The 56868-nt window shown below is 69.6% G+C and carries 56 protein-coding genes and 1 pseudogene (2 of these 57 cut by a window edge); 45 read left to right on the top strand and 12 right to left on the bottom strand.

Going from position 1 to position 56868, the window contains the following annotated elements:
• Positions 1-1648, bottom strand: partial view of a phosphocholine-specific phospholipase C gene (locus ACZ5ZX_RS19945; protein WP_465503476.1) — the 5' portion only. It extends 416 nt beyond the left edge of the window; 1648 of the gene's 2064 nt are visible here — the first part of the coding sequence; the start codon lies at positions 1646-1648; the stop codon falls past the left edge of the window.
• A gap of 144 nt (positions 1649-1792) precedes the next feature.
• Between ACZ5ZX_RS19945 and ACZ5ZX_RS19940 the strand changes: the two genes are divergently transcribed.
• The 9 genes from ACZ5ZX_RS19940 (at position 1793) to ACZ5ZX_RS19900 (ending at position 12913) form a co-directional block, all read left to right on the top strand.
• Entirely contained in the window at positions 1793-2281 is a 489-nt protein-coding gene (locus ACZ5ZX_RS19940) for a hypothetical protein (RefSeq protein WP_465503475.1), read from the top strand.
• Positions 2282-2314: 33 nt separating this feature from the next.
• Positions 2315-4432, top strand: coding sequence for a bifunctional polysaccharide deacetylase/glycosyltransferase family 2 protein (locus tag ACZ5ZX_RS19935; protein ID WP_465503474.1), 2118 nt, complete (start codon positions 2315-2317; stop codon positions 4430-4432).
• 85 nt (positions 4433-4517) lie between these two features.
• The gene (locus tag ACZ5ZX_RS19930) at positions 4518-4916 is read left to right on the top strand and encodes a DUF948 domain-containing protein (RefSeq protein WP_044850419.1); all 399 of its coding nucleotides are present in this window, start codon (positions 4518-4520) and stop codon (positions 4914-4916) included.
• Positions 4913-5224 carry a hypothetical protein gene (locus tag ACZ5ZX_RS19925; protein WP_037305987.1) on the top strand — a complete coding sequence of 104 codons (312 nt, stop codon included), beginning with the start codon at positions 4913-4915 and terminating at the stop codon, positions 5222-5224. Before ACZ5ZX_RS19930 ends, ACZ5ZX_RS19925 begins: the two co-directional genes overlap by 4 nt.
• A 100-nt stretch (positions 5225-5324) precedes the next feature.
• Positions 5325-7988, top strand: a complete 2664-nt coding sequence (alaS, locus tag ACZ5ZX_RS19920; RefSeq protein ID WP_465503473.1) for an alanine--tRNA ligase — start codon at positions 5325-5327, stop codon at positions 7986-7988.
• On the top strand, positions 7981-8484 hold the full coding sequence (ruvX, locus tag ACZ5ZX_RS19915; protein ID WP_465503472.1) for a Holliday junction resolvase RuvX: 504 nt from the start codon (positions 7981-7983) through the stop codon (positions 8482-8484). The genes alaS and ruvX overlap by 8 nt, the downstream gene beginning before the upstream one ends.
• 353 nt (positions 8485-8837) lie before the next feature.
• Positions 8838-10286 (top strand): endolytic transglycosylase MltG, encoded by a 1449-nt coding sequence (mltG, locus tag ACZ5ZX_RS19910; RefSeq protein WP_465503471.1) that lies wholly within the window; start codon positions 8838-8840, stop codon positions 10284-10286.
• Complete coding sequence (locus ACZ5ZX_RS19905) at positions 10273-11130, top strand: shikimate dehydrogenase (protein ID WP_465503470.1); 858 nt, start codon at positions 10273-10275, stop codon at positions 11128-11130. The genes mltG and ACZ5ZX_RS19905 overlap by 14 nt, the downstream gene beginning before the upstream one ends.
• Positions 11131-11662: 532 nt before the next feature.
• A complete protein-coding gene (locus ACZ5ZX_RS19900; protein ID WP_465503469.1) occupies positions 11663-12913 on the top strand; it encodes a GrpB family protein in 1251 nt (416 codons plus the stop codon).
• Positions 12914-13423: 510 nt separating this feature from the next.
• Here ACZ5ZX_RS19900 and ACZ5ZX_RS19895 read toward each other — a convergent pair.
• Together ACZ5ZX_RS19895 and ACZ5ZX_RS19890 are read right to left on the bottom strand one after the other, a co-directional pair.
• Entirely contained in the window at positions 13424-14089 is a 666-nt protein-coding gene (locus ACZ5ZX_RS19895) for a TetR/AcrR family transcriptional regulator (RefSeq protein WP_465503468.1), read from the bottom strand.
• Positions 14090-14106: 17 nt separating this feature from the next.
• Complete coding sequence (locus tag ACZ5ZX_RS19890; RefSeq protein WP_465503467.1) at positions 14107-14529, bottom strand: hypothetical protein; 423 nt, start codon at positions 14527-14529, stop codon at positions 14107-14109.
• A gap of 159 nt (positions 14530-14688) precedes the next feature.
• Here ACZ5ZX_RS19890 and ACZ5ZX_RS19885 point away from each other — a divergent pair, with 159 nt between their 5' ends.
• Positions 14689-15888, top strand: a complete 1200-nt coding sequence (locus ACZ5ZX_RS19885) for an endonuclease/exonuclease/phosphatase family protein (RefSeq protein ID WP_465503466.1) — start codon at positions 14689-14691, stop codon at positions 15886-15888.
• 12 nt (positions 15889-15900) lie between these two features.
• On the opposite strand, the gene ACZ5ZX_RS19880 is transcribed toward ACZ5ZX_RS19885, so the two are convergent.
• The gene (locus ACZ5ZX_RS19880; protein WP_465503465.1) at positions 15901-16236 is read right to left on the bottom strand and encodes an NIPSNAP family protein; all 336 of its coding nucleotides are present in this window, start codon (positions 16234-16236) and stop codon (positions 15901-15903) included.
• A gap of 48 nt (positions 16237-16284) precedes the next feature.
• On the opposite strand from ACZ5ZX_RS19880, the gene ACZ5ZX_RS19875 reads away from it, so the two are divergent.
• A complete protein-coding gene (locus ACZ5ZX_RS19875; RefSeq protein WP_465503464.1) occupies positions 16285-17226 on the top strand; it encodes a D-2-hydroxyacid dehydrogenase family protein in 942 nt (313 codons plus the stop codon).
• Here the strand turns inward: ACZ5ZX_RS19875 and ACZ5ZX_RS19870 are convergent.
• From ACZ5ZX_RS19870 to ACZ5ZX_RS19855, 4 genes are read right to left on the bottom strand one after another with little or no spacing between them, the layout of a single operon-like run.
• Positions 17216-18040, bottom strand: a complete 825-nt coding sequence (locus ACZ5ZX_RS19870) for a serine hydrolase domain-containing protein (protein WP_465503463.1) — start codon at positions 18038-18040, stop codon at positions 17216-17218. The two genes, ACZ5ZX_RS19875 and ACZ5ZX_RS19870, sit on opposite strands and share 11 nt — an antisense overlap.
• A gap of 60 nt (positions 18041-18100) precedes the next feature.
• A complete protein-coding gene (locus ACZ5ZX_RS19865) occupies positions 18101-18367 on the bottom strand; it encodes an HPr family phosphocarrier protein (RefSeq protein WP_044850409.1) in 267 nt (88 codons plus the stop codon).
• A gap of 40 nt (positions 18368-18407) precedes the next feature.
• Positions 18408-19670, bottom strand: coding sequence for a PTS transporter subunit EIIC (locus tag ACZ5ZX_RS19860; protein WP_465503462.1), 1263 nt, complete (start codon positions 19668-19670; stop codon positions 18408-18410).
• On the bottom strand, positions 19667-20455 hold the full coding sequence (locus tag ACZ5ZX_RS19855; RefSeq protein ID WP_465503461.1) for a GntR family transcriptional regulator: 789 nt from the start codon (positions 20453-20455) through the stop codon (positions 19667-19669). Before ACZ5ZX_RS19855 ends, ACZ5ZX_RS19860 begins: the two co-directional genes overlap by 4 nt.
• Positions 20456-20680: 225 nt before the next feature.
• Between ACZ5ZX_RS19855 and ACZ5ZX_RS19850 the strand changes: the two are divergent.
• Both ACZ5ZX_RS19850 and ACZ5ZX_RS19845 read left to right on the top strand, forming a co-directional pair.
• Positions 20681-20926 (top strand): annotated as a pseudogene (locus tag ACZ5ZX_RS19850) (PTS sugar transporter subunit IIB); the annotation flags it as partial.
• Positions 20923-21378, top strand: coding sequence for a PTS sugar transporter subunit IIA (locus ACZ5ZX_RS19845; protein ID WP_465503460.1), 456 nt, complete (start codon positions 20923-20925; stop codon positions 21376-21378). The pseudogene ACZ5ZX_RS19850 and the gene ACZ5ZX_RS19845, both read left to right, overlap by 4 nt.
• 59 nt (positions 21379-21437) lie before the next feature.
• Here the strand turns inward: ACZ5ZX_RS19845 and ACZ5ZX_RS19840 are convergent, their stop codons facing one another.
• Complete coding sequence (locus ACZ5ZX_RS19840) at positions 21438-21878, bottom strand: QcrA and Rieske domain-containing protein (protein ID WP_465503459.1); 441 nt, start codon at positions 21876-21878, stop codon at positions 21438-21440.
• 131 nt (positions 21879-22009) lie between these two features.
• Here ACZ5ZX_RS19840 and ACZ5ZX_RS19835 point away from each other — a divergent pair, with 131 nt between their 5' ends.
• The 11 genes from ACZ5ZX_RS19835 to ACZ5ZX_RS19785 all read left to right on the top strand — a co-directional run bounded on the left by ACZ5ZX_RS19835 (position 22010) and on the right by ACZ5ZX_RS19785 (position 30984).
• Positions 22010-22378, top strand: a complete 369-nt coding sequence (locus ACZ5ZX_RS19835; RefSeq protein WP_465503458.1) for a hypothetical protein — start codon at positions 22010-22012, stop codon at positions 22376-22378.
• Positions 22375-22887: a sigma-70 family RNA polymerase sigma factor gene (locus ACZ5ZX_RS19830; RefSeq protein ID WP_465503457.1), complete on the top strand. Its 513-nt coding sequence runs from the start codon at positions 22375-22377 to the stop codon at positions 22885-22887. The genes ACZ5ZX_RS19835 and ACZ5ZX_RS19830 overlap by 4 nt, the downstream gene beginning before the upstream one ends.
• Positions 22884-23513, top strand: coding sequence for an anti-sigma factor family protein (locus ACZ5ZX_RS19825; protein WP_465503456.1), 630 nt, complete (start codon positions 22884-22886; stop codon positions 23511-23513). The genes ACZ5ZX_RS19830 and ACZ5ZX_RS19825 overlap by 4 nt, the downstream gene beginning before the upstream one ends.
• 670 nt (positions 23514-24183) lie before the next feature.
• Positions 24184-24795 carry a prepilin peptidase gene (locus ACZ5ZX_RS19820; RefSeq protein WP_465503455.1) on the top strand — a complete coding sequence of 204 codons (612 nt, stop codon included), beginning with the start codon at positions 24184-24186 and terminating at the stop codon, positions 24793-24795.
• Between the two features lie 47 nt (positions 24796-24842).
• Positions 24843-26030 (top strand): chorismate synthase, encoded by a 1188-nt coding sequence (aroC, locus tag ACZ5ZX_RS19815; RefSeq protein WP_465503454.1) that lies wholly within the window; start codon positions 24843-24845, stop codon positions 26028-26030.
• Positions 26027-26551, top strand: a complete 525-nt coding sequence (locus ACZ5ZX_RS19810) for a shikimate kinase (RefSeq protein WP_465503453.1) — start codon at positions 26027-26029, stop codon at positions 26549-26551. Before aroC ends, ACZ5ZX_RS19810 begins: the two co-directional genes overlap by 4 nt.
• Complete coding sequence (locus ACZ5ZX_RS19805) at positions 26548-26970, top strand: hypothetical protein (protein ID WP_465503452.1); 423 nt, start codon at positions 26548-26550, stop codon at positions 26968-26970. Before ACZ5ZX_RS19810 ends, ACZ5ZX_RS19805 begins: the two co-directional genes overlap by 4 nt.
• Before the next feature lie 8 nt (positions 26971-26978).
• Positions 26979-28088 (top strand): 3-dehydroquinate synthase, encoded by a 1110-nt coding sequence (gene aroB / locus ACZ5ZX_RS19800; RefSeq protein ID WP_465503451.1) that lies wholly within the window; start codon positions 26979-26981, stop codon positions 28086-28088.
• Positions 28085-28516, top strand: a complete 432-nt coding sequence (gene aroQ / locus ACZ5ZX_RS19795) for a type II 3-dehydroquinate dehydratase (protein ID WP_465503450.1) — start codon at positions 28085-28087, stop codon at positions 28514-28516. Before aroB ends, aroQ begins: the two co-directional genes overlap by 4 nt.
• Positions 28513-29439, top strand: coding sequence for a GNAT family N-acetyltransferase (locus tag ACZ5ZX_RS19790; protein WP_465503449.1), 927 nt, complete (start codon positions 28513-28515; stop codon positions 29437-29439). Before aroQ ends, ACZ5ZX_RS19790 begins: the two co-directional genes overlap by 4 nt.
• Positions 29440-29499: 60 nt before the next feature.
• Positions 29500-30984, top strand: coding sequence for a glycoside hydrolase family protein (locus ACZ5ZX_RS19785; RefSeq protein WP_465503661.1), 1485 nt, complete (start codon positions 29500-29502; stop codon positions 30982-30984).
• Here the strand turns inward: ACZ5ZX_RS19785 and ACZ5ZX_RS19780 are convergent.
• Positions 30939-31394, bottom strand: coding sequence for a B-4DMT family transporter (locus ACZ5ZX_RS19780; RefSeq protein WP_465503448.1), 456 nt, complete (start codon positions 31392-31394; stop codon positions 30939-30941). The two genes, ACZ5ZX_RS19785 and ACZ5ZX_RS19780, sit on opposite strands and share 46 nt — an antisense overlap.
• Before the next feature lie 398 nt (positions 31395-31792).
• Between ACZ5ZX_RS19780 and ACZ5ZX_RS19775 the strand changes: the two genes are divergently transcribed.
• Genes ACZ5ZX_RS19775 through nusB form a run of 3 tightly spaced genes read left to right on the top strand, consistent with a single transcriptional unit; the run spans position 31793 to position 33950 of the window.
• Complete coding sequence (locus tag ACZ5ZX_RS19775) at positions 31793-32884, top strand: M24 family metallopeptidase (protein WP_465503447.1); 1092 nt, start codon at positions 31793-31795, stop codon at positions 32882-32884.
• Between the two features lie 38 nt (positions 32885-32922).
• Positions 32923-33486: an elongation factor P gene (efp, locus tag ACZ5ZX_RS19770; RefSeq protein WP_061980650.1), complete on the top strand. Its 564-nt coding sequence runs from the start codon at positions 32923-32925 to the stop codon at positions 33484-33486.
• Complete coding sequence (gene nusB, locus ACZ5ZX_RS19765; RefSeq protein ID WP_465503446.1) at positions 33486-33950, top strand: transcription antitermination factor NusB; 465 nt, start codon at positions 33486-33488, stop codon at positions 33948-33950. The genes efp and nusB overlap by 1 nt, the downstream gene beginning before the upstream one ends.
• A 110-nt stretch (positions 33951-34060) precedes the next feature.
• Here the strand turns inward: nusB and bldD are convergent, their stop codons facing one another.
• Positions 34061-34549, bottom strand: a complete 489-nt coding sequence (gene bldD / locus ACZ5ZX_RS19760; protein WP_003096372.1) for a transcriptional regulator BldD — start codon at positions 34547-34549, stop codon at positions 34061-34063.
• Between the two features lie 260 nt (positions 34550-34809).
• Here bldD and pyrR point away from each other — a divergent pair, with 260 nt between their 5' ends.
• The 15 genes from pyrR (at position 34810) to ACZ5ZX_RS19685 (ending at position 51409) form a co-directional block, all read left to right on the top strand.
• On the top strand, positions 34810-35406 hold the full coding sequence (gene pyrR, locus ACZ5ZX_RS19755; RefSeq protein WP_465466592.1) for a bifunctional pyr operon transcriptional regulator/uracil phosphoribosyltransferase PyrR: 597 nt from the start codon (positions 34810-34812) through the stop codon (positions 35404-35406).
• Positions 35403-36335: an aspartate carbamoyltransferase catalytic subunit gene (locus ACZ5ZX_RS19750; protein WP_465503445.1), complete on the top strand. Its 933-nt coding sequence runs from the start codon at positions 35403-35405 to the stop codon at positions 36333-36335. The genes pyrR and ACZ5ZX_RS19750 overlap by 4 nt, the downstream gene beginning before the upstream one ends.
• A complete protein-coding gene (locus ACZ5ZX_RS19745) occupies positions 36332-37624 on the top strand; it encodes a dihydroorotase (RefSeq protein WP_465503444.1) in 1293 nt (430 codons plus the stop codon). The genes ACZ5ZX_RS19750 and ACZ5ZX_RS19745 overlap by 4 nt, the downstream gene beginning before the upstream one ends.
• Complete coding sequence (locus ACZ5ZX_RS19740) at positions 37621-38130, top strand: PH-like domain-containing protein (RefSeq protein ID WP_037320850.1); 510 nt, start codon at positions 37621-37623, stop codon at positions 38128-38130. The genes ACZ5ZX_RS19745 and ACZ5ZX_RS19740 overlap by 4 nt, the downstream gene beginning before the upstream one ends.
• On the top strand, positions 38130-39263 hold the full coding sequence (gene carA, locus ACZ5ZX_RS19735) for a glutamine-hydrolyzing carbamoyl-phosphate synthase small subunit (RefSeq protein WP_465503443.1): 1134 nt from the start codon (positions 38130-38132) through the stop codon (positions 39261-39263). The genes ACZ5ZX_RS19740 and carA overlap by 1 nt, the downstream gene beginning before the upstream one ends.
• Positions 39263-40426, top strand: a complete 1164-nt coding sequence (locus ACZ5ZX_RS19730; protein ID WP_465503442.1) for an AAA family ATPase — start codon at positions 39263-39265, stop codon at positions 40424-40426. The genes carA and ACZ5ZX_RS19730 overlap by 1 nt, the downstream gene beginning before the upstream one ends.
• A complete protein-coding gene (locus ACZ5ZX_RS19725) occupies positions 40423-41034 on the top strand; it encodes a DUF4276 family protein (protein WP_465503441.1) in 612 nt (203 codons plus the stop codon). The genes ACZ5ZX_RS19730 and ACZ5ZX_RS19725 overlap by 4 nt, the downstream gene beginning before the upstream one ends.
• Positions 41034-44348 carry a carbamoyl-phosphate synthase large subunit gene (gene carB / locus ACZ5ZX_RS19720; protein ID WP_465503440.1) on the top strand — a complete coding sequence of 1105 codons (3315 nt, stop codon included), beginning with the start codon at positions 41034-41036 and terminating at the stop codon, positions 44346-44348. Before ACZ5ZX_RS19725 ends, carB begins: the two co-directional genes overlap by 1 nt.
• Complete coding sequence (pyrF, locus tag ACZ5ZX_RS19715) at positions 44345-45184, top strand: orotidine-5'-phosphate decarboxylase (RefSeq protein ID WP_465503439.1); 840 nt, start codon at positions 44345-44347, stop codon at positions 45182-45184. Before carB ends, pyrF begins: the two co-directional genes overlap by 4 nt.
• Before the next feature lie 107 nt (positions 45185-45291).
• Positions 45292-45609 (top strand): integration host factor, actinobacterial type, encoded by a 318-nt coding sequence (mihF, locus tag ACZ5ZX_RS19710; RefSeq protein ID WP_003096398.1) that lies wholly within the window; start codon positions 45292-45294, stop codon positions 45607-45609.
• Positions 45606-46262, top strand: coding sequence for a guanylate kinase (gene gmk / locus ACZ5ZX_RS19705; protein ID WP_465503438.1), 657 nt, complete (start codon positions 45606-45608; stop codon positions 46260-46262). Before mihF ends, gmk begins: the two co-directional genes overlap by 4 nt.
• Complete coding sequence (gene rpoZ / locus ACZ5ZX_RS19700) at positions 46259-46528, top strand: DNA-directed RNA polymerase subunit omega (RefSeq protein ID WP_465330145.1); 270 nt, start codon at positions 46259-46261, stop codon at positions 46526-46528. Before gmk ends, rpoZ begins: the two co-directional genes overlap by 4 nt.
• A gap of 35 nt (positions 46529-46563) precedes the next feature.
• Positions 46564-47784: a bifunctional phosphopantothenoylcysteine decarboxylase/phosphopantothenate--cysteine ligase CoaBC gene (coaBC, locus tag ACZ5ZX_RS19695; RefSeq protein ID WP_465503437.1), complete on the top strand. Its 1221-nt coding sequence runs from the start codon at positions 46564-46566 to the stop codon at positions 47782-47784.
• 96 nt (positions 47785-47880) lie between these two features.
• Positions 47881-49083, top strand: coding sequence for a methionine adenosyltransferase (gene metK, locus ACZ5ZX_RS19690; RefSeq protein WP_037321159.1), 1203 nt, complete (start codon positions 47881-47883; stop codon positions 49081-49083).
• Positions 49084-49315: 232 nt separating this feature from the next.
• Positions 49316-51409 carry a primosomal protein N' gene (locus ACZ5ZX_RS19685; protein WP_465503436.1) on the top strand — a complete coding sequence of 698 codons (2094 nt, stop codon included), beginning with the start codon at positions 49316-49318 and terminating at the stop codon, positions 51407-51409.
• 81 nt (positions 51410-51490) lie between these two features.
• On the opposite strand, the gene ACZ5ZX_RS19680 is transcribed toward ACZ5ZX_RS19685, so the two are convergent.
• Complete coding sequence (locus ACZ5ZX_RS19680; protein WP_465503435.1) at positions 51491-52870, bottom strand: pyroglutamyl-peptidase I; 1380 nt, start codon at positions 52868-52870, stop codon at positions 51491-51493.
• 97 nt (positions 52871-52967) lie between these two features.
• Between ACZ5ZX_RS19680 and ggt the strand changes: the two genes are divergently transcribed.
• The 3 genes from ggt to ACZ5ZX_RS19665 form a co-directional block, all read left to right on the top strand.
• On the top strand, positions 52968-54779 hold the full coding sequence (gene ggt / locus ACZ5ZX_RS19675) for a gamma-glutamyltransferase (protein ID WP_465503434.1): 1812 nt from the start codon (positions 52968-52970) through the stop codon (positions 54777-54779).
• A 179-nt stretch (positions 54780-54958) separates the two neighbouring features.
• The gene (gene fmt, locus ACZ5ZX_RS19670) at positions 54959-55885 is read left to right on the top strand and encodes a methionyl-tRNA formyltransferase (protein WP_465503433.1); all 927 of its coding nucleotides are present in this window, start codon (positions 54959-54961) and stop codon (positions 55883-55885) included.
• Positions 55882-56868: the 5' portion of an RsmB/NOP family class I SAM-dependent RNA methyltransferase gene (locus ACZ5ZX_RS19665; protein WP_465503432.1), read on the top strand. Its footprint extends 450 nt past the window's final position; the window shows 987 of its 1437 coding nt (coding positions 1-987); the start codon lies at positions 55882-55884; its stop codon lies off the right edge, out of view. The genes fmt and ACZ5ZX_RS19665 overlap by 4 nt, the downstream gene beginning before the upstream one ends.

Here is a 56868-nt window from a genome sequence, read left to right as displayed (position 1 = left end):
GCGTGAAATGCGCCGACGACGAACCGCTGTTCGCCAGCGACAGCGCGAGGGCGCCGGACTTCACGACACCGGACACCGAAACCTGGTACGGCAGCGGACGTGCCGGACGGTCACCGGGTTCGGCCACGGGCAGGGCCTGCTCCGACGGCGCGGACGGGCGCCAGCGGCTGATCGGCGCGGGTACCGGACCGGGGCGGGTCACGCGCGGCTGACGTCCCGCGCGCGAGAAGTCGAAGGCACCGGTGAGGTCACCGGCCACGGTCCGGCGCCATTTGCTGATGTTCGGCTCGGCGACGCCGGTCCAGCGCTCCAGGAACCGCAGCACCGAGGTGTGGTCGTACACGGTCGAATCGACGTGGCCGCCGATGGACCACGGCGAGACGACCGTCATCGGCACCCGCGGGCCGAAACCGAGCGGCTGACCGTTGAAGTGGTCCGCGTCGTTGGCGGCATTGCCGGGCGGAACGGGCGGCGGGACGTGGTCGAAGTAGCCGTCGTTCTCGTCGAAGTTGATCAGCAGCACCGTTTTCGACCAGGTTTCGCGGTCGGAGGCGATGGCGTCGAGCACGCGGTAGATCAGGTTCGCGCTGCCGACCGGGGTGGACGCGCCGGGGTGCTCGGAATCCACCGCCGACGGCACCAGCCAGCTCACCGCGGGCAGGCGGCGCGCCTGGATGTCGGCCTTCAGCCTGGTCACCAGCGTCTCCGGTTCGCTGCGGTACATCGCCTTCTGGAACAGGTTCCGCTCGGCGGGGCTCAGCGCGGCGACCCCGGCGTCGAACTGCGCCTGCAGCTTCTTCCGCTCCTCAGGCGTCTTCTTGGGCAGGGTGTCGTAGAACTCCTCGGTGGTACGGAACTTTCCGTCGACCTTGGTGAGGATTTTCGTACCGATCTTCTTGAACGGGAGGAAGTACTCCACCGCGTTGTCGGTGAAGTTGTCCCATTCCTGGTAGATCCGCCACGACACCCCGGCCGCTTCGAGGCGCTCGGGGTAGGTCGTCCAGTCGTAGCCCTTGTGGTCGTAGGAGTACGCCGCGTTGGTGACCGCGCGATTGGTGGTGCTGCCCGGCTCGAAACCCGTGGTGCCGGTCCAGAGGAAGTTCCGGTTCGGGTTGGTGGAGCCGAAGATCGAGCAGTGGTAGGCGTCGCAGATGGTGAAGGTGTCCGCGAGTTCGTACTGCAGCGCGATGTCGCGGCGTTCGTAGTACGTCATGGTGGCCGGGGTCTTCGCCGCGATCCAGCCGTTGTTCCAGCCGCGCGCCCACGCCTTGCCGCTGCCGTTCCAGCTGTGGTCGAGGTCGCCGAGGTACTGGATGTCGTCCGGATTCCGGCCGGCGAGTTCGGCCGCCTCCCGCACCGAGAAGGGCAGCACGGTGCCGCCGGCGGGGTTCGGCTGCTCGAACACCGATCTTCCCGACGGCAGTTCCAGCGGATGGCTGTCGGAGAAGCCCCGGACGCCGCGCAGGCTGCCGTAGTAGTGGTCGAACGACCGGTTCTCCTGCATGAGCACGATGACGTGCTCGACGGCGTCGAGTCCGCCGCGCCGCATGGGTTCGGCCATGGCGGCGTGCACGGACGGGGGCAGGAGCGTGGTGGCGGCCGCGGCGCCGGTGGCGCCCAGCAACGTACGGCGTGACAGTTCAGGCATGCCCGAACCTTGACCCAGGAACATGAACGTCACAAGAACCGAACAGGTCGTCCTGGCGTCGGTAGCCGGGCGGTGACACCGCGTCGATCCAGTTGGTCTCCGGCCGTTCCCGTGCTTACAGTATGCCGCCCGCACTACCCTTGGATGGCCGTGTTTCCTGATCATCACAACGAAAACGACAGCGGCGGAGACCCGGCGAGACCGGTGTTCGTCGACCCGAGCGGTCGACGCCGCACCCTCGTCCGCCGGATCGCGATCGGCGTCTGCGCCGCCGTCGCCTGCTATGGGATCCTCCTCGTCGCCGCGCTTTTCGGCGCGCCGACGCTGCCCGCCGCGCTCGTGCCGCTGCCGGTGCCCGCGCCGCGGGTTACGCCCGAGCCGCCCGCGACCACCTCGTCCGGCCCCCGGCCGACGGCTTCCCGACCGGAATCCTCCGAAGCGCCCGCGACCGACAACGAGACGTCGCGCACGAGCGCCAGGCCAGTCCCGGCCGGGACCACGGTTTCGCCGGGGACGACACCCCCGGGCTCCGTCGCCACCTCCTCGCCGCCGGGCGCCGAACGTCGTAACAGCCGGGCGCCCGACCTCCCGCCGGGACAGACGAGGACGACGCCGCCCGGTTCCGGGCACTGACGCGCGGTTCGCGCACGACCGAAGGATTCCCCTGTGCCTGCCCACCGCCGGTTGCCGCCGCCCAAGGCGCATTGGGCGCTCCTGGCGACCCTGTTGTTCGCCGTCACCGTCCTGCTCGGACTGCACACCCTGGTCGAAGGGGGATTCGCCGCCGACGGCGCGGTCTCGGCGGGCGCGGCCGGGGAAGTACCGGCCGCGGTACGCGACGGCGGCCCGATCATCGACCCACGCGGCGACGAGCCCGTCACGTCGCGGCTCCGGCCGAAGACGCTGGCGCTCACCTTCGACGACGGCCCCGATCCGGAATGGACACCGCGGATCCTCGCCGCGCTCGAACGGCACGGCGTGCACGCCACCTTCTTCGTGACCGGCGCGCAGGTGGCACGGCATCCCGGCCTGGCGGCGGAGATCGCCGAACGTGGCCACGAACTCGGCAACCACACCGCGACGCACACCGACCTCGGCGCGGCCGGGGACGTCCGCGCCAAGATCGAGCTGCGCGCCACCGACCTCGCCATCGCCGGTGCCGCCGGGACGGGGACCTCCCTGGTCCGTCCTCCCTATTCTTCGACCACCGACGCGGTGGACGACGCGGGCTGGCGGGCGGCGCGCCGTCTCGGCGGCGAGGGCAGGGTCGTCGTCCTGTCCGAACTGGACTCCCAGGACTGGCGGAGGGCGGGGGTGGACGCCATCGCCGCCGCCGCGACGCCCCGGACGGACGACGGCGCCGTGGTGCTCATGCACGACGCGGGCGGGGACCGGTCGGAGACCCTCGCCGCGCTGGACCGTGTCATCCCCGGCCTCCAGGCCAAGGGCTGGCGGTTCGACACGGTCAGTGGCGCCGCCGGGCTCAGCGGGAGCACGGCCGCGGTGGACGGGCTGACCCGGTTCGGCGGCTGGCTCCTGATCGCCGCGGTCCAGACCGGCGACGCGCTTGCGGCCGCGCTGGGCTGGTTGCTGATCGCCGCGAGCGTCCTCGCCGTACTGCGCACCGCCCTGGTCCTCGTCACCACGGCGATCCACGTCAGACGGGGCAGAACCGACCGGACCCGGCCTCCGGTGCGGGAACCGGTGACGGTGATCGTCCCCGCCTACAACGAGGAGGCCGGGATCGAGGCGACCATCCGCTCGATCCTCGCCTCCGACCACCATCCGACCTGGGTGATCGTCGTCGACGACGGGTCCACCGACGGCACCGCCGACGTCGTCGAGCGGCTCGGCCTGCGCCGGGTCAGGCTGATCCGCCAGCGGAACGCGGGCAAACCGGCCGCGCTCAACACCGGCCTCGCCGCCGCGCGGACCGAGCTGGTGGTCATGGTCGACGGCGACACCGTGCTGGAGCCCGGCACCGTCCGCACGGTGATCCAGCCGTTCGCCGACCCGTCGATCGGCGCGGTTTCGGGCAACGCCAAGGTCGCCAACCGCGGCGGGCTGCTCGGCGGCTGGCAGCACATCGAATACGTCATCGGGTTCAACCTCGATCGCCGGATGTACGACGTCGGCGAGTGCATGCCGACGGTGCCGGGGGCGGTCGGGGCCTTCCGGCGTTCGGCGGTGCTCGCGCTCGGAGGAGTCCCCGAGGACACCCTCGCCGAGGACACCGACCTCACGATGGCGCTGGAACGGGACGGCTGGCGGGTGGTCTACGAACAGGAGGCCCGTGCCTGGACCGAGGCGCCCGCGACACTGGGGCAGCTGTGGAAACAGCGCTATCGCTGGTGCTACGGCACGCTTCAGGCGGTGTGGAAGCACCGGGGCGCCGTCGTCGCCAAGGGGGCCGCAGGCAGGCTCGGCCGCCGCGGTATCCCGTATCTGCTGATGTTCCAGGTGGCGCTGCCCGTCCTCGCGCCGTTCGTCGACGTGGCCGCGATCTTCGGCCTGTTCACCGGGGACGCGAAGACCGCGTTGCTGTATTGGTCGGTGTTCCTGCTCCTGCAGATCGTGCCGGGCATCATCGCCTTCCGGCTCGACCGCGAATCGCTTCGCCCGCTGCTTTTCCTTCCCCTGCAACAGTTCGTCTACCGGCAGCTGATGTACCTCGTCGTCATCCAGTCGGTGATGACGGCACTGGCCGGGGCCCGCCTGCCGTGGCACAAACTGGATCGCCTCGGCCAGAGCGCGCCGCCGGGGTCACTTGTGGACGCTGAGTGACCGTTGGGCGGGGTGACCCCGCTGAACGGCCGCCTGCGCGGTAACCTCACGGACACCAAAGACCGCAGACCCTTGAGGAGGGCCCGTGTCGGCAGGGCAGATCGCCGCGCTGATCGCCGCAGGAGCATTCGTCGTACTCGTCGTGCTGCTGGCGATCGTGCTGTTCAAGCTCGGCCGGACCCTGGACGAGGCCACGATCGCCATCCGCAAGGCGCATGAGAACACCGACCCGCTGCTGATCGGCGCGAACGAGACGATCACGCACGTCAACGCGCAGCTGGAGCGGGTCGACGGCATCACCGCGAACGCGCAGGCCGTCACCGGAAACGTGTCCGCGCTGTCGTCGGTGTTCACCGCGACCCTCGGCGGGCCGCTGGTCAAGACCGCCGCGCTGTCGTACGGCCTCAGCAAGGCCATCAAGGCCCGCCGCAAGAAGGCGGAGGCGAAGGCGGCACGCCCGGCACGGAAGCGGGGCCGGAAATGAAGCGCCTGTTCTGGCTCGGCGTCGGCGTGGTCGCCGGCGTCGCCCTGTCACGCAAAGCGACCGAAACCGCTCGCCAGGCCACGCCCGCGGGGTTAGCCTCGAACCTGGGCGACGCCGTGCGGGAACTCGCGGGCGCCGTCGGTTCGTTCGGCGCGGAGGTCCGCGCCGGGATGAGCGAACGGGAACAGGAGCTGCACGACATGGTGTCCGAACGCACCGGTTTGAGCACGGCCGCCGACGGCCCTGCGGGCAGGCACGCGGCGTCGCCGCGGCGCCCGGCCCGGCGAGCTCGCCGGGCGGAGGGCTGATCGGTCGCGTCCGCGACCGGGAGAACCCCAGCCCTCCGCCGTTCCCGCCTGCCCTCGATCCCCGCGCCTTTCGCGCGAGCCCGCATCCAAGGACGAACCCGTGGAAACACACGAAATCACCCAGCGTTTTCTGAGCCATTTCGAGAGCAAGGGACATACCCGCGTCCCGAGCGCCCCGTTGATCCTCGACGATCCGAACCTGCTGTTCGTCAACGCCGGCATGGTCCAGTTCAAGCCGTACTTCCTCGGCGAGGTCCCGCCGCCGTACCCGCGCGCCACCAGCGTCCAGAAGTGCGTCCGCACCCCGGACATCGACGAGGTCGGCAAGACCACCCGGCACAACACGTTCTTCCAGATGGCCGGGAACTTCTCCTTCGGCGACTACTTCAAGGAAGGCGCCATCGAGGCGGCCTGGGAGCTGATCACCAAGCCGCAGAGCGAAGGCGGCTACGGCCTCGACCCGAACCGCATCTGGGCGACCGTCTACGAGGACGACTCCGAGGCGGCGGGCCTGTGGAAGAAGCTCACCGGCCTGCCGGGCGAGCGCATCCAGGCCCGTGATGGCAAGGACAACTACTGGGACATGGGCGTACCCGGTCCCGGTGGCCCGTGCTCGGAGATCTACTACGACCGCGGCCCCGCGTACGGCCGCGAGGGCGGCCCGGTCGCCGACGAGGACCGCTACATCGAGATCTGGAACCTCGTCTTCATGCAGGACGTGCGGGGTGACAAGAGCCCGAAGCACGGCCACAAGCCGATCGGCGAGCTGCCGAAGAAGAACATCGACACCGGGATGGGCGTCGAGCGGGTCGCGACGATCCTGCAGGGTGTCGAGAACGTCTACGAGACCGACCTCGTCCGCCCGGTGATCGGCCGCGCCGAGGAGTTCTCCGGCCGCCGCTACGGCGCCGACCACACCGACGACGTCCGCTTCCGCGTCATCGCCGACCACGCCCGCACCGGTGTCCTGCTCATCGGCGACGGCGTCACCCCGGGCAACGACGGCCGCGGTTACGTGCTCCGGCGTCTGCTGCGCCGCATCATCCGCTCCGCGCGCCTGCTCGGCGTGCACGAGCCGGTGCTGCCCGCGTTCGCCGCGGTCGTCCGCGACACCATGGGCCCGACCTACCCCGAGCTGGTCTCCGGTTTCGACCGCATCGAGGACGTCGTCCGCGTCGAGGAGGAGGCCTTCCTCTCCACGCTCACCAGCGGTTCGCGCATCTTCGACATGGCGGCCGAGGAGACGAAGCGTTCCGGTGGTTCGCTGCTGGCGGGCGACAAGGCGTTCCAGCTGCACGACACCTACGGCTTCCCGATCGACCTGACCCTGGAGATGGCGTCCGAGCAGGGCCTGTCCGTCGACGAAGAGGGCTTCCGCACGCTCATGAACGAGCAGCGGCAGCGCGCGAAGGCCGACGCGGCGTCGCGCAAGACCGGCCACGGTGACCTGTCCGAGTACCGCAAGGTGCTCGAACAGCACGGCGAGACCGAATTCCTCGGCTACAGCGACCTGCAGGCCGACGCGAAGGTCGTCGCGCTGCTCGAAAACGGCGTTCCGGTCCGCAGCGTCGGCGCGGGCAAGAAGGCCGAGCTGATCCTCGACCGCACCCCGTTCTACGCCGAGAGCGGCGGCCAGGTCGCCGACACCGGCGTCCTGCTCGGCGACGGCGTCGAACTCAAGGTCCACGACGTGCAGAAGATCGTGCCCGGCCTGTTCGTGCACCGCGTCGAGGTGCTCGACGGCGAGGTCGGCATCGGCAGCGCGCTGACCGGTTCGGTCGACCAGCACCGCCGTCTCTCGATCGAGCGCTCCCACTCCGCGACGCACCTGGTCCACGCGGCCGTGCGCGGCGCGTACGGCAAGCGCGCGGCGCAGGCCGGTTCGCTCAACTCGCCGGGCCGGATGCGGTTCGACTTCACCACCTCCGGCTCGGTCTCGGCCGACGTGCTGACCGAGGTCGAGGAGGAGGTCAACGACTACCTCCAGACCAACGTCGAGGTGAACACCTTCGTCACCACGAAGGACAAGGCCCTCGAACTGGGCGCGGTCGCGCTGTTCGGCGAGAAGTACGGCAACGACGTCCGCGTCGTCGACATGGGCGAGTACTCCCGCGAACTCTGCGGTGGCACCCACGTCGACCGCATCGGCCAGCTCGGCCTGGTGAAGCTGGTGGGCGACTCGTCCATCGGCTCCGGCGTGCACCGCGTCGAGGCGCTGGTCGGCTCGGACGCGCTCAAGTACGTCCGCAAGGAGCAGCTGCTGGTCTCGCAGCTCGCGAGCACCTTCAAGGTGCCGTCGGACCAGCTGCCTTCGCGGATCGACGACGTCCTCACCCGGCTCAAGAACGCGGAGAAGGAGATCGAGCAGCTGCGCACCCAGCAGGTGCTCGGCTCGGCCGGATCGCTCGCGGACAAGGCCGAGGACATCGGCGGGATCGCGGTCGTCGCGGAGAAGCTCGGCGAGGGCGTCGACTCGAACGGCCTGCGCGCGCTGGCCTCCGACATCCGCGGCAGGCTCGGCGCCCGTCCGGGCATCGTCGCGCTCTTCGCGCCGCAGGGTGAGAAGATCGCCTTCGTCGTCGCGACCACCAAGGCGGCGCAGGAAAAGGGCATCGCGGCAGGCAAGCTCGTCCCGTCGTTCGCCGAGGCGATCGGCGGCCGCGGCGGTGGCAAGCCGGACATGGCCCAGGGTGGCGGCACCAACCCCGCCGGTGCCGAGCAGGCCATCGCCTCCCTCCGCGCGGCGGTCGCCCAAGTTGGCTGACGACGCCCCCCAGCGGCGCCCGGATCGGCCAGGGGAATCCGATCCGGGGCGCGGTAGGCGGCTTGGCGTGGATGTCGGATCCGTCCGGGTCGGGGTCGCCCTCAGCGATCCCGACCCCATCCTCGCGAGTCCGCTCGTTACCCTCACTCGCGACGCGACTGGCGACAAGGACGTCGACCAGCTCGTCGAACTCGTCACGGAACACGACGTGGTCGAAGTCGTCGTCGGCCTGCCGAGGACGCTCAAGGACCGGCACGGCCCGGCAGCCGAAGCGGCGCTCGAGTACGCCGACAAGGTCGCCGCCCGGATCGCTCCGGTGCCGGTGCGGCTGGCCGACGAGCGGTTGACCACGGTGACGGCATCCAGGATGCTGTCGCAGCGTGGGGTGAAGGGACGTAAGCAGCGTGCCGTCGTCGATCAGGCGGCCGCGGTCGAGATCCTGCAGGCGTGGATCGACGCGGTAGCGGCACATCGCGCACGGAAGGGCGACACATGACCGAGCCCCACGGCCGGCCCGAACGCCGTCAGGGCGGTAGACGAAGGTTGCGGGAGCCTGAGGAGGCCATTCAGCCGCCGGCCCCGCCCCGTCGGAGGCCCGAACCGCAGCCACCCGCCAGGACCAGGCACCTGCGCCACGATGCCCCTGAGGCCCCGCCCGCGCCGCCACGTGGCCGCCGGGCCGCCGAGGAGCCGCCGCCGCGGGTCCGCCGCGCCGCCGCCGAGGAGCCACCTCCGCCCCGCGCACCGCGTCCGGTCCCGCCGCGGCGGGCCCCGGAACAGGCGGTACCCCCGCCGCCTCCTCCCGCACCGCCCCGGCGGTCCCCCCAGCCGGGTGACCGCGGTCTCGGCATGCCCGCCCATGCCCAGGAGGAGCCGCGTCCCGGCCGCCGCAGGCGCCGCGAGGACGACGGCCCGTACCCGGACGAGCGGCCGACCGACATCCTTCCCGCCGTGCAGGAGACGCCGCTGGCCCGGCGTCCCGGAGCGGCGCCTCCTCCGCCCCAGGGCAGCGAGGAGGAGTACGACGAGATCTTCGGCGAAGACGCGTACGACGAGTACGAGGACTACGACGAGTACGACGACTACGAAGACGACCAGGACTTCGAGGACGAGGATCGCGCCGAACCCGAACGGATCGAGGACGAGCGCCCGGAACGCCAGGGACCGCCGCCCAAGAAGCGCAAGAAGAAGCGCGCACTGGGCTGGATCGCCGCGCTGACCGTGCTCGTCCTGCTCGCCGGCGGCGCCTATTACGGCTTCACCGAGATCTTCGGCTACGACGACTACGAAGGCACCGGCGAGAGCGATGTCCTCGTCCAGGTGGAGAAGGGCGACTCGACGTCGGCGATCGGTAACCGGCTCCAAGCGGCCGGAGTGGTCGCCAGCGGCAAGGCGTTCGTGAAGGCGGGGGAGGACAACACCGCCGTCTCGCGGCTGCAGCAGGGCTACTACGTCATGAAGACGAAGATGTCCGGCGCCAGCGCGGTCGAGAAGATGGTCGCCCCCGGTACGAAGGTCGGCCAGGTCGAAATCCGGCCCTACACCCAGTTCCACGACATCACCCAGCCGGACGGCAAGGTGACGCCGGGTGTCTATTCGTTGCTGTCCAAGGCTTCTTGCGCCGATCTGAACGGCAAGAGCACCTGTATCCCGGTCGAAGAACTGCGCAAGACGATCGAGACCGCGGATCTGGCGCGGCTGGGCGTCCCGCCCTGGGCCGTCGAGGCCGCCACGCAGGCCGAGCACAAGGACCGGCGGCTCGAAGGGCTGATCGCCCCGGGCATCTTCAACGTCAAACCCGGGTGGACGGCCGAGGAACTGCTCACCGACGTCGTGAAGACCTCGGCGGAGCGCATCCTCAACGCCGGGCTGAGCGAGCAGTCCAAGGGCGAGGGCAAGACGCCGTACGAGACGCTCATCATCGCGTCGATCATCGAACGCGAGGCGGTGAAGGCCGACTTCGGGAAGATCTCCCGGGTCATCTACAACCGGCTCGACGAGAAGATGCGGCTCGAGATGGACTCGACGGTCAACTACGTCCTCGACCGGCCGACCCTGCTCACGAAACCCGAGGAGCGGGAAAAGGCGGGCGCGTACAACACCTACAAGTCCGCGGGCCTGCCCCCGACGCCGATCGCGGTGCCCAGCGCGGAAGCGATCCAGGCCGCGCTCAAGCCGGCCGCGGGCGAATGGCTGTTCTTCGTGAAGTGCGAGAAGAACGGGCTCTCCTGCTTCGCGGTGACGAACGACGAGCACAACAAGAACAAGCTGGACGCGCAGAGGCGTGGTGTCTACTAACCGCAAAGCCGCAGTCCTGGGGAAGCCGGTCGGGCATTCGCTCTCTCCGGTGCTGCACGGCGCCGCCTTCCGGGCGCTGGGGCTCGAGGGCTGGACCTACGAACGCGTCGAAATGGACGGCGACGGCCTGCCGGGGTTCGTCCGGGAGCTCGGTCCGGAGTGGACCGGGCTCTCGGTGACCATGCCGGGGAAACGAGCCGCGCTGGAGTTCGCCGACGAGGTGACGCCGCGCGCGGCGGCGGTCGGCGCGGCGAACACCCTGGTGCGCCGGGAAACCGGCTGGCTGGCCGACTGCACCGACGTCGACGGGGTCACCGAGGCGCTGCGGACGGCCGGTGGCTACACGCCCGGTCCGGACGACGAGGCCGTCGTCCTCGGCGCGGGCGGCACGGCCGCGGCGGCCGTCGTCGGCCTGGCGGCCCTCGGCGTGCGGACGGTGCGGCTCGTCGTCCGGGAGCCCGCGCGGGCGACGGAAACGGTCGAGGCGGCTTCTCGGGCCGGTCTGGACGTCGAGGTCCTTCGCTGGGCCGACGCCGACTTCGGGAAACTCGCGCACACCTCGGCGGTGCTGGTGAACACCGTGCCCCCGGACGCCGTGCGGCCGCATCTGGCGGAGCTGGCCGGGATCGGCTGCGTCCTCGACGTCATCTACCACCCCTGGCCGACAGCGCTCGCCGAGGCGGTCGCCGACCGGGGCGGCAGGCTGGCGACCGGGCTGGACATGTTGCTGCATCAGGCTTTCGGGCAATCCGAGTACTTCACCGGGCAGCCCGCGCCCCGCGAGGCGATGCGGGACGCGCTGCGCGAGGCGACCGGCGGGATCCTTCCCCTGCCGCTCGGCTGACCTCCCGACCAGCCAGAAGCCACCACGGCCTCGTGAGTGGTAATGACGGTTCTATTGGCGAGTAAGGCGAACTTGGCGTGTTGCGTGCGCCATCGGCTCGCGCCGCGGTCCGATGTCTCCACTGTGGCGTTGGGAACTCGTATTTGTCTACCTACTGGTGTGGAGCTTGTGCGGGTTGCCGACGCGGTCCGGGTGGGGAAGATTCCGGACGCTCAACGTCCGGAATCTTCCCCGCTCGATCACCGGTCCACCGGTACTCGTCGCCTGCGGCTTTGCTCGCGGTGAAGTACATGATGGTCCCCTTCCTTGCGCCTGGCGCAAGGAAGGGGGCCATCATGTACTGGGCAAGGTGTGAAGGTCGAGTTTCCTCGGCTGAGCCGAGGGAAGGGGGCCTTCACGCGCTACCGCTGTGACTGGTGGTGTCACTGAGCCTGGACCGGCCCCAGACTGAAGGGGCTTTCGGTGAACGCCTGACAAGATCGCCCCGGTTCGATAATCTGGCCGACTGCCTTGAGGAAGGAACAAGGGGTCAATGCCTAAACCCGATCGTGACGACTACACCGAAGAAGACATCGACAACTCGTGGGTCGGTCAGGCTCCGGTACTGAATTCCACCGTCACCCTGGCCGAATACGACCCGGAGTGGCCCAACCTGTTCGACCGGGAAGCGAAGCGCATCAGGGGGATCCTGGGGGAGCGCGCGCTGGTGCTGGAGCACGTCGGCTCCACGTCGATACCCGGGCTCTGCGCGAAACCGATCATCGACATCATGCTCATCGTCCCCGATTCGGACGATGAGGACGCCTACGTGCCGCAGCTGGAGGCGGAGGGCTACAAACTCGTCATCCGCGAGCCGGACTGGGAGAAGCATCGCTGCTTCAAGGGCCCGGACACGAACATCAACCTGCACGTCTACTCGCCGGACAACGGCCAGACCGAACGGTACCGGCTCTTCCGCGACCGGTTGATCGCCCACGAGGACGAGCTGAAGCTCTACGAGGCCAAGAAACGCGAACTGGCCGCGCGCACCTGGAAGTACATCCAGCACTACGCCGACGCCAAGACCGAGGTGATCGACGAGATCATCGAACGGGCGCGTGCCGCCCAATACGACGGCTTCGCCCGGCTCTACGCCGCGCACGCCGAAACCAGCAGCACCAACGCCCGCTACGACCGGCCCGCCATCGTCGAGCTGGCCGGTGACGTGGCGGGCAAGCGGGTGCTCGACGTCGGCTGCGCGGCGGGCCACCTCAGCGCGCTGCTCGCAGCCAAGGGTGCCGACGTCCTCGGTGTCGACGCCAGCGAGGGCATGGTCGCCGTCGCCCGGGAGAAGTTCGGGGACGTCGCGAGGTTCGAAACGGCGGACGTGTCCCGGCCGATGGCGTTCGTCGAGGACGGCTCCATCGACGTCATCACGGCGTCCTTGGTGCTGCACTACCTGAAGGAGTGGGCGCCGGCGCTGGCCGAGTTCCGTCGCGTGCTCAAGCCGGGCGGGCTCCTGTTGTTCTCGGTGCATCATCCCGGCGAGGACTGGCGCTGGTTCGGCAAGCAGAACTACTTTCAGCTCGAACTGCTCGACGACGAGTTCCCGCCGGGGCAGAAGGTCCAGTTCTACCGGCGGCCACTGAGCTGGACCTTCGGCGCGGTACGGGACGCCGGGTTCGCCGTCGACAGGCTGGTGGAACCGATGCCGGAGGAGTCGATCGCCGAGACCGACCCGCGCTGGTACGCGAACCTGCGGACCAAACCGCGGTTCCTGTACTTCCGGACGGTTCGCGAGTGATCTCCTGAACGCGTTTAGTCCGCTGAATGCGAGACACCCCAAAGATGGCGTGTCCGTGAAGGCCTCCTTCCCTACTCTCAAGGTAGGGAAGGAGGCCTTCACGGACATTCGGGATCTTGCAGGTCAGGTGACTGTTCCTGGCTGGGGCGGGGTCGTATGCGCCGGTGGCGGAGGTTGATCAACGGAGGATCGGGGACGCCGACGGGGTTTCAGTGTCCACAAGGGACATCGTCGGATGATTCAGTGTCCGTCGTGAGTGGCGATTCGGGTTCTAACCCTATTCGCCACTCACGACCCCCACGCGGAACCGCGCATAGCGTCATCAATCGGACACCTGCGTGAGCCCGCTCCCGCCGGGTCCGCCACCACAGGTTCGCCTTGCCTGGCTTGAGGCCGGATCTCGCGTGCTCAGAGCCGGAACACCCGAGTGCGGGATCCAGGCACGCGAGTCTCGTGTCTGAGCACGCGCTTTACGCCTTCACGACAGCATTCAGTGGACTGAACGCGTTCTCAGGCGGCGTCGCGCTTCGAAAGGTCCCGGATCAGCGACACGATCTCCCGGCTGACCGGCCGCAGCACCCGCAGCCGCGACAGCCCCACCAGCCGGGCGATCAGCGGCACCGTCCGCTCCACCAGCACGCGGCTGCGCTTCTGGCCCGCGGACCGGTCGTGGACCCAGAACAGCACGACACCCATCTGGTACAGCCACAGCAGATCGGGAAGGTCGTCACGCAGGTCCGGGTCGAGTTTGGCGTCGGAGCCGTCGATGACGTCGCGCATCAGCCCGATGGAGGCGTCCCGCGCGGGCGTCGACTCCTCGCTGAACGGGCTCAGCGGCGAGTCCGGGTCGGCGGCGTTGACGAAGAACTGGGTGCCGAAGCGGTGGTACGGCTCCGCGACGTCGAGCCAGGTGAGCAGGACCGTCTTGAGTCGCGCGCTGAAGTCCTGCTCACCTTCGATCGCCTGGCGCGACGTCGTGAGGTGCACCTTGGCGATCTCGTCGTAGAAGCCCTGGATCAGCTGGTCTTTCGAGGCGAAGTAGTAGTACGCGTTCCCGACCGAGACACCGGCTTCGGCGGCGATGGCGCGCATGGTCGTGCGGTCGTAGCCGTTCTCGGCGAACAGCCGCAAAGCGGTCGCCACGATCAGTGACCTGGTTTCCTCACTCTTCGCCACCAGTGCACGTTATCCGGTCAGGGCGCCGGATGCGGAGCGGGCGCCGGGTAACCGGGGTAGGGCGGCGGCACCGGTGCGGGCCGGGTGGGGCCTTGGTTGAGGTGGCGACGGCGGATCCCGTTGAACACCAGCACGTTCCCGACGTGCATCACGCCGAGGACGAGCGCGACGGTACCGACCTTCACCGAAAGCATCTCGAAGACGTCGCGTGCGTCGAGGACGGTGTCGTTGCTGGTCAGGAACAGGGCCACGAAGCCGAGGCTGACCAGATAGAAGCCGACGACCAGCAGCTGGTTGACCGAATGGGCCAGCGCTTGTTTGTCCTGGAAGACGTCTTCCAGGAACGTCTTGCCGTGCTTGCTCAGCGTGCGGGCGATCAGCACGGTCAGTGGGACGGTGATGACCAGGTAGAGCGCATAGGCCACTACGACAGGTTGCATGGGGACCTCCGTTTTGAACGTGTTCAAGACGAACGGTAGCCGAAGTTTTGAACACGTTCAAGAGGTGCTGTTCACCTGAAACTCACCCACGGGACCGCGGTGGCTGCGTAAGGTCTGGCCAGAACTGCGTCGTCAAAGCCAAGCGGGGAGTACAAGACCTTGAAACGCATCGCCGCCGTGCTCACCTCGGGCGCCCTGCTGGCCGGAACGTTGCCTGCCGCCACCCCGGCGGAAGCCGCCGTCGGCCAGAACGTCCGCTTCGCGACGTTCAACGCTTCGCTGAACCGGGGAGCCGCGGGACAGCTCGTGACCGACCTGTCGCAGCCGGGCAACGCGCAGGCGAACGAGGTCGCCGAGGTGATCCAGCGCAACCGCCCGGACGTGCTGCTGATCAACGAGTTCGACTACGTGCCCGAAAACCGCGCCGCGAACCTGTTTCGCGAGAACTACCTGAAGCGCGGCCAGAACGGCGCCGCCCCGATCGACTATCCGTACGCCTTCACCGCGCCGTCGAACACCGGTGTCGCGACCGGCTTCGACCTCGACCGCAACGGCCAGGTCGGCGGCGGTAACGACGCGCACGGCTTCGGCCTCTTCGAGGGCCAGTACGGCATGCTCGTGCTGTCCAAGTACCCGATCGACACCGAGAACGCGCGAACCTTCCAGAAGTTCCTCTGGAAGGACATGCCGGGCGCGCTGCTCCCGGACGACCCGGCCACCCCCGCGCCGCACGACTGGTACTCGCCGCAGGCGCTCGACGTCCTGCGCCTCTCGTCGAAGTCCCATTGGGACCTTCCGATCCGCGTCGGCCGTTCCACCGTGCACTTCCTCACCGCGCACCCGACGCCGCCCACCTTCGACGGCCCCGAAGACCGCAACGGCACGCGCAACAACGACGAGATCCGCTTCTGGGCGGACTACGTGACCCCGGGCAAGGGCCGCTACATCCGCGACGACCGCGGCCGCCGCGGCGGGCTGGGCGCGCACGAGAAGTTCGTCATCGCCGGCGACCACAACTCCGACCCGCTCGACGGCGACAGCGTCCCCGGCGCGATCTCCCGCCTGCTGAACGCCCCTCGCGTCATCGAGACCCGCCCGGGCAGCGAAGGCGCGGTGCGCGCCGCCCAGGACCAGGCGGGCGCCAACATCGGCCAGAAGGGCGACCCCTTCCTCGACACCGGTGACTTCAACGACAACGCGCCGGGGAACCTGCGGATCGACTACGTCCTGCCATCGAAAGGCCTGTTCCCCTGGCACGCCGAAGTCTTCTGGCCGCTGCCCGATTCACCGCTGGCACGGCTCAACGACGCGTCGGACCACCATCTGGTGCGCGTCGACGTGTTCGTGCCGCGCTGGTAGGAAGCCGCCCGATCACCGCCGTCTGAGGGCTTCGATCGCCGCTTCGGAGGTCTCGATGACGATCGTGTGGTAGCTCTCGATCCGCGAAACGATCTCCTCGCGCGGGCCGTTCAGCCAGGCCTCGCTGCCGTAGAACTCCCGTTCCTGACGTTCGTGCTCTTCCAGTGAGGCGAACGCCCGGACGAGATAGGCCTCTTCATGGCCGTCTTCGGCGACCAGGGAACGACCGCAATCGATGACGCGCAGGCCGGCGCTTTCCAGGAGGGGGATGGATTCCTCGCGCATGACGCGGAGGAAATCCTCGCTCGTCCCGGGCTTCAGTCGGTATGTCCGGAATTCCAGGATCACGGCGGCCTCCCTGCGCACGGTTACGGAAGCGACCCTAGCCTGGGCGTCATGAAGATCGCGATTCTCGACGACTACCAGGAAGTGGCGCTCGGCTTCGGGGACTGGGACTCCCTCGGCGCCGAGATCGAGGTGTTCACGGAGCCGTTCGCGGACCCCGCCGACGTGGTGGCCCGCCTGCGGGACTTCGACGTCGTGGTCGCGATGCGCGAGCGCACCCGCTTCCCGGCCGAAGTGCTCGACCGGCTCCCCGCGCTGAAGCTCCTGGTGAGCACCGGGCACCGCAACGCCGCCATCGACGTGGCCGCCGCCCGGCGCAACGGCGTGGTCGTGTCCTCCACCGGGTACATCGCGGCCCCGGCCGCCGAGCACACCTGGGCACTGATCCTCGCCGCCGCGCGGAACGTCCCGGTGGAGTCGCGGAACATGCGCGAGGGCGGCTGGCAGACCACGGTCGGCACGATCCTGCACGGCAAGACCCTCGGGCTGCTCGGGCTCGGCAGGCTCGGCGCGGGCGCGGCCAGGATCGGCAAGGCGTTCGGCATGGAGACCATCGCCTGGAGCCAGAACCTGACCCAGGACAAGGCCGATCCCCACGGCGTGACGGCGGTGTCGAAGGACGAACTGTTCGCCCGTTCGGACGTCCTGTCGGTCCACCTCGTGCTCAGCGACCGCACCCGCGGGCTGGTCGGGGCGCCCGAACTCGCCGCGATGAAGCCGACGGCGATGCTCGTCAACACCTCGCGTGGTCCGATCGTGGACGAAGCCGCGCTGGTGGATTCCTTGCGCCGCAAGGAGATCGCGGTCGCCGCGTTGGATGTCTACGACGTCGAGCCGCTGCCGTCGGACCATCCACTGCGGACACTGGACAACGTCGTGCTCACGCCACACATCGGCTACGTCACCCGCGAGGCGTACGAGATCTTCTACCGCGACGCTGTCGAGGACATCGCGGCGTTCCAGGCGGGTTCGCCAGTCCGCGTCATGGAGTGAGCTTGCCCAGTTCGGCGAGGACGGCGTCGGTGTAGGGCGGCCACACCTCGGCCGCCCACGGGCCGAAAGCGCGGTCGGTGAGCGCGACGCAGGCGGCGCCGGCGTCCGGATCGACCCACAGGAACGTACCGGACTGTCCGAAGTGGCCGAAGGTCCGCGGCGAGCTCGACGCCCCGGTCCAATGTGGACTCTTGTGGTCGCGGATCTCGAAGCCGAGGCCCCAGTCGTTGGGCTTCTGGTGGCCGAAGCCGGGCAGAACACCGGAAAGGCCGGGGAAGACCACGGAAGTCGCCTCGCGCACCGTCTCGACGGCGATCAGCTTCGGTGCCTGCAGTTCGGCGGCGAACGCGACCAGGTCGTCCACAGTGGACTCCGCACCCGAGGCGGGTGAACCGGTCAGCTTGGTCGCCTTCATGCCCAGCGGCTGGAAAAGCGCCTCCGCCTGGTAGTCGGCGAAGGGGATGCCGGAATGCTCGGTGAGCGCGTCGGCGAGCTGTTCGAACCCGGCGTTGGAGTACAGGCGCCGGTTGCCGGGCGCGGCCATCGACTTGTGCTCGTTGAAGGCCAGGCCCGAGGTGTGCGCCAGCAGATGCCGGATCGTCGAACCCTCCGGCCCGGCGGGGGTGTCGAGTTCGACGACGCCCTCTTCGATGGCGATCAGCGCGGCGTAGGCCGTCAACGGCTTGGTCACCGACGCCAGCCGGTACACCTTCGTCGTGTCGCCGTGCGTGCCCAGCACGTCACCGGCGGCGGTCACCACGGCCGTGGCGGCGTTGTCCACCGGCCACTGTTCGATCTCGCGCACGCTCTCCATGCCCCACACCCTACGAAGCCCGGGCCGGTCGGGGCGGCCCGGGCTTCGCAGGGGAGGGGATCAGGCGTCGAGGTCGGTCGCCACCAGCTCGGCGATGGCGTCGACGGCCGCCTCGGCACCCTCACCCTCGGCACTGATGATGACCTCGTCGCCGTAACCGGCGGCGAGCGTCATCAGGTTCAGCACACTGCCGGCCGCGACCGGGTCACCGCCCGCCTTGGCGATCTTCACCGCGACGGGCTGCGCCGCGGCCGCCTTGGCGACCGTCGCCGCGGGCCTGGCGTGCAGGCCCACCTTGCTGGCCACGGTGACGCGTTTCTCCGGCATGTTCTTTCCCTTTCGTGCCTTTGTTTCTGCTGTGCTGAAACTACTTGATGGGCTTGGCCGCGGTGGCTTCGAGATCGGCCTCGATCGCGTCTTCCTCGCGGCCAGGGGTCCGCAGGTTCCACTTCTTGATCACGAAACGGAAGATCACGTAGTAGACGACCGCGTAGGCCAGGCCGATCGGGATGAGCAGCCAGACGTTGTCGCTCGCCGCGGGGTGGTTGAAGTTGAGCCCGAAGTCGATCGCGCCGGCGGAGAAGCCGAAGCCGAGGTGGATGTCGAGCGCGTTCACCAGTGCCAGCGACGTACCGGTCAGGAGCGCGTGGATCAGGTACAGCGGCCACGCGACGTACATGAACGAGAACTCGATCGGCTCGGTGATACCGGTCAGGAACGAGGTCAGCGCACCGGCGATCATCACACCGCCGACGATCTTCTTCTGGCTGGGCTTCGCGGTCTGCCAGATCGCCAGCGCCGCGGCGGGGATGGCGAACATGAAGATCGGGAAGAAGCCGGTCATGAAGGTGCCGCGGGTCGGGTCGCCCTCGAAGAACTTCGTGAGGTCACCGCCGTCGAAGATGAACCACACCGGCACGTTCAGCAGCTGGTGCAGACCGACCGGGATCAGCAAGCGGTTGAGCACACCGTAGATACCGCCACCGACCTCCGGAGAACCGGTGACCGCCTCGCCGACCGCCTGGATGCCGTCGTTGACCCAGTGGAAGACCAGGCCCAGCGGCACCGCGAGGATCATCAGCGTCAGGGCGGTGACGATCGGCACGAACCGGCGGCCGCCGAAGAAGGCCAGGTACGGCGGCAGCTTGATGCGGTAGAACTTCTGCCACAGCAGCGCGGTGACCAGACCGACGATCACACCGGCCAGCACGCTGTAGGGCCACTTGAGCGGGTTGAGCATCAGGCCCGCGGGCTTCTCGGGGTTCCAGCCCGGCAGTTCGGAGAACGGCGCGAAGACCTGGAGGACGCTGGTGAACACGAAGAAGCCGACCACGGCGGCCAGCCCGGTCGCGCCGTCGCTCTTCCGGGCGAAGCCGACGGCGATACCCACCGCGAACAGGAGCGGCAGCCAGTTGAACAGCGAGTTGCCCGCCGCACCGAGAACCTCGGCCACTTTGGTCCAGCCGAGCCCTTTCTCGCCGAGCAGGTCGGGCTGGCCGAACCTGTTGAGGAGTGCGGCGGCGGGAAGAGCGGCGATGGGGAGCATGAGGCTGCGGCCGAAGCGCTGAAGCCCGGCCAGTCCCTTGCCCTTGCCCTTGCTCTTCGCCCCCTCCGCGGTGGTGGAGCTCATCGGGTACCTCCGTAGTGAGGATGGTGACCGGAATCCGGGGTGTTCCGGTCAAGCTGCATGGTGACCTGGTAGTGATCGCCCCGGTACCAGGAAGTCATGTCTTCGATCGGTTCCCCGTTGACGCTGGAGACCCGGCGGAAGACCAGGAGCGGACTGCCTGCCCGCATGCCGAGCATGCGGGCCGTTTCGCGGTCCGCGGATTCGGCCCAGACCGTCTGCCACGCGTGGTCCGGGCGCAGGTCGTACGACTGGGCGAGTTGGACGTACAACGATCGGGTGAGATCGAGGTCGAGCAGACCGGGCATCCGGCCGGCGTGATACCACCCGCGTTCGACCGCCAGCGGCACCCCGTCGGCCCGGCGGAGCCGGACGATGCGGTGTGCCGGAGTTCCGGCGGCCAGGCCGAGCGCGTGCGCCGAGGGGGCGGGCGGGACCTCGGTGGAGGTCTTGACGACCTCCGTGGTCGGCGTCATCCCGCGACGGCGCATGTCCTCGGTGAAGGACATCAGGTAGAGCTGCAATTCCATCCGCCTCGCGGCGGTGAACGTCCCTTTCCCGCGCACGCGGGACAGGAGCCCTTCTTCGACCAGCTTGCCGATCGCCGACCGGACCGTGAGCCTGGACACCTGGTAGGTCTCGGCGAGGTCACGTTCCGAAGGAATCGGTGAGCCGGGGGGTAGCTCACGCTCCACCGTGCGGCGCAGAATCTCCCGCAGCTGGGCGTGCTTGGGCGTCGGTCCGTTGATCACACGGTCGGACGGCGGCAGCTGCGCCGAAGCGCTCATGACGGTCACCGTCCTTTCGGGCCGGTCGATTCGGGTAACCCGTACTCGCGTCAGGTCCGGAAGATTGGTACGTTCCGGTCTAGACCAATGATCCGATGGGGCAGGATGCTCCGTCGCACGAGCGGGTGTCAACCACCGTTACGCGTTCGTGGCCAGGGATCGGGTGCGAGTCGGCGAACGGCGTAGTACAGCTGGTTCGCATGTGGGAAACCGACAGGGAACAGGGAGACCGCGATGGCGGATGACAGGCCGGAAAAGATCCTCGCGGCGCTCGGCGGCGCCGAGAACGTCATCGAGGTGGAGGGGTGCATCACCCGGCTGCGCTGTGAGCTCGAAGACATGAGCCTGCTCGACGAGGCGGCGCTGAAGGCGGCAGGCGCGATGGGTGTCGTGCGCATGGGAGCCGGTGTCCAGGTCATCGTGGGGCCGGAGGCCGACACGATCGCCAGTGACATCGAGGACATGCTGTGAGCCTGGAGGTCCTGAGCCCGGTCGGCGGCAAGACAACCGCCATGACCGAAGTGCCCGATCCGGTCTTCGCGCAGGCGATGGTCGGCCCCGGCCTCGCGGTGATGCCCTCAGGCGGGCGTCAGGACGCGGTCGCGCCGGTCGACGGGACGGTCGTGACCCTGCACCCGCACGCTTTCGTGGTGGCCACCGAGGACGGCCGCGGCGTGCTGGTCCACCTCGGGATCGACACCGTCAAGCAGAAGGGCGAGGGGTTCACCCTCCACGTCGTCAAGGGTGAGTCCGTCCGCGCCGGGCAGCCGGTCGTCGGCTGGGACCCGGAGGCCGTCGCGGCGGCGGGCTACTCGCCGATCGTGCCCGTCGTGGCCTTGGACGCGAAGGCGGAAGTCCTTTCGGGACTGCTCACCGGCGGCGACGTCGAGCCGGGTGACCCGATCTTCACCTGGGACAGCTGAACTTCAGAGGGGTCCCCATAGGACGGTTTTCGTCCTGTGGGGACCCCTCATGACGTTTCTCAGGCCGTGACGACCTGGCCGTTGGTGACCTTGACCGCGATCGAGGGCAACGGCTGGTCGGCCGGTCCCTTTTTGACGGCGCCGGTCGCCGCGTCGAAGATCGAGTTGTGGCAAGGACATTTGAGTTCCGCGCCCGCCGGGACGACCGCGCAGCCCTGGTGTGTGCAGATCGCGCTGAACGCGGCCGCGGTGCCCTCGGCGGTCCTGGTGACGATGACGTCCTTGCCGTCGGCGGTCTTGGCGGCCTTCGCCTGGCCGACCTCGAGGTCGGAGAGCGCGGTCAAGGTCTCGCCCGGTGCCGCGGCGGGCGGAGCGGCGGCCGAGCCGGACGACGGGGCTTCGCTTCCGCAGGCCGTGAGGGCGACGGCACCGACGGCCACGCCGGCGACGGCGGCCCCGGTGCTCAAGACGGTGCGGCGGGAATGCAGTTCGGCAGTCATGCCCATACACACGGTTCAAGCACCCATCCGGTTCAATTTCGCCGACCATCGGGTGCGGGATTGAACCGAGAGGCCCTCTTTTCCGTGTTCAAGGGCATAGGGGAACCGAACACGCGAAAAGAGATACGGGCATGATCCGGTGGTTGTTGCGGGCGGTGGTGGCGGCGAGCCTGCTCGGTTCGGCGTGGGTGCATTACGTCGTATGGCAGGACTGGGCCGCCGAGACGGACGTGGTCGGACCACTCTTCCTGGTGAACGTGGTGGCGGGCGTGGTGATCGCGGTCGCCGTCCTGGTCTGGCACCACTGGCTGCCCGTGCTGGCGGCGATCGGCTTCGGCCTGGCCACGCTGGGTGCGTACGTGCTTTCGCTGACGACAGGGTTCTTCGGCGTTTCTGAACGTTTCACCACCCAGGCCGAGCTGTGGGGTCTGATCACCGAAGTGGCGTGTGTCGTCTTCGCCCTCCCTTTGCTCTTCGTCCGCGAAGGCACGGATCGGTGAAGGAATTCGCGGAGGACCGGCTGATGCGGGCTCTGCACGACGAACACGCCGCGGCGCTGTGGTCCTACGCATTGCACCTGACCAGCGGTGACCGGGTCCGCGCCGAGGACGTCGTCCAGGAGACGCTGCTGCGGGCCTGGCGCAACGCCAAGGTGCTCGACCAGTCCGAGGGATCGGCGCGGGGCTGGCTGTTCACCGTGGCGAGACGGATAGCCATCGACGACTGGCGTGCTTCCACGGCGCATCCGGAGGTGGTGACCGGCGAACCGCCCGAAACGGCGGTCACCGACGGCACCGAACGGGCGGTTCAGGGCTGGCTGGTCGCCGAAGCCCTCGGCGAACTCTCGCCGAGACATCGTGAAGTGGTCGTTTTGTGCTATTTCCAGGGTTACTCCGTCGCGGACGCGGCGAAGCGGCTGGGTGTGGCCGAAGGGACCGTCAAGTCGCGGACGCATTACGCCTTGCGGGCGTTGCGGCTGGTATTGGAGGAAAGAGGGGTGACTCAATGACCGACCCCTTCGCCACCTACGACGCGGCCTACGTGCTCGGGGCGCTGTCCCCGGAAGACCGGTCCGCGTACGAGAAACACCTTCACGGGTGTGACCAGTGCGCCGCGTCCGTGCGCGATCTGGCGGGAATCCCCGGCCTGCTCGCCCAGGCCGGTGCCCCCGCACTGCTGGAGGAGGAACCGTCGCCGTCGCCGGAACTGCTGCCGACCGTGCTCAAACGGGTCCGCCGGGGACGGCGGATCCAACGGGCGATCACCGCCACCGCGGCCGGGGTCGCCGTCGCGGCCGGCGTCACACTCGCGGTCGTCCTGACCGGACCGGTCGCGGCCGGCGGTGATCCGATGACGCCGCTCGGCGACTACCCGGTGACCGCCCAGGTCGCCATGTCCGCCACGGACACCGGCACCAAGGTCGACATGACCTGCAGCTACGGCGGCAACCGCACCGGGGACTACATCCTGGTGGCCGTCGACGCCGACGGCGGGACCAGCGAACTGGCGTCCTGGCGCGCGATGCCCAAGGACACCGCGCACATCGTGGTCGGCACCGCGATGCGCACCGGGGACATCAAGGCGCTGGAGATCCGCACGCCCTCGGGTCTCCCGCTGCTGCGGATGAACCCCTGATCCCGGTGTCATGACAGGGCTTCGGTGCCGGACTTGAGGCGGATTGGTGCCGGATGCGAAAAGTTTCAGAAGGGTGTTTTGGGTACCTGCGGCTGGGGCTCACCACCAGCCACAACGGCTGCGCGTGAAGGACCCCTTCCCTCGGCTCAGCCGAGGAAACTCGACCTTCACACCTTCCCCCAGTGCGTGAAGGCCTCCTCGAGGGACTCGTCTTTGTTCACCCAGAGCTTGTGCGGGTTGCCGGTGCGGCCGAGCGGGGAAGATTCCGGACGTCCAACGGCCGGAATCTTCCCCGCTCGGCCGCCGGCCCCCAGGTCGTGATCAAGCTCCGCCACCGGTGCGTGCGGCCCCCGACAAGGAAAAGGAATCAGGACACTCCACGTCCCGATTCCTTCACCGTCAGCCTCGCGAAGCGACGCCGAGAATCTGAACCTTGAGCGTAGGGAAGGAGGCCTTCACGGACCTCCCGCCTTGGCAACCGCGGGAAGCGTCCGTTGTGGACGGTCTGGCCGCGCGCGGCGAAGGGACCTTAAGCCTGGAGCGAGCAGTCGGCTGAATGCGTTCCACAGGCCGCCGGAACCCGCGCTCCACCTGCCGTAAGTGCATGAAAGTCCCTGTCACGAAAAGAAGTTCTTGCCTCAGCACACCATTGAGGCGGACTCTTGATCTTGTGTTCATGCCGATCGCCTTCGCGGTGGCGGGCGCCGGATCGGCGCTCGCCACCCGTGCCTGCCTGCGCCGCGCGGGAGCGCCGGTGACGGCCTGGGCGGCCGCTCTCACGGCGGCCCTCCTCCTGGCGGTCTGCCTCCGTCACCAGGACGGGGCCTGGCCGTCGTGGTGGCTCGCGGTCCCCGCCGTGCTGACCGTCTTCGCCGTCCCGCTGGCGCTCGCCGACCTCAAGTACCGCCGTTTGCCCGACGTCCTGACCCTGCCCGCGTACCCGGCCCTCGCCGCCGCCATCGCGGTCGCCGCGGCCGGGGGAGGGGCGGCCATCGCGGCGCGGGCGGTGCTGGGCGCGGTGGTCTTCGGCGGCGCGCACGCGCTCGTTCACGCGCTGTCGCCCCGCTCACTCGGCGCCGGTGACGTGAAGCTCGCCGGGAGCCTCGGCGCGGTCCTCGCCGCGACGGGCTGGCCGTCGGTCGTGCTCGGCGCGGTCGCCGCGGCGCTGCTGAGCGTGGCACTCGCGGTGGGCGGACCCAGGCATCCGACGGTGCCGCACGGCCCCGGTCTCCTGGTCGCGGCTTGGGCGCTGGCCGTCTTCGCCGGACCCGGTCCGGGATAGCCCGGCCCTTCCCCGGCAGGTTGAGACGTTGTGACAGGATCTGTCAGGTGTTGCGCTGGATAACCGCAGGGGAATCGCACGGACCCGCCCTCGCCGCCATCCTGGAAGGGATGCCCGCCGGGGTCGAGGTCACGACCGCCGAGGTGGGCGAGCAGCTCGCGCGAAGGAGGCTCGGTTTCGGCCGCAGCCCCCGGATGGGCTTCGAGACCGACCACGTCGTGTTCACCGGCGGGGTCCGGCACGGGCTCACGCAGGGTGGCCCCGTCGCCGTCCAGATCGAGAACGCCGAGTGGCCGAAGTGGGAGAAGGTCATGTCGGCCGATCCCGTGCCCGCCGAGGAGCTGGCGGGTCTGGCGCGCAACGAGCCGCTGACCCGGCCCCGGCCCGGCCACGCCGACCTGCCCGGCATGCAGAAGTACGGCTTCCCCGAGGCCCGTCCGGTGCTGGAACGCGCGAGCGCCCGCGAGACCGCGTCCCGGACCGCGCTCGGCACGGTCGCCCGTGCGTACCTCAAGCAGCTGCTCGGGGTCGAGATCCTCAGCCACGTCGTGTCGATCGGCGGCGCCTCGGCGCCGGAGGGCCCGCTGCCCGTGGCGTCGGACCTGCCCGCGATCGACGAGAGCCCGGTCCGGGCGTTCGGCCAAGAGGGGACCGACGCGATGGTCGCCGAGGTCGACGCCGTGCGGAAGGCCGGTGACACCGTCGGCGGCGTCATCGAGGTGATCGCCTACGGGCTGCCGCCGGGCCTCGGCTCGCACGTGCACTGGGACCGCAGGCTCGACTCCCGCCTCGCCGGCGCGCTCATGGGCGTGCAGGCGATGAAGGGGGTGGAGGTCGGCGACGGCTTCACCACGGCCACGCGCTGGGGCAGCCAGGCCCACGACGAGATCGACCGCGGCACCGGCCCGGTCGGGGTGACCCGCCGGTCCAACCGCGCGGGCGGGCTCGAAGGCGGCATCACCAACGGCGAGCCGCTGCGCGTGCGCGTCGCCATGAAGCCGATTTCGACCGTCCCCAAAGCACTGTCCACTGTGGATGTCACCACCGGCGAACCCGCGGTGGCCATCCACCAGCGGTCCGACGTCTGCGCGGTACCCCGCGCCGGTGTCGTGCTGGAGTCGGTGGTCGCGCTGATCCTCGCCGACGCCGCGCTGGAGAAGTTCGGCGGCGACTCGCTCGCCGAAAGCAAGCGCAACGCCGAGGCCTACCTGAAGGCGCTCGAGGAGCGCTGGTGACTCCTCGCGCGGTGATCATCGGGCCGCCGGGCTCGGGTAAGAGCACGGTCGGGCCGGCGCTCGCCGCCGCGCTCGGCCTGGCTTTCCGCGACAGCGACGACGACATCGTCGCCCGTGCGGGCAAGCCCATCACCGACATCTTCGCCGAGGAGGGCGAGCCCGCCTTCCGCGCGCTGGAGGAGGAGGTCGTCGCCAAGGCGCTGGCCGAACACGACGGCGTCCTCTCCCTGGGTGGGGGAGCGCCGATCACGCCGGGCACCCGGGAGCGGCTGGCCGGGCACACCGTGGTCTTCCTCAACGTCGGGATGGCCGCGGGCGTCCAGCGCGCCGGGCTCTCGGCCGCGCGTCCGCTGCTGGCCGGGGTGAACCCCCGCGCCACCTACAAGGCGCTTCTCGACGCCCGCCTGCCGGTGTACCGCGAAGTGGCCACGATCGAGATCGAGACCGACCACCGTACGCCCGCCGAGGTCGTCGAGGCCGCCGTCGCCGGGTTGACCGAGAACAGCAAGGAACGAGCATGAAGCGCACCATCGCCGGCGTCCTCCTCGCCGTCGTTGCCCTCACCCTGACCGCGTGCGGAGACGAGAAGCAGCCCGCCGGTGCCGACGTCGTCCAGACCGGCGCGGCGTCCAGCGCGGCTCCCGCCTCGGCCGCGCCGGAGGCGGACGTCGCCGCCGACGTCAAGGTCACCAAATGCGACAGCAACAGCTACACCCCGAAGATCACCATCGAGGTCACCAACAGCACGAGCGAGGACGCGCGCTACGCCGTCACCATCGCGATCAAGGACGCCGAAGGCAAGGCCTCCGGGGAAGCGCTGTTCGCCAAGAACCGCATGACGCCGGGCCAGACGGTGACCGAAGAGATCCCGGGCGACACCCCGGTCAAGGGCAAGATCACCTGCGAGGTCGCCAGGGCCAAGCGGCTTCCGCCGAAGTGAGGGACACGATGACCGAGCCGGTCCGCATCACCGTCAACACCGCCAAGCCGTACGACGTCGTCATCGGCCGGGGGCTGCTGGGCGAGCTCACCGAGCAGCTCGCCGACGCGTCCAAGGTCGCGCTGATCCACCCGCCGACGCTCACCACCACCGCGGAGGCCATCCGCGACGAGCTGGCCGAGGCCGGGATCGACGCGCACCGGGTCGAGATCCCCGACGCCGAGGACGGCAAGGCCCTCACCGTCGCCAGCTTCTGCTGGGAGGTGCTCGGCCGCATCGGCCTCGACCGCCAGGGCGTGGTCGTCGGCCTCGGCGGCGGCGCCGTGACCGACCTGGCCGGGTTCGTCGCCGCGACCTGGATGCGCGGCGTGCGCCTGGTCAACGTGCCCACCACGCTGCTGGGCATGGTCGACGCCGCCGTCGGCGGGAAGACCGGCATCAACACCGAGGCGGGCAAGAACCTGGTCGGCGTCTTCCACGAGCCGAGCGCGGTCCTGGTGGACCTCGCGACGCTGGAAACGTTGCCGCCCAACGAACTCGTCGCCGGGATGGCCGAAGTCGTCAAAACCGGGTTCATCGCGGATCCGCGCATCCTCGAACTCATCGAGCAGGACTCCGCCGCCGCGCTGGATTCCACCGGTGAGGTCATCGGCGAGCTGGTCCGCCGCTCGATCCAGGTCAAGGCCGACGTCGTCGCCGCGGACCTGCGTGAGTCGAACCTGCGCGAGATCCTCAACTACGGCCACACGCTCGGCCACGCCATCGAACGCCGCGAAAAGTACCGGTGGCGGCACGGTGCCGCGGTGAGTGTCGGACTGGTGTTCGCCGCCGAGCTCGCGCGCCTGGCGGGCCGTCTCGACGACGCCACCGCCGATCGCCACGTCGCCGTCCTCAAGCTGCTGGGCCTGCCGACCACGTACGACCCGGACGCGCTCCCGCATCTGTTGGAAACGATGAAGGGCGACAAGAAGACCCGCTCGGGTGTGCTGCGCTTCGTCGTCCTCGACGGGCTCGCGAAGCCCGGCAGGCTGGAAGGCCCCGACCCGTCGCTGCTCGCGGCGGCGTACTCGGTGGTGGCGGGTGAGGCTCCCAAGCCTGGCGGGAGCGTGCTGCTGTGAAGGTGCTCGTCCTCAACGGTCCCAACCTCGGCAGGCTCGGGCTGCGCGAACCGGGTATCTACGGTTCGGCCACGCATGCCGATCTGGTCTCGGCCTGCGTCGACACCGGCAAGGAACTCGGGATCGACGTCGAGGTCCGCCAGACCGATCACGAGGGCGAGCTGGTCGGCTGGCTGCACGAGGCCGCCGACGCCGGCTGGCCGGTGGTGCTCAACGCCGCCGCGTGGACGCACTACTCCATCGCGGTCCGCGACGCCGCCGCCCAGCTCAAGGCGCCGCTGATCGAACTGCACATCTCCAACGTGCACAAACGCGAGCAGTTCCGGCACCACAGCGTGCTGTCGGACATCGCCACCGCGGTCATCGCCGGGCTCGGCGTCGACGGCTACCCGCTCGCCCTGCGCTGGATGGCCGCGAACGCGTCGTGAACAACCCGCCGGAGCTGGTCACCGCGCGGCTTCGGCTGCGGGCGCTGACCGAGGCCGACACCGAGGCGATCGTCGCGCTCTTCGCCGACCCGGCGCTGAGCGCGCATTTCGCGGTACCGCTCACCGAGCCGTCCCAAGTCCGCGCCATGATGGATCGGCGCCTGTCCTATGACGGACCGTCCGGGATGGGGCATTGGGCGATCGAGCGGGACGGCGAGGTGATCGGTCTCGCCCATCTACGGCCGTCGGAGGAACTGCCCGGCCGGGTTCCGGAGATCGGCTACTACCTCGCGCGGGCGCACGGTGGACAGGGGCTGGCGACCGAGGCCGCGCAGGCGCTTCTGGATCACGGACTCGTCGGGCTGGGCTTGTCGTCGGTATGGGCACTGGTCGGTGAGTCCAATGTGGCCAGTCTGAACCTGGTGCGGCGCTTGGGTTTCCTCGATGTCGGCGGCGGCGATCATTACGGCAGCGGGCCGCATCGCGTGCTCGTCGCACTGCCGTCGGAGCACGGCAAACCGCATCACATCGAACTGTGGGTACCGGATCTCGCGCGCGCCGAGGAGAGCTGGGGCTGGCTGCTCGGCGAACTCGGCTGGCGGGAGTTCCAGCGCTGGCCAGCCGGGGTCAGCTGGAAGCACGGCACGACGTATCTGGTCGTCGAGCGTTCTCCCGTGCTCAGGGGCGAGAAGCATGAGCGAACCAAACCGGGACTGAACCACCTCGCGCTGCACGTCGAGACCCCCGATCGGGTGGACGAACTCGCCGCGAAGGCCGTCGACCACGGCTGGTCGCCGATGTTCGCGGAGAAGTATCCGTATGCGGGCGGTGATCACCACTACGCCGCGTACCTCGAAAACGCCGATGGCTTCGAGGTGGAGTTGGTCGCACAACAGGGGAGCGACGTCACCCAGGCGGGTTAAGTCTCGCTACACTCGGCCATCATGCGCCTTTTTCGTGGTGGCCGGCGACCCGCCCGTGCCGTGGTGGCCGTCCTCGCGGCCGGCGCGCTTTTGGTGGCGTGCAGTGACGGCAACGTCCAGTCCCAGGCCGACGGCAAGGGCGGCGGGATCGGCGGGGCCCAGCAGACGCCCGGCGAGAAGCCGCGCCCGATGGACGTCGAACTCGCCACCGGCGATCCGCGGCAGAGCGGTGGCGTGGTCGCCGCGGGCGATCAGGACGCGGTCTACAACTACGGCCCGACCGTGATGCGGGACGGAGACAAGCTGCGGATGTGGTGGTGCAGCCAGTACGGCAGCGCCCAGCCGGCCGGCGACGACATCCTCTACGCGCAGTCGCCGTCGCTCGACGGCCCCTTCACCGGCCCGTCCGGTGGCGGCCCGGCGGCGGTGTTCTCCGGCGCGCCCGGCGGTTTCGACGGGATGCACACCTGCGACCCCTCGGTGATCAAGGTCGGCTCGACCTACTACATGTATTACACCGGCGCGGCGGGCGATCACGCGCTCGGCAACTCGATCGGGCTCGCCACCAGCACCGACGGGCTCACCTGGACGCGTGCCGCGGGCGGGCAGCCGATCATCGGGCCGGCGCACGACGTGCACCGCGCCAACGTCTACGGCGCGGGCCAGCCCTCGGCGGTGTACCTCGACGGCTGGTTCTACGTGCTCTTCACCGACACCACGGCCAAGGCCGCCGGCTGGAACGGCGCCGGGCAGTTCCTGCTCCGCGCCAAGGACGCGGCCTTCACCCAAGGGGTGGAGACGCTGGGGGACCAGGGCTTCGTCGCCAAACCCAGCACGATCTCGCCGCGCACCCGCTCGCTGGTCGACGGCTTCAGCACCGATCTGATGTGGGTCGGCGCGCTCGACGCCTTCGTGATCGCGCACGAGACCGACACCGGTACCACGCTCACCTTCTGGACCAGGGACTTCACCGCGCAGCCGTACCGGCCGGTGCTCATCCCCGGCGCCTGGAAGGAGGGCCCCGGCCTGGTCCGGCGGCCCGACGGGCACGCGCCGCTCTCCTCGGGCGACGTCTGCGACCGGGTGCCGTTCGACGTCGTCCGCGCCACGATCGTCGGCGGCGCGGGGGCGCCGACCGACCTCAAGCATTTCGGCCTCGACGTCCGCGGTTCGCGGGCCTGCGACGGCGACGCCCGGATCCGGACCGCGTTCGAAGGGGTCGCGATGCCGTCGCCGCAGCGGACCATCGACCTGGTGGCCGACGGAAAGCTGGTCCGGGTCGACCGGCGCTCGGTGGCGGCGGCGCTCGCGGGCGAGGTGGTCGACCAGCGGCTCAAGGTGCTCGAGAAGTTCCCGCAGGCCGCGCGCCTGAGCGCCGGCGCGAAGATGGTGCGCGCGCCGGGCCGGGGGGTCGCGGTGGTGCTCGACGGCAAGCTGTTCGGCGTGCCCGACGCCGGGGCGGCGGCGCTGAACGACTCGACCGTCGAAGAGATCAGCGATCAGGCCTGGGACGGCTTCCCGGCCGGTTTCTCACTCTCGGGCTGAGCGTCGTCGTCCTCCGGGGCCGCCTTGGCGATCCGGCCGCCGACGAACAGGCCGAGCCCGGCCGGGATGAGCACCAGCAGCGCCGAGAAGGCGGCGCCACCGGTGAGCGCGCCGCCGAGTTCGGAGGCGCCGGTCTGGTCGACGAACACCGCCCGGCCGATCACGTACAGCACGCCGGAGACCGGGCCCGCGATCAGCGCCGCGATGAACCAGTTCCTGCCGCGCTCGGGTTTGCCCTGCCAGGCGTCCACGGCGCTCCAGCCCGCCGCCGCACCGACGAGGACGGCGAGGGCGAGCGAGGTGACGAGGGTCTTGTCGGTGGGGTTGTAGACCTCGTACTTGGCCAGCACGGTGACGGCCGCGCCGTGCAGCAGCGCCATCACGAGTCCACGAGTCAGCCACGGTGCCATTGGGGGAGTTTAACTCGCCAGTAGCGACTGGTCCGCTCGCACGCGTTTAGTCCTCTGAATGCGTTCGCCTCAGCCGCGTTCAGTCCTCTGGATGCAGGGTCTCGCAGCTGTTGTGCCTGCTAGTGCGCCTGTGGCCAACGTGGCGATCATCAGGTCCGTGAAGGGCTCCTTGAGGGACTCGTATTTGTTCACCCACTGCTCCGGACTCGAGTTCCAGGGGCCGCATCGTGCGTGGGTCGTGAGTGATGAGGAGCGTAGATGTCTCCTGCGCCTCGTCTGGGACGCTCAGCGTCTCAAGCGTGGCGCTCGCGACCCTCTCACGGACCGCCCCGGCACCCGAGAAGCAAGTAGTCGGCGAAACGCGTGTCGTGCACGGCCCACCCCTTAAACTCCACTACGTGCGTGAATACTTCTCTCGCCGCCGCGCGGCGCTGCGTTCCCTGCTGGCCGATTCCGGGGTGGACGCGCTGCTGGTCACGGACCTGCTCAACATCAGGTACCTGACCGGCTTCACCGGGTCCAACGCCGCTCTCCTCGTCCACGAGGGCGGCGACGACAAGACGATCTTCTGCACCGACGGCCGCTACACGGTCCAGTCGGCGACAGAGGTCCCCGACCTCGAACGGGTGCTGGACCGCGCGAGCGCGGCGAAGCTGGCCGATCTCGCGGCAGAGAAGAAACTCGGCAAGACCGGCTTCGAGAGCCAGCATGTCAGTGTCGAGCAGCACGAGGACCTCAAGGTGCGCTTCGACCGCGTCGAACTGGTCCGCACGCCGGGTCTCGTGGAGCAGTTGCGGCTGGTCAAGGACGAGCAGGAGATCGAGGCGCTGCGCCAGGCGTGCGCGGCGGCCGACAGGGCGCTGGAGGATCTGGTGTCCTCCGGCGAGCTCCGGCCGGGCCGCACCGAGCTGGACGTCGCCCGCGACCTGGAGAACCGGATGCTCGGCCACGGGTCGACCGGGCCGTCGTTCGACACGATCGTCGCGGCGGGCGCCAACTCCGCGATCCCGCACCACCGGCCGACCTCGGCCGTGCTCGCTACCGGGGACTTCGTCAAGATCGATTTCGGCGCCACGGTCGACGGCTACCACTCCGACATGACCCGCACGTTCGTGCTCGGCAAGCCCGCGGCGTGGCAGGAGGAGGTCTACGAACTGGTCCAGCGCGCGCAGGCGGCGGGCTGTGACGCGGTCTTCCCCGGTGCCAAAGTGTCCGAAGTGGACAAAGCGGCGCGCGGTGTCATCGTCGACGCGGGGCGCGGCGAGGAGTTCGGTCACGGCCTCGGTCACGGCGTCGGACTGCAGGTGCACGAGGCGCCCAGCCTCGCTACCACGGGCGTCGGTACACTGACCGCCGGTATGGCGGTCACCGTCGAGCCTGGTGTGTATCTGCCCGGCCGCGGTGGCGTGCGCATCGAGGACACGCTGGTCGTGCGGGAAGGTACGCCCGAACTCCTCACACTGAGCACCAAGGAACTCGTGGTCGTCTGACGGCGGCCCGGAAGATCGACACAGGAGACTGCACACTCGTGGCCACCACCAACGACCTGAAGAACGGGCTCGTCCTCAATCTCGACGGCCAGCTGTGGACCGTCACCGCGTTCCAGCACGTCAAGCCGGGCAAGGGCGGTGCGTTCGTCCGCACCACGCTCAAGCACGTGCTGACCGGGAAGGTCGTCGACAAGACCTTCAACGCGGGCACGAAGGTCGATACGGCCACCGTCGACCGCCGGAACATGACCTACCTGTACAAGGAAGGTCAGGACTTCGTGTTCATGGACTCGGAGACCTACGACCAGATCACCGTGCTGGCCGAGACCGTCGGCGACAACGCGAACTACCTGCTCGAGAACACCGAGGTCCAGGTCGCGGTGCACGAGGGCGTCCCGCTGTACATCGAGCTGCCGACCTCGGTCGAGCTGATCGTCCAGCACACCGACCCCGGCCTGCAGGGCGACCGCTCCACCGGTGGCACCAAGCCCGCCACCCTGGAGACCGGCGCCGAGATCCAGGTGCCGCTGTTCCTGACCACCGGCGAGAAGATCAAGGTCGACACCCGTGACGGCCGCTACCTGGGCCGCGTCTCCAGCTGATGGCCGACTCAGGTAAATCCGGCAAGTCCCCGAACCGCGGCGGGCCGATCAGCCGTCGCCAGGCCCGCAAGCGGGCCGTCGAGATGATGTACGAGGCCGCCCAGCGCGGTGCCGACGCGGTGACGCTGCTGGCCGACCGCGTCGGTTCGGTCGAGGTCGACCCGATCGGGGACTACACGATCTCACTGGTCGAGGGCGTCACCGGACGCAAGGCGCAGATCGACGAGCTGCTCTCGGAGCACGCTCAGGGCTGGACGCTGGACCGGATGCCGCCGGTGGACCTCGCGGTGCTCCGGGTCGGTGTCTACGAGCTGTTGTGGGCCCCGGACGTGCCGGACCCGGTCGCCATCGACGAGGCCGTCGGGCTGGCGAAGGAGTTGTCGACCGACGACTCGCCGCGGTTCGTGAACGGCGTCCTCGGCCGGATCGGCACCATCGCCGACAGGCTCAGGGCCGTTCTCTAGAAAGACGTACTACAACGGGCCGTGTCCTCTGCCGAGGGCACGGCCCGTTCTCGTGCTCGGTGGTGCCGTCTGGCGTTTCCGGTCCCCCCGGACCGAAAACGTCGCCATCTCTAGTCCTCTTTGGACGGTCGAGCCTCTGGCGGCAGCACACCCCAGTCGATCAGCTGCTCGGTGAGCTCGCCGGGGGTCATGTCGTAGATGATCGCCAGCGAACGCAGGTCTTCGGTGCGGATGGAGAGCACCTTGCCGTTGTAGTCGCCGCGCTGGCTCTGGATGGTGGCGGCGTAGCGGGCGAGCGGCCCGACCTTCTCCGCCGGGAGCTGCTGGAGACGCTCCAGGTTGATGACGATCTTCGTGGCGGGTTCGGCGCCCGAGGGCACCCGGCCCTCCGGCAGCAGCTCGACCACCGGCACGCCGTAGAAATCGGCCAGCTCGGCGAGCTTCTGCACGGTCACGGCGCGGTCGCCGCGCTCGTACGAACCGACGACGACGGCCTTCCACCGGCCTCCGGACTTCTGCTCGACCCCGTGCAGGGACAGGCCCTGCTGCTGGCGGATCCCGCGGAGCTTGGCCCCGAGCGCCTTGGCGTAATCGCCCATCTGGTGGTTCTCCGTTTCCTCACCCCCAGCCGGTCGGAGTGACCGGTCCAGGGGACTCCTAGAGTCGAATACTCAGAGTAATGGTTACGCATAGTTGTCACCAGGTCAAGCGGGTGCTTTCGCGAGGCCTTCGTCACCTGGGGCGCGCCACCCGTAAGAAGGAGGCCCCGCTCCTGCTAGTGTCGATTCGATTTCCTCGCCAAGCAGGAAGTCGACGTCCTTTAAGGACCCGTCCAGAGAGGCGGGGAAGGAGGTCCGCCTTGTCGTCACGTCCACGTGGCGCGGCGGAACCGGCGGGAGAGCGTGAGCTCCTCTCGTCCGGCGATGTCGCGCGCACGATAGCCCGAATGGCCCATCAGGTCATCGAGAAGACCGCTCTCGGTGCCGGTGGGTCGACTCCACCCGTGTTGCTGGGCATCCCGACCCGGGGTACCCCGCTCGCCCTGCGGCTCGCGGACAAGATCGCCGAGTTCTCCGGCATCCGTCCGCCGACCGGCGCGCTGGACATCACGCTCTACCGTGATGATCTCCGCCGCCGCCCGCCCCGCGCGCTCGAACATTCGCAGCTGCCGCCGACCGGTATCGACGACGCGGTGGTCATCCTCGTCGACGACGTGCTGTTCTCCGGCCGCACCATCCGCGCCGCCCTCGACGCCCTGCGCGACCACGGCCGCCCGCGCGCGGTCCAGCTGGCCGTGCTGGTCGACCGCGGTCACCGCGAACTGCCGATCCGCGCCGACTACGTGGGCAAGAACGTGCCCACCTCGCGTGCCGAGGGAATCGAGGTCCTGCTGTCCGAAGTGGACGGACGGGACACGGTTCTGCTGCGGGCGCAATCAGAAGGAGACCGATCGTGAAGCACCTGCTCGCCACCGACGGGCTCGACCCGGCGCTCGCGACAGCCGTGCTGGACACCGCGGAGGAGCTCAAGCACACGCTGCTCGGCCGCGAAGTCCGCAAGCTCCCGACCTTGCGGGGCCGCACCGTCATCACGCTGTTCTACGAGAACTCGACCCGCACCCGCGTCTCGTTCGAGATCGCCGGGAAGTGGATGAGCGCCGACGTGATCAACGTCTCCGCGTCCAGTTCCTCGGTCAACAAAGGCGAATCACTGCGGGACACCGCGCTGACGCTGGCCGCGGCAGGCGCCGACTGCGTGATCATCCGGCACCCCGCTTCCGGGGCGGCGCAGCGGCTTTCGGGCTGGCTCGCCGAGGCCGGGACGGCGGTGGTCAACGCCGGCGACGGCACCCACGAACACCCGACCCAGGCGCTGCTCGACGCGGCGACGCTGCGGGAGCGGCTGGGCTCGCTGGAGGGCCGCCGCATCGGGATCGTCGGCGACGTCCTGCACAGCCGGGTCGCGCGGTCGAACATCCACCTGCTGTCCTCGCTGGGCGCGGAAGTGGTGCTCGTCGCGCCGCCGACGCTGCTCCCCGCCGGGGTGGAGAGCCTGCCGGTCACCGTGTCGCACGAACTCGACGCCGAACTGCCCGCCCTCGACGCGGTCATGATGCTGCGGGTCCAGGCCGAACGGATGCACGGGGGCTTTTTCCCGAGCGCACGCGAGTACTCGATCGCGTACGGCCTCAACGAACGGCGGATGAAGCTGCTGCCCGAACACGCCGTCGTCCTGCACCCCGGCCCGATGCTGCGCGGGATGGAGATCGCCTCGGCGGTCGCCGACTCCCCGGCCTCGGCCATCACCGAACAGGTCCGCAACGGCGTCCACGTGCGCATGGCGGTCCTTTACCACCTGCTCGCCAGCGAAGGAGCCGCCGCGTGACCACCGTCCTGATCAAGGGCGCCCGACCCTACGGCGAGGGCGATCCGGTCGACGTGCTCGTCGAGGACGGCGTCATCACGGACATCGGGTCCCTCGACACCCCGGACGACGCCGAAGTCATCGAGGCGGGCGGCCAGGTGCTGCTGCCCGGTTTCGTCGACCTGCACACCCACCTGCGCGAACCCGGCCGCGAGGACACCGAGACGATCGCCACCGGTTCGGCCGCGGCCGCGCTCGGCGGCTACACCGCGGTGTTCGCCATGGCCAACACCGATCCGGTGGCCGACAACGCGGTGATCGTCGACCACGTGTGGCGGCGCGGCCAGGAGGCCGGGCTCGTCGACGTGCACCCGGTCGGCGCGGTCACCGTGGGGCTCAAGGGCGAGAAACTCGCCGAACTGGGCACCATGGCGAAATCCGAGGCCCAGGTGAAGGTCTTCTCAGACGACGGCCTCTGCGTCGCGGACCCGCTGCTGATGCGCCGCGCGCTGGAGTACTCGACCTCGCTCGGCGTCGTCATCGCGCAGCACGCCGAGGAGCCCAGGCTGACCGTCGGCGCCCAGGCGCACGAAGGCGAACGCGCCGCGCGCCTCGGCTACACCGGCTGGCCCGCGTCGGCGGAGGAGTCGATCGTCGCCCGTGACTGCCTGCTCGCCGAGCACGCGAACGCGCGGCTGCACGTCTGCCACGTCTCGACCTCGGGTACGGCCGACATCCTGAAATGGGCCAAAGAGCGCGGCACCCAGGTCTCGGCCGAGGTCACCCCGCACCATCTGCTGCTGACCGACGAGCGGCTGTCGACCTACGACCCGGTCAACAAGGTCAACCCCCCGCTGCGCACCGAATCCGACGCCGAGAAACTGCGCGCCGCGCTGGCCGAGGGCGTCATCGACTGCGTCGCCACCGACCACGCGCCGCACGCCGTCCAGGACAAGGACTGCGAGTGGAGTTCCGCCCGGCCTGGCATGCTCGGTCTCCAGACCGCGCTGTCGATCGTGGTCGAGACCATGGTCCGCACCGGCCTGCTGGACTGGCGGGGCGTGGCACGCGTGATGAGCGAGCGGCCCGCCGAGATCGGGAACCTGTCCGACCACGGCCGTCCGATCGAGGTCGGCGAACCGGCCAACCTGACGCTGGTGGACCCGGACACCGAGTGGACCGTGCGCGGGGCCGAGTTCGCGAGCATCGCGGCGAACACCCCGTACGAAGGAATGCGGCTCCCCGGCGTGGTGACGGCGACGTTGCTGCGCGGGCGGATCACCGCACGGGAAGGGAAGATCGCACCATGAGCGACCGGATCCTGCTGACCCTGGCGGTCTTCGCCTTCTTCCTGCTCTGCGTCTTCCTGATGTGGCGCGGCTGGCGGCGCAAGTCGCGGACCCAGAGCGTCCAGGTCCCGCCGTTCGCCGAGATCCCCGCCGACCCCGGTGCGGCGTTGCTCGAATCGACCGGTCTCTACGTCAGCACGACCACCGCCGGGCACTGGCAGGACCGCGTCGTCACACGCGGCGCGGGGCTGCGCACCGGAGCGGTGTGGCGGTTGCACGAAGACGGTATCGCCATCGAACGCGGCGGCGCCCCGGACTTCTGGATCCCGCGCGCCTCGGTCACCGGCGTCCGCAAGGACAAGGGGATGGCCGGGAAGGTGATGGGCATCGACGCGCTGCTCGTCATCACCTGGCTCGCCGGGGACGTCGAACTGGACACCGGATTCCGCGGCGACGACGTCGACGACTATCCACAGTGGATCGAAGCTTTGCAAGACACCCGCAACGACATCAAGGGAGGTGCCTGATGAGCACCGTGAACGGCACCCGTGCGCCTGCCGCGCTGGTACTCGAAGACGGCCGGATCTTCCGCGGCTCCGCGTACGGCGCCCGTGGCCGCAGCTTGGGCGAGGCGGTGTTCTGCACCGGCATGACCGGGTACCAGGAGACGCTGACCGACCCCTCCTACCACCGGCAGATCGTGGTCCAGACCGCGCCGCAGATCGGCAACACCGGCTGGAACGACGAGGACGACGAGTCCTCGCGTATCTGGGTCTCGGGGTACGTCGTCCGCGACCCGGCGCGCACGCCGTCCAACTGGCGCGCCAAGCGCACGCTGGACGAGGAACTGGAACGCCAGGGCGTCGTCGGGATTTCCGAAGTGGACACCCGCACGCTGACCCGGCACCTGCGCGAGCAGGGCGCCATGCGGTCCGGCGTCTTCTCGGGTGACGCGCTCGGCACCGACGAGGAGATGCTCGCCGAGGTGAAGGCCAGCCCGCAGATGAAGGGCGCCGACCTCGCCGGCGAGGTCACCACGAAGCAGGCGTACGTGGTCAAGGCGCAGGGGGAGACCCGCTTCCGCGTCGCCGCGCTGGACCTGGGCATCAAGTCCAACACCCCGCGCATGATGGCCGCGCGCGGCATCGAGGTGCACGTGCTGCCCTCGTCGTCCACTGTGGACGAACTGCTCGCGGTCGAGGCGGACGGTGTCTTCCTCTCCAACGGCCCCGGTGACCCGGCGACCACCGCGCATGCGACGGAGCTGACGAAAGCGGTGCTGCAGCGGGAAATCCCGCTGTTCGGCATCTGCTTCGGCAACCAGATCCTCGGCCGCGCGCTGGGACTGGGCACCTACAAGATGCGCTACGGCCACCGCGGGATCAACATCCCGGTGATCGACGTGGCGACCAAACGGGTCGCGATCACCGCGCAGAACCACGGTTTCGCCCTCGAAGGCGAGCCGGGTCAGCGGTTCGAGACGCCGTTCGGCGCCGCGCAGATCTCGCACTACTGCCCGAACGACGACACCGTCGAAGGTGTCCGCGCGTTCGACGTCCCCGCGTTCTCGGTGCAGTACCACCCCGAGGCCGCCGCCGGTCCGCACGACGCGGCCCCCCTGTTCGATGAGTTCGTGAGCTTGATGGAGAAGGCCAAGTAATGGTTTTGTCCACGGGGATCGAACGAATTCGGATCCGCAACTACCGGGTGTTGCGGGACATCGAGTTGGACGGGTTGACGCCCGTGACGGCGCTGCTGGGGCCCAACGGCAGCGGCAAGTCCACCGTGTTCGACGCCATCGATCTCGTCCACGAGGCGCTCGGCGGAGGGCTCGCGTCGGCATGGGCTCGCCGCGGGGGACAAGCTGAAATCCGCAGCCGGGGAACTGCTGGGCCGGTCGAGATCGAGCTGGGCTGCCGGGTTGATGGCGAATTCTTCACGTATCGCCTGGTCATCGGGGACGAGACCGACGTTCCAATCATCGACGAAGAGAAGCTCTCGTGGCGAGAGTCCGACCAAGCCGACGAACTCGTCATTCTCGAGTTCAGCCGGCGTCGTGGAATGATCCGCCGTCCTGGTGTCGGTGAAGTCGCCGAAGAGCTCACTGAGCATGGTGTGCTTGGAGTGGGAACCTTCGGGCAGCTGGCAGCCAATGCGCAGATCGCAGCGTTTCTCCGGTTCGCCGGGCGGATCCAGCTGGTCGATCTCGATGTCGAGCGGATGCGGGCCGGCGCGAAGGGGCCGAAGCGGACCGCGGGACTGGATCCGCATGGCGACAACATCGCCATGCGGGTCGACTATCTCCAGGACGAACAACCCGACGTCTGGTCCGGTATCGTTCGCTCGCTTCGCCGCTACGTGCCAGGGCTCGTCGACATCGTGACGATGCGGCTCGGCGATGGAAGCTATATCGTCCGACTCGTAGAGAACGGCGTCGAGCGGCCGATCCCGCCGGAGAACATCTCTGATGGAACGCTCTTGCTGCTGGGATACCTGGTCGCGTTACAGAGCCCGCTCGCGGTGACCCTCATCGAGGAACCGGAAAACCAGGTGCATCCGAGGCTGCATTACCTCCTGGCAGAAGACGCGCGCGGCGCCGAAAGTGACCAGGTGCTCGTGGCGACTCATGCACCTCGGTTCGTGGATGCGCTCCGCCCGGACGAAGTCTGGGCATTCGCACGTGGCACGGGTGGTAAGGCGGAAGTAAAGCGCGCCTCCGCCGAGGAACCAGTCGTACGGATGGTGGATTCCGGCGGCGCACTCGGTGATCTGTGGACGGAGGGATATCTCCGGTTCGGTGATCCACTGGCGGACCGGACGTGACAGCGATCGCGCCCCTGCGGCTCGAGGTCCTGGTCGAGGGGGTTTCAGAGGAGGCAGCCTTGCGGGCGATTCTCCCGAAGGTGGTGCCCGGTGTTCCGTTCGACATCATTTCGTTCGATAGCAAGGCAAAACTCCTCGGCGGGCTGTCCAGCAGGCTGCGGGACTACTCCTTCTACTGGGCTCAAACCGGTCTCCGGCTACTTGTCCTGGTCGATCGCGACGACGACGATTGCGTCGAGCTGAGGAAGCGGCTGTCGAAAGTGGCGGATGAGGCAGGACTGCCTGCCCGGGCGGTGGTGTTCCGAATCGTCATCGAGGAGCTGGAGTCCTGGTTCCTCGGGGATGTTCCGGCCCTGTGTAAGGCGTATCAACGGATCCCTGCCGATCTCGCGAAACAAGCGAAGTATCGCGACCCCGAATCGGTGCCAGGTGGCACCTGGGAGGGTCTGGAACACCTACTGCGGAAACACGGCTACCACAAGAAGGGCCTGCAGAAGGTGCGGGCCGCGCGCGAGATCGCGCCGCACATGGATGTAGAGAACAATCGTTCCCAGAGTTTTCAGGTCTTCCGCGATGGTCTGCGGCGCCTGGTGAGTGAGGAAAACTAATGCCGAAGAGGACAGACATCCAGCACGTGCTGGTCATCGGCTCCGGGCCGATCGTGATCGGGCAGGCCGCCGAGTTCGACTACTCCGGCACCCAGGCCTGCCGCGTCCTCCGCGAAGAGGGCCTGCGGGTCTCGCTGGTGAACTCGAACCCGGCGACGATCATGACCGATCCCGAGTTCGCCGACGCCACCTACATCGAGCCGGTCACCCCGGACTTCGTCGAGAAGGTCATCGCCGTGGAGCGCCCCGACGCGATCCTCGCGACCCTCGGCGGGCAGACGGCGCTGAACTGCGCCGTCGCCCTGCACGAGCGCGGTGTGCTGGAGAAGTACGGCGTCGAGCTGATCGGCGCCGACATCGACGCCATCCAGCGCGGCGAGGACCGGCAGAAGTTCAAGGACATCGTCCGCACGATCGGCGCCGACGTGCCGCGTTCGCGGGTCTGCCACGACATGGACGAGGTCCGCGCGACCGTCGCCGAGGTCGGCCTCCCGGTGGTCATCCGGCCGTCGTTCACCATGGGCGGGCTCGGCTCGGGCATGGCGCACACCGACGAGGAACTGGAGCGTCTCGCCTCCACCGGGCTCACCGAGTCGCCGGTCACCGAGGTGCTCATCGAGGAGAGCGTCCTCGGCTGGAAGGAGTTCGAACTCGAGCTCATGCGCGACCGGCACGACAACGTGGTGGTCGTCTGCTCGATCGAGAACATCGACGCGATGGGCGTGCACACCGGCGACTCGGTCACCGTCGCGCCCGCGATGACCCTGACCGACCGCGAGTACCAGCACATGCGCGACGTCGGTATCGCGGTGCTGCGCGAGGTCGGCGTCGACACCGGCGGCTGCAACATCCAGTTCGCGATCAACCCGGCCGACGGCCGCATGGTCGTCATCGAGATGAACCCGCGCGTCTCGCGCTCCAGCGCGCTGGCGTCGAAGGCGACCGGGTTCCCGATCGCCAAGATCGCGGCGAAACTCGCCATCGGCTACACGCTCGACGAGATCCGCAACGACATCACCGGCGAGACCCCGGCGGCCTTCGAGCCGACGCTGGACTACGTCGTGGTGAAGGTGCCGCGGTTCGCCTTCGAGAAGTTCCCCGGCGCGGACCCGACGCTGACCACGACGATGAAGAGCGTCGGCGAGGCGATGTCGTTCGGCCGCAGCTTCCCCGAGGCGCTCGGCAAGGCACTGCGGTCCATCGACACCAAGGCCACCGGCTTCTGGACCCGCCCCGATCCCGAAGGCGCGACCAAGGAGTCCATTTTGGACGCTTTGCGCACGCCGCACGACGGGCGGATCTACGAGGTCGAGCGGGCGCTGCGGTTCGGCGCCACCGTCGAGGAGATCCACGAAGCCTCGGGTATCGACCCGTGGTTCATCGACCAGATCGCCCTCATCGGCGAGGTCGGCGCCGAGGTCCGCGACGCGCAGGTGCTCGACGAGCCGCTGCTGCGCCGCGCCAAGCGCACCGGGCTGTCCGACCGCCAGATCGCCGCGCTGCGGCCGGAACTGGCAGGCGAGGACGGCGTCCGCGCGCTGCGCCGCCGTCTCGGCGTGCGGCCGGTGTACAAGACCGTCGACACCTGCGCGGCCGAGTTCGCGGCCAAGACGCCGTACCACTACTCGGCCTACGAGACCGACCCCGCGGCGCAGTCGGAGATCACCGAGCAGACCGACAAGCCGAAGGTGCTCATCCTCGGCTCCGGGCCGAACCGCATCGGGCAGGGCATCGAGTTCGACTACTCGTGCGTGCACGCCGCGATCGCCTTGCGCGAGGCCGGTTTCGAAGCGGTCATGGTCAACTGCAACCCCGAGACCGTCTCCACCGACTACGACACCTCGGACAGGCTCTACTTCGAGCCGCTGTCGTTCGAGGACGTCCTGGAAGTGGTCAACGCCGAGCAGGAGTCGGGCACCGTCGCCGGGGTCATCGTGCAGCTGGGCGGCCAGACCCCGCTCTCGCTCGCGAAGCGCCTCGCCGACGCCGGTGTCCCGGTGATCGGCACCTCCCCGGACGCGATCCACCTCGCCGAGGACCGCGGCGCGTTCGGCGAGGTCCTCACCGACGCCGGACTGCCCGCGCCGAAGTACGGCACGGCGACCTCGTTCGAGGGCGCGAAGCGGATCGCCGACAAGATCGGCTACCCGGTACTGGTGCGGCCGTCCTACGTGCTCGGCGGACGCGGCATGGAGATCGTGTACGACGAGGAGTCCCTCGCCGGCTACATCCACCGCGCCACCGAGGTCACCCCCGAGCACCCGGTGCTGGTGGACCGCTTCCTCGACGACGCCATCGAGATCGACGTCGACGCGCTCTTCGACGGCGACGAGCTGTACCTGGGCGGCGTCATGGAGCACATCGAGGAGGCCGGGATCCACTCCGGTGACTCCTCGTGCGCGCTGCCGCCGATCACGCTGGGCCGGACCGACATCGAGACGGTGCGCCGCTCGACCGAGGCCATCGCGCGCGGCGTCGGTGTCCGCGGGCTGCTGAACGTCCAGTACGCGCTCAAGGACGACGTCCTCTACGTCCTGGAGGCCAACCCGCGCGCCTCGAGGACGGTGCCGTTCGTGTCCAAGGCCACCGCGGTGCCGCTGGCGAAGGCCGCGGCGCTGATCATGACCGGCTCGTCGATCAAGGACCTGCGCACCTCCGGGGTGCTCCCGGCCGAGGGTGACGGCGGACACATGCCCGCCGATTCGCCGGTCGCGGTCAAGGAGGCGGTCCTGCCGTTCCACCGCTTCCGCACCCCCGAGGGCCACGGCGTCGACTCGCTGCTCGGCCCGGAGATGAAGTCCACCGGCGAGGTCATGGGCGTCGACGTGTCCTTCGGCAAGGCGTTCGCCAAGTCGCAGGCCGGTGCCTACGGTTCGCTGCCGACGTCGGGCAAGGTGTTCGTCTCCGTCGCCAACCGCGACAAGCGTTCGCTGGTGTTCCCGGTGAAGCGGCTGGCGGATCTCGGCTTCGAGATCCTCGCCACCTCCGGTACCGCGGAAGTGTTGCGGCGCAACGGGATCGCCTGCACCGTCGTGCGCAAGCACTACGAGGGTTCGGCCGAAGGGGAGCAGAACGTCGTGGACGTCATCCTCAGCGGTGAGGTGCAGATGGTGATCAACACCCCGTACGGCAACAGCGGTCCGCGCATCGACGGCTACGAGATCCGCACCGCCGCGGTGTCGCGGGACATCCCGTGCATCACCACGGTGCAGGGCGCCGCGGCGGCCGTGCACGGGATAGAGGCCGTCATCAAGGGCGACATCGGCGTGCGGTCGCTGCAGAGCCTGCAGGCGGCGCTGAAGGCCAAGGCATGACCGAACGGTTCGGGGCGAGGCTGGCGCGGGCGGTCGCGGAGAAGGGACCGCTCTGCGCCGGGATCGACCCCCATCCGGGGTTGCTCCAGGCGTGGGGTCTCCCGGCGGACGCGGGCGGTCTGGAGAAGTTCGCCCTGACGGCCGCTGAGGCGATCGCGCCCGAGGTCGCGGTGATCAAGCCCCAGTCGGCCTTTTTCGAGGCCTACGGGCCTCCTGGGGTCGCTGTTCTGGCCAAGACGATGAAGGTGTGCCGGGAAGCGGGCGCGCTCGTCCTGCTGGACGTCAAACGCGGCGACATCGGGTCGACGATGGCGGCGTACACGGCGGCGTTCCTGCCCGCGGGCGCGGAGCTGGAAGCCGACGCCATCACCGTGTCGCCGTACCTCGGTTTCGGGTCGCTGTCACCCGCGATCGACGTCGCGCGAGCGGAGGGCAAAGGCCTGTTCGTCCTCGCGCGCACCTCCAACCCGGAGGCGCAGGGACTGCAGAACGCCTTGCTGCCCAACGGAAAGACCGTCGCGCAGGACATCGTCGACACCGCGGGCGCGTACAACGCCGGTGTCGGTCCCTTGGGGGACATCGGCGTCGTCGTCGGCGCCACCATCGCGCCGGGAGAGCTCGATCTGAGCGAGCTGAACGGTCCCGTCCTGGCACCCGGTTTCGGGGCCCAGGGAGCCACTGTGGCCGATTTGCGGGCGCTTTTCGGGTCAGGACTGCCGGGTGTGCTCCCGGCGTCCTCCCGCGACGTGCTCAAGCACGGACCGGACCCCGAGGCGTTGCGTGCGGCCGTTCGGCGGACACGGGATTCCCTCACCTCCCTGGAAAACGGCCAATAGCAGGCCCGGGAATCGGTCATGACCAGCCACCCCCGCATTGTGGGCCGAGGTAACGGGTGGGTACCGTCGCCACACCCACCCAGATTTGAGAACTACCGGAGGAAAACGTGGCACTTCCCCAGCTGACAGAGGAACAGCGCGCTGCGGCGCTGGAGAAGGCCGCCGCCGCCCGCCGCATCCGTGCTGAGCTGAAGGAGCGGCTGAAGCGGGGCGGTACCACTCTGGTCGACGTGTTGAAGCAGGCCGAGGAGAACGAAGTCCTCGGCAAGATGAAGGTCTCGGCTCTGCTCGAGGCTCTTCCGGGCGTCGGCAAGGTCCGTGCCCAGCAGACCATGGAACGACTGGAGATCGCACCCAGCCGTCGTCTTCGCGGCCTCGGCGACCGGCAGCGCAAGGCGCTGCTGGCCGAATTCAGCGGCGAGTGAGCGGCGACGGTCAGGACCACCCGGTGAACCCGGGCGCTGACCGCGGCGGTGAGCCGGTGGCGGGAGTTTTTTCCCGGCACCGGCTCACGGTCGTATCGGGGCCTTCGGGAGTCGGGAAGTCGAGCGTGGTCGGGGAGCTGCGCAAGCTGGATCCGGAGATCTATTTCAGTGTTTCGGTCACCACCCGGAAGCCGAGGCCGGGTGAGGTCGACGGCGAGCACTACCACTTCATCGACCGAGCCGAGTTCGACCGCATGGTCGCCGACGGCAGGCTGCTGGAGCACGCCGAGTTCACCGGCAACTGCTACGGCACCCCGCGCGAGCCCGTCGAGCGGGCGCTGGCCGCCGGGCGCAACGCGGTTCTGGAGATCGAACTCCAGGGCGCGCGGCAGGTCCGCAAGGCGATGCCGGAGGCCCGGCTGGTGATGCTGATGCCGCCGTCGTGGGACGAACTGGTCGGCAGGCTGACCGGCCGCGGCACCGAGAACCAGGCGGCCGTGCAGGCCAGGCTGGCCGAGGCCGAGCGTGAACTGGCCGCCGCCGGCGAGTTCGACGAGCGCGTCGTCAACGCCGACGTGCGGGACGCCGCCGAGCAGTTGCTAAACTTGATAACCGGCGACATCTCAACCGAAGATTCGGAGCACCACGAGTGACGACTCAGGCCATCCTGCACGAAGAGCTCGAAGGCATCACCAACCCGCCCATCGACGACCTGCTCGAAAAGGTCAGCTCGAAGTACGCGTTGGCGATCTACGCGGCCAAGCGCGCTCGTCAGATCAACGACTACTACGCCCAGCTGGGCGAGGGTCTGCTGGAGTACGTCGGCCCGCTGGTCGAGCCGGGCCCGCGCGAGAAGCCGCTGTCCATCGCCCTGCGCGAGATCCACGGTGGCCTGCTCGAGCACACCGAGGGTGAGTAGGCGCTCAATGGCCACGGCTGCCGCCGAGAACACCGTTGAGTAAACCCAAGGTCGTTCTGGGCGTAGGCGGCGGGATCGCCGCTTACAAGGCCTGTGAGGTCCTGCGCGGGCTGACCGAATCCGGTCACGACGTCCGCGTGGTCCCCACCGAAGCCGCGCTGAACTTCGTCGGCGCGGCCACCTTCGAGGCACTCTCCGGGAACCCGGTGCACACCGGCGTGTTCACCGAAGTGCCCGAAGTCCAGCATGTCCGCGTCGGCAAGGAAGCCGACCTGGTGATCGTCGTGCCCGCCACGGCGAACCTGCTCGCCAAGGCCGCGCACGGCATCGCGGACGATCTGCTGACGAACACCCTGCTCACCGCCCGGTGCCCGGTCGCCTTCTTCCCGGCGATGCACACCGAGATGTGGGAGCACCCGGCCACCCGCGACAACGTGGCGCTGCTGCGCTCGCGCGGCCTGGTCGTCGCCGAACCCGCCGCCGGCAGGCTCACCGGCGCCGACACCGGGAAGGGCCGCCTGGCCGACCCGGCCGAGATCGTCGACCTCGCCCGGCTCCTGCTCGCCGTGCCGAACGCCCTCCCGCGCGACCTCGAAGGCGTGCGCGTGGCGATTTCGGCCGGTGGCACCCGTGAACCGCTGGACCCGGTCCGGTACCTGGGCAACCGCTCGTCGGGCAAGCAGGGCTACGCGCTGGCCCGGGTCGCCGTGCAGCGCGGCGCCGAGGTCACCCTGGTCACCGCCCACACCGTCGCGCTGCCGGAACCGGCGGGCGCGAAGGTCGTCCACGTGTCGACCGCCGAGGAGATGCGCCAGGCGATGCACGCCGAGGCCGCCTCCGCCGACGTCGTCGTGATGGCCGCCGCTGTCGCGGACTTCCGGCCGTCGAACCGGGCCGAGCACAAGATCAAGAAGTCCGACGACTCGCCGGATCCCGTCGTCGAACTCGCCCGCAACGCGGACATCCTGGCCGAGCTGGTGCGGAACCGGGCGGAAGGCCGGTTGATCGTGGGGTTCGCCGCGGAAACAGGGGACGATAAGGGTGGCGTACTCGACCATGCTCGGGTCAAATTGAAGCGTAAGGGTGCTGATCTGCTGGTGGTGAACGCCGTCGGCGAGGGAAAGGCCTTCGGGACCGAAGACAATTCCGGCTGGCTTCTGGGGGCCGACGGAACCGAGATCCCGATCCCGCTCGGCGCCAAGGCCGAACTGGCGTCCACATTGTGGGACGCTGTTGTGACCTTGATGAAGCGTTGACCGCGCCCTGAACGATAGTCAGTACGCTTGAGTGCAAGCTAAGGGGTGCCTAACTTTCTGGGCATCAGACGTCTAGGTGAGGAAGTGACGGCCACCGTGACCGCGTCCACGAGCAGACTGTTCACATCGGAATCGGTGACCGAAGGTCATCCCGACAAGATTTGCGACGCCATCAGCGACTCCATCCTGGACGGACTGCTGGCCAAGGACCCCCGCAGCCGGGTGGCGGTCGAAACCCTCATCACCACCGGGCAGGTGCATGTCGCCGGTGAGGTGACCACCGAGGCCTACGCGGACATCCCGACCATCGTCCGCGACGTGATCCTGAAGATCGGCTACGACTCTTCGGCCAAGGGCTTCGACGGCAACTCCTGCGGCGTCAACGTCGCCATCGGCTCCCAGTCGCCCGACATCGCGCAGGGTGTCGACACCGCGTACGAGTCCCGCGTCGAGTCCGACGAGGACGAGATCAACCGCCAGGGTGCCGGCGACCAGGGCCTGATGTTCGGCTACGCCTGCTCGGACACCCCCGAGCTGATGCCGCTGCCGATCGCGCTCGCGCACCGGCTCTCGCAGCGGCTGACCCGGGTCCGCAAGGACGGCGTGCTGCCGTACCTGCGCCCGGACGGCAAGACCCAGGTCACCATCGAGTACGCCGGCGACCAGCCGGTCCGGCTCGACACGGTGGTCGTGTCCACCCAGCACGCCGACGGCATCGACCTCGAGCAGATGCTCGGCGTCGACGTCCGTGAGCAGGTGGTCGCCCCGGAGATCGCCGAGCTCGGCCTCGACACCTCCAACGTGCGGCTGCTGGTGAACCCGACCGGCCGCTTCGTCATCGGTGGCCCGATGGGCGACGCGGGCCTGACCGGCCGCAAGATCATCGTCGACACCTACGGCGGCATGGCCCGCCACGGTGGCGGCGCGTTCTCCGGCAAGGACCCGTCCAAGGTCGACCGCTCGGCCGCGTACGCGATGCGCTGGGTGGCGAAGAACGTCATCGCCGCCGGCCTCGCCTCGCGCGCCGAGGTCCAGGTGGCGTACGCGATCGGCAAGGCGGCCCCGGTGGGCCTCTTCGTCGAGACCTTCGGCACCGAGACGGTCGACCCGTCGAAGATCCAGGCCGCCATCACGGAGGTCTTCGACCTGCGTCCGGCCGCGATCATCCGGGACCTCGACCTGCTTCGCCCGATCTACGCGCCGACGGCCGCGTACGGCCACTTCGGCCGTCCTGAGCTGAATCTCCCGTGGGAGAGCACGGCGCGGGCGGCGGACCTGAAGTCGGCCGCGGGCGCCTGATCTCTCTAGTAGCGCGTGAAGGCCCCCTTCCCTCGGCTGAGCCGAGGGAAGGGGGCCTTCACGCGCAAGGGCCCGGCGACCGAGCGGGGAAGGTGTGAGGTCGCCCATCGCCTCGGATCCTGGGTGAAAGCGTGAGATGAAAGGTCCTTTCCTTGCAAATTTTGCAAGGAAAGGACCTTTCATCTCACGCCGGTGACAGGCAGTGGCGAGAGAGTCTGGTAGAGATCACCGGGTGAGCAGCAGTCCCGAACCGACCCCGCTGTGGGAGCTTCCGGAGCCGCCGAAGGCCGAGCCGGCGCGGAAGACCAAACCGTCACGCGCGAAAACCGCCAGCCGCCGGGGAGCACAGAACCCCGCGCCCGAGAACCCGGTCGCCCGCGTCGTCGTGGACATCCCGCTCACGCATCTCGACCGGACCTTCGACTATCGGATCCCGGAGAAGCTGCACGAAGCCGCCGTGCCCGGCTGCCGGGTGCGCGTCCGGTTCGCGGGCCAGCTCGTCGACGGTTATCTCATCGAGCGGACCGAAACCACGGAGTTCACCGGGAAGCTCGCGTACATCGACAGGGTGACCTCCAGCGAGCCGGTGCTGCCTCCGGCGCTGCACACGCTCTGCCGGTCGGTCGCGGACCGGTACGGCGGCACGCTCAGCGACGTCCTGCGGCTGGCGATCCCGTCCCGGCACGCGAAGGTCGAGGCCGAACCGCCCGCCGAACCCGCGCCGACGCCGGAGCCGCCCGAAACCACCGCCTGGGAGAAGTACCAGAGCGGGCCCGCGTTCCTGGAGGCCGTCGCGGAACGGCGTCCCGCCAACGCCGTCTGGCAGGCGCTGCCGGGGGAGGACTGGCCGCGCCGCCTCGCCGAAGCCGCCGCCGTGGCCGCGGCCGCCGGACGCGGCGTGGTGATGGTCGTCCCCGACCATCGTGATCTCACGCGGCTGCACGACGCTTGTGTCTCCTTGCTGGGTGAGGGCGCGGTGGTCGCGTTGATCGCCGGGCTGGGCCCCGCCGAGCGCTACCGTCGCTGGCTCGCGGTGCTGCGGGGCGCGGTCCGCGTCGTCGTCGGCACGCGCGCGGCGATGTACGCGCCGGTCGCCGATCCGGGGCTGTTCGTGGTGTGGGACGACGGCGACGACGTCCACCTCGACCAGCACGCGCCGTACCCCCACGTCCGGGACGTGCTGATGGACCGCGCGCACGTCGCGAAGGGGTCGATGCTCGTCGCCGGTTTCGCGCGGACCGCCGAGGCGCAGTTCCTGGTGGAGTCGGGGTGGGCGCAGCCGCTCGTGGCGGCGCGGCCCGAACTGCGGGCCGCCGCACCGCGCGTCACGCCGGTCGGCGAGGACTTCGACGTCGCCCGGGACGAAGCGGCGAAGGCGGCACGGCTTCCTTCGGTCGCTTTCGAGGCGGCACGGCAGTCGCTGGCAGGCGGATTCCCCGTGCTGGTGCAGGTTCCGCGTCGCGGGTACGTTCCCGGGCTCGCCTGCGGCAACTGCCGGACGTCGGCGCACTGCCGTCGCTGCGCGGGCCCGCTTTCCCTTCCCGGTGGCCTGATCGACGGCTCACCGAGGCCGCCCGCCTGCCGGTGGTGCGGTGTCCCCGAGACGAACTTCCATTGCGCCGCCTGCGGTTCCGTGCGGCTGCGGGCGGTCGTCGTCGGCTCCAAGCGGACCGCGGAGGAACTGGGCCGCGCCTTCTCCGGATTCCCGGTGCGGACCTCGGGTGCGACGGAGGTCTTGGCCTCGGTGCCCGGAAAACCGGCGTTGGTGGTGTGCACGCCCGGAGCCGAGCCGATCGCGGAAGGCGGTTACGGCGCGGCACTCCTGCTGGACGGCTGGGCGTTGCTGGGGCGGCAGGACCTGCGCGCGGGGGAGGAGACGCTGCGCCGCTGGATGGCGGCCGCGGCACTGGTGCGGCCGGGGACCGAAGGCGGACGTGTGTTCGTCGGCGCCGAAGCGGGTCTCGCGGTCGTGCAGGCGCTGGTGCGCTGGGATCCGGGCTGGCACGCGAGCCAGGAACTGGCCGAACGGCGCGAACTCGGCTTCCCGCCCGCGATGCGGATGGCGAGTATCGAGGGCACCCCGGACGCGGTCGCCGGGCTGCTCGACGACCTCGCCCTGCCGGAGACCGGCGAGGTGCTGGGCCCGGTGCCGCTGGGCGAAGTCGACGAGGACGGCAACGCCGAACGTGAGCGCGCCCTGGTCCGGGTCGCACGTCCGCACGGGAAGGCGCTCGCCGCCGCCGTCCACGCGGCCGCCGCCCGGCGGGACGCGCGCAAGGCCCCCGAGCCCATCCGGATCCAGCTCGACCCCCTGGAGCTCATCTAGGCCCCGGAAGCCCCGCATTTCGTCCTCTGAACGCGGTCCTTGCGCACGCAACTGCCGCGTTGGAGGACGAAAGGCAGGGGGTCAGAGGGTTGTGCCGGGGATCGCGAGGACGTCGGCGCGGGGCGAAGCGCCCGGAGCAGGCGTAGTAGACGTAGTCGCCGTGCCACCTAGAGCCGCGGTGAGCAGTGTGACGATCTGTGCCGAGATCGCCGCTCGCCGCGCCTCGAAATCGGCGTCGGTCAGCGCCGAGGGATCGGCGGGCGTGCCGAGCACGGGTGTGTGCAGATGCCCGCCCGCGATGCCGTCCAGGCCGAGCCCCGTCCTGAGCCGGTTGCTGCGGTACATGGACTCATTGGACAGGTAGTTGCCGCCGCCACCGGAAGCCGCGATCTCGCCGGGCTTCGGCGCGTCCGTCCGGCAGACCGCCGTCCCCGTACCGGGCTTCGTGCTGTCCGGCCAGACACAGAACGCCTGGTTGTACAGCACCTGATACGCCCCGGCGGGCGCGGCGAGCATCTTTTCGTACGGCAGCGTGGTTTCGATGAACTGGACGGCGGGCTGCGGCCAGCCGCTCGCCGGCGGGACATGGCCGACGACCGAGGCGTCGAGGTTGTCCGGGAAACCGCCGCGCCACGCACCGGCCCAGCGCTCGATGTCGAACCGGCCGGGACGGCCCTGGCTGATCGTCATGATCAGTTCCGGGCGGCGGAAGCGGTCCTTGAACGCCTTGCCGTAGGCCGCCTCCACGATGCCCGCGTCGAAGTAGCTCCACACCACCGGGAACGACACTGCCTGCACCAGCGCGGGACCGGTCGGGGTCTGGATCACCTTGCCGTCCAGGTGCAGCGCGGCCGCGCCGGACGGGTTCGCGATACGGACGCCCGCGCCGTTGAGGGTGAACGGGTCGAAGCCGCTCACGAGCACCCGGCGCAGCGACGGGCCGGGCGGGAAACGGGAGTCGTCGAGGCCCCGGGCGCCGGCGTCGAACGTCTTCAGCAGCTCCGCGCGAACGGGCGCGGACAGCGGGAAGCGCGGCGTCCACTGGCGCAGCGCCTTGCTCATCAGCAGACGTGCCCAGTACAGCGGCCGGTCGTCGGCCTTGTCGATACCGCCGAGATCGGGACGGCGGCCCTGCGCGCGGTCGACGGCGGTCCGCCACAGCCCGTCACCGGCGGTTTCCGCGAGCTTCTCGGCCCGCGCGGCGGTTTTCGTGGCGCAGAGACGCGTCGTGAAGTCGGAGACGAGCCGGTCGAACCCGGCGAGCCGGACGAGTTCCGGGCCGACGGCGGGCCCACCTGACGGCATCGTCGCGGTGAGGCGCCGTTCCTCGACCGTGATGGCCGCCGAGTCGTCGAAACAGGTACGCGTGGGTTCGGCCTGCGCGACGCCGGGGACCGCGAGCACGGGAAGGGCGACGAGCAGCGGGAGGAACGCGCTCCATCGCCTGCCGGGAGTCTTCATGGACCGCATTCTGCTCAACGCGATCCCTTCGCACTACCGACCTTCGCCGGTGTGGACAGGACTTGTCCGGGGTGGACAGGCGGGGCAGACTCGCGCCATGGCCGCGCACAGAAGCACTCTGGGACGCATCACCGCAGTCACCGCGATCGCCGCCCTGGTCGCCGCAGCCGCGCCGGGAGTCGCGGCCGCGGCACCACCGACCCCCAAATCCCCGACCGCCGTCGGCTACCTGGGCGCCGTGTCGAGCATCGACGCGGACGCGACCGCGATCGGCACGAAGATCCTGCGTGAGGGCGGCAACGCCGTCGACGCGGCCGTCGCGACCGCCGCCGCGCTCGGCGTCACCGATCCGTTCTCCGCCGGGTTCGGCGGTGGTGGCTTCTTCGTCTACTACGACGCGCGCTCGGGCAAGGTGCACACCCTCGACGGCCGTGAGACCGCGCCGTCCAGCGCGAACGAGAACCTCTTCGTCGAGAACGGCAAGGCGATCCCGTTCGCCGAAGCCGTCACCAGCGGGCTCGGCGTCGGCGTGCCCGGTACGCCCGCCACCTGGCAGGAAGCGCTGCGCAAGTGGGGGACCAGGTCGCTGGCGAAGGCGGTCAAACCCGCCGAAGAACTCGCCCGCAAGGGCTTCACCGTCGACCAGACCTTCAACACCCAGATCGCCAACAACGCCGCCCGCTTCTCGGCGTTCCCGTCGACCAGGTCGCTGTACCTGCCCGGCGGCGCGCCGCCCGCGGTCGGAACGACGTTCAAGAACCCCGACCTCGCGGGCACGTACGCGCAACTCGCCGCGAAGGGCACCGACGTCCTCTATCACGGGCCGATCGGCGCGGACGTCGTCAAGACCGTGCGGACACCGCCGGTCGACCCCGCTTCGACGCTGAAGGTGCGTCCCGGCGACATGACCGCGGCCGACCTCGCCAAGTACCGCGTCGTGGAGCGCAAGCCGACCAAGACCGAGTACCGCGGCCTCGACGTCTACGGCATGCCCGCGCCGTCGTCCGGCGGGCTGACCGTCGGCGAAGCGCTGAACATCCTCGAGAACACGAACCTGGGCAAGCTGGAGAAGGCCGACTACCTGCACTACTTCCTGGAGTCGACCCGGCTCGCCTTCGCCGACCGCAACCGGTGGATCGGCGACCCGGCCTTCGTGGACGTCCCGGCGAAGGAACTGATCAGCCAGAAGTTCGCCGACAGCCGCGCGTGCTTGATCGACCCGGCGAAGGCCGGGACGAGTCCGGTCGCGCCCGCCGACCCGCGTAAGCCGGCTCCCTGTGCCGCGGGGATGAACGCCGCGCCGACGCCGTACGAGGGCGAGAACACCACGCACCTGACGGTCGCCGACCGGTGGGGCAACGTCGTCGCCTACACGCTGACCATCGAGCAGGAGGGCGGCAGTGGCATCGTCGTCCCGGGCCGCGGGTTCCTGCTCAACAACGAACTGACCGACTTCTCCTTCACCCCGGTGACGCCGGGCGTGCCCGATCCGAACCTGCCGGGCCCGGCCAAGCGGCCGCGTTCGTCGATGGCGCCGACCATCGTGCTCGACCACGGCAAGCCGCTGCTCGCGGTCGGTTCGCCCGGTGGCGCGTCGATCATCACCACGGTGCTGCAGATCCTCACCGGCCGCATCGACCGCGGTCTCAAGCTGGTCGACGCGATCGCCGAACCGCGCGCCTCACAGCGGAACTCGGCGGCCGCGCAGGTCGAGCAGGCGTTCCTCGACCAGACCGAGGTGCTCAAGGCGCTGAAGGCCAAGGGGCAGGGCTTCTCGACGGCGCCCGCGGAGATCGGGGCCGCGACCGGTGTCGAACGGCTGCGGGACGGCCGGTGGCTCGCCGCCGCCGAACCCACGCGCCGGGGTGGTGGCTCGGCGGCTGTCGTGCTGCCCTGGCCACGCCGATAGGGCCTCCGCGCGTGCCATGAAAGGTCCTTTCCTCGCAAATTTTGCGAGGAAAGGACCTTTCATGGCGCTCTACGGAGGGGACAGGGACAGCGAGCGCGCCCCGGCACTGGGGCCCTTCTAGACTGAGCCACGATGTTCGCCCAGTCAGAGGTACCCGTCCCGCCGGCGGAGGTGCGTTGATGCGCCTCGTCTTCGCCGGTACCCCCGAACCCGCCGTCCCGTCGCTGCGCGCGCTTCTCGCGTCCGATCAGCACGAGGTCGTCGCCGTCGTGACCCGTCCGGACGCGCAGGCAGGCCGCGGCCGCCGGGTCGTCCGCTCCCCGATCGGCGCGCTGGCCGACGAGCACGGGATCGAGGTGCTGACCCCGCCGAAGGCGAGCGATCCCGCGTTCCTCGCCCGGCTCGCGGAGATCGCCCCCGACGCGTGCCCGGTCGTCGCGTACGGAGCGCTGCTGCCCCAGGCCGCGCTGGACATCCCGGCGCACGGCTGGGTCAACCTGCACTTCTCACTGCTGCCCGCGTGGCGCGGCGCCGCGCCGGTACAGGCCGCGATCCGCGCCGGGGACGAGATCACCGGCGCCTCGACGTTCCGCATCGTCAGGGAACTCGACGCGGGCCCGGTCTACGGGGTGATCACCGAGCGGATCGGCGCTACCGACACCGCGGGTGAAACTTTAGGCAGGCTGGCGGAGTCCGGGGCGAAGCTGCTCGTGTCCACGATGGACGGAATCGCCGACGGTTCGCTGCGCGCGGTCGAGCAGACCGGCGACGGCGTGAGCTACGCGCCCAAGGTGACCGTCGAGGACGCGCGGGTGTCGTTCGCCGACCCGGCCACCGCGGTCGACCGGCAGATCCGCGCGGTCACCCCGGAACCGGGTGCGTGGGCGGAGTTCCGCGGCGAGCGGCTGAAGCTCGGGCCGGTGACGGTCGTCGACGAACCGGGGCCCCCGCCGGGCGAACTGGTCGTGGAACGCAAACGGGTCCTGGTCGGCACGGCGTCGAAGCCGGTGCGGCTGGGTGAAGTGCAGGCGCAGGGGAAGAAGCGGATGGCGGCCACCGACTGGGCGCGCGGTACGAGGATCGAACAAGGAGAGCGCCTGCAGTGAACGAGCGTAGGGAACGCCGGCCGTCGAGGCCGGAGCGAGGCCGTCCGGGCCCGCGTAAGGAAGGGCCCAGCCGCCCGCCGCAGATCGACCCCGCCCGTCAGGTCGCCTTCGACGTCCTGCGCGCGGTCCGGGAAGAGGACGCGTACGCGAACTTGGTGCTGCCGCAACTGTTGCGCACCCGCCGGATCTCCGGCCGTGACGCGGCTCTGGCCACCGAACTGACCTACGGCACCTGCCGCGCGGTCGGCATGCTGGACGCGGTCATCGAGGCGTGTCTCGACCGGCCTCTGGCCAAAGTGGACGCCATCGTGCTGGACGGGCTGCGGCTCGGCGCCTACCAGCTGCTGCGCACCCGCATCCCCGAGCACGCCGCGGTCGGCGCGACGGTGGACCTCGTCCGCGCCGAGGTCGGTTCCTGGATCGCGGGTTTCGTCAACGCGGTGCTCCGCTCGGTGTCCGAAAAGGACGAACAGGCCTGGCTCGAACAGCTGGCCCCCGACGAGGCCGTCGACCCCATCGGCGCGTACGCGCTGCGGACGGCGCACCCGCGCTGGGTCGCCCGGTCGTTCGCGGAAGCGCTGGGGGACAAGGGCGCCGAGCTGAAGGCGGCGCTCGAGGCCGACGACGACCGGCCCGACGTGCACCTGGTCGCCCGTCCCGGTGAGATCAGCGCCGACGAGCTGGCCGCCATCACCGGCGGCGACGTCGCCCCGTATTCGCCGTACGGCGTCCGGATGCCCGCGGGCTCCGGTGACCCCGGCGACATCGAGCCGATCAAGGAGAAGCTGGCCGCGGTCCAGGACGAGGGCAGCCAGCTGTGCGCGGTCGCCGTCACGAAGGTGCCGCTCACCGGCTCCGACGAACGCTGGCTGGACCTGTGCGCCGGTCCCGGCGGCAAGGCCGCGCTGCTGGGCGCGCTCGCGTCGATCAGCGGAGCGACCGTCGACGCCGTCGAGAAGGCGCCCCACCGCGCGAAGCTGATC

This window comes from Amycolatopsis sp. NPDC033938 (genome assembly GCF_055575975.1).
The sequence above is the reverse complement of the archived record's forward strand: the minus strand, read 5'-3'. Positions and strand labels throughout refer to the sequence as shown.

Excerpts from the sequence above, each read along its gene's own strand:
- mltG (WP_465503471.1), top strand. The coding sequence starts at position 8,838 with ATGCCCGCCCATGCCCAGGAGGAGCCGCGTCCCGGCCGCCGCAGGCGC.
- ggt (WP_465503434.1), top strand. The coding sequence starts at position 52,968 with ATGGCCGCGCACAGAAGCACTCTGGGACGCATCACCGCAGTCACCGCG.
- aroB (WP_465503451.1), top strand. The coding sequence starts at position 26,979 with ATGACCGAGCCGGTCCGCATCACCGTCAACACCGCCAAGCCGTACGAC.
- carA (WP_465503443.1), top strand. The coding sequence starts at position 38,130 with ATGAGCACCGTGAACGGCACCCGTGCGCCTGCCGCGCTGGTACTCGAA.
- ACZ5ZX_RS19890 (WP_465503467.1), bottom strand. The coding sequence starts at position 14,529 with ATGCAACCTGTCGTAGTGGCCTATGCGCTCTACCTGGTCATCACCGTC.
- nusB (WP_465503446.1), top strand. The coding sequence starts at position 33,486 with ATGGCCGACTCAGGTAAATCCGGCAAGTCCCCGAACCGCGGCGGGCCG.
- fmt (WP_465503433.1), top strand. The coding sequence starts at position 54,959 with ATGCGCCTCGTCTTCGCCGGTACCCCCGAACCCGCCGTCCCGTCGCTG.
- ACZ5ZX_RS19680 (WP_465503435.1), bottom strand. The coding sequence starts at position 52,870 with ATGAAGACTCCCGGCAGGCGATGGAGCGCGTTCCTCCCGCTGCTCGTC.
- pyrF (WP_465503439.1), top strand. The coding sequence starts at position 44,345 with ATGACCGAACGGTTCGGGGCGAGGCTGGCGCGGGCGGTCGCGGAGAAG.
- ACZ5ZX_RS19805 (WP_465503452.1), top strand. The coding sequence starts at position 26,548 with ATGAAGCGCACCATCGCCGGCGTCCTCCTCGCCGTCGTTGCCCTCACC.
- ACZ5ZX_RS19900 (WP_465503469.1), top strand. The coding sequence starts at position 11,663 with ATGCCTAAACCCGATCGTGACGACTACACCGAAGAAGACATCGACAAC.
- ACZ5ZX_RS19860 (WP_465503462.1), bottom strand. The coding sequence starts at position 19,670 with ATGAGCTCCACCACCGCGGAGGGGGCGAAGAGCAAGGGCAAGGGCAAG.
- ACZ5ZX_RS19940 (WP_465503475.1), top strand. The coding sequence starts at position 1,793 with ATGGCCGTGTTTCCTGATCATCACAACGAAAACGACAGCGGCGGAGAC.
- ACZ5ZX_RS19925 (WP_037305987.1), top strand. The coding sequence starts at position 4,913 with ATGAAGCGCCTGTTCTGGCTCGGCGTCGGCGTGGTCGCCGGCGTCGCC.
- ACZ5ZX_RS19870 (WP_465503463.1), bottom strand. The coding sequence starts at position 18,040 with ATGGAGAGCGTGCGCGAGATCGAACAGTGGCCGGTGGACAACGCCGCC.
- ACZ5ZX_RS19855 (WP_465503461.1), bottom strand. The coding sequence starts at position 20,455 with ATGAGCGCTTCGGCGCAGCTGCCGCCGTCCGACCGTGTGATCAACGGA.
- ACZ5ZX_RS19875 (WP_465503464.1), top strand. The coding sequence starts at position 16,285 with ATGAAGATCGCGATTCTCGACGACTACCAGGAAGTGGCGCTCGGCTTC.
- ACZ5ZX_RS19740 (WP_037320850.1), top strand. The coding sequence starts at position 37,621 with ATGAGCGACCGGATCCTGCTGACCCTGGCGGTCTTCGCCTTCTTCCTG.
- bldD (WP_003096372.1), bottom strand. The coding sequence starts at position 34,549 with ATGGGCGATTACGCCAAGGCGCTCGGGGCCAAGCTCCGCGGGATCCGC.
- ACZ5ZX_RS19835 (WP_465503458.1), top strand. The coding sequence starts at position 22,010 with ATGATCCGGTGGTTGTTGCGGGCGGTGGTGGCGGCGAGCCTGCTCGGT.
- ACZ5ZX_RS19780 (WP_465503448.1), bottom strand. The coding sequence starts at position 31,394 with ATGGCACCGTGGCTGACTCGTGGACTCGTGATGGCGCTGCTGCACGGC.
- carB (WP_465503440.1), top strand. The coding sequence starts at position 41,034 with ATGCCGAAGAGGACAGACATCCAGCACGTGCTGGTCATCGGCTCCGGG.
- ACZ5ZX_RS19730 (WP_465503442.1), top strand. The coding sequence starts at position 39,263 with ATGGTTTTGTCCACGGGGATCGAACGAATTCGGATCCGCAACTACCGG.
- ACZ5ZX_RS19840 (WP_465503459.1), bottom strand. The coding sequence starts at position 21,878 with ATGACTGCCGAACTGCATTCCCGCCGCACCGTCTTGAGCACCGGGGCC.
- ACZ5ZX_RS19825 (WP_465503456.1), top strand. The coding sequence starts at position 22,884 with ATGACCGACCCCTTCGCCACCTACGACGCGGCCTACGTGCTCGGGGCG.
- ACZ5ZX_RS19865 (WP_044850409.1), bottom strand. The coding sequence starts at position 18,367 with ATGCCGGAGAAACGCGTCACCGTGGCCAGCAAGGTGGGCCTGCACGCC.